Origin of the sequence: Mycobacterium sp. (assembly GCF_035623875.1) — a bacterium.
Taxonomy (GTDB): Bacteria; Actinomycetota; Actinomycetes; order Mycobacteriales; family Mycobacteriaceae; genus Mycobacterium.
In genome coordinates, this window is sequence record NZ_DASPSP010000240.1 from 1 (window position 1) to 50432 (window position 50432).

General features: G+C 65.4%; 40 protein-coding genes and 4 pseudogenes. 24 read left to right on the forward strand and 20 right to left on the reverse strand.

Features of this window, described 5'->3' with window-relative positions; all coding sequences use genetic code 11:
* Together VEI45_RS26505 and VEI45_RS19535 are read right to left on the reverse strand one after the other, a co-directional pair.
* Positions 1-113: pseudogene (locus tag VEI45_RS26505) on the reverse strand (hypothetical protein); the annotation flags it as partial.
* A gap of 190 nt (positions 114-303) precedes the next feature.
* Entirely contained in the window at positions 304-795 is a 492-nt protein-coding gene (locus VEI45_RS19535) for a carbonic anhydrase (protein WP_324856177.1), read from the reverse strand.
* Between the two features lie 251 nt (positions 796-1046).
* Here VEI45_RS19535 and VEI45_RS19540 point away from each other — a divergent pair, with 251 nt between their 5' ends.
* Genes VEI45_RS19540 through VEI45_RS19555 form a run of 4 tightly spaced genes read left to right on the forward strand, consistent with a single transcriptional unit; the run spans position 1047 to position 6499 of the window.
* Positions 1047-2024, forward strand: coding sequence for an ABC transporter permease (locus tag VEI45_RS19540; protein WP_324856178.1), 978 nt, complete (start codon positions 1047-1049; stop codon positions 2022-2024).
* Between the two features lie 23 nt (positions 2025-2047).
* Positions 2048-2983: an ABC transporter permease gene (locus tag VEI45_RS19545; RefSeq protein WP_324856214.1), complete on the forward strand. Its 936-nt coding sequence runs from the start codon at positions 2048-2050 to the stop codon at positions 2981-2983.
* On the forward strand, positions 2980-4827 hold the full coding sequence (locus tag VEI45_RS19550) for an ABC transporter ATP-binding protein (protein WP_324856179.1): 1848 nt from the start codon (positions 2980-2982) through the stop codon (positions 4825-4827). The genes VEI45_RS19545 and VEI45_RS19550 overlap by 4 nt, the downstream gene beginning before the upstream one ends.
* Before the next feature lie 10 nt (positions 4828-4837).
* Positions 4838-6499, forward strand: a complete 1662-nt coding sequence (locus tag VEI45_RS19555; RefSeq protein ID WP_414687537.1) for an ABC transporter family substrate-binding protein — start codon at positions 4838-4840, stop codon at positions 6497-6499.
* Between the two features lie 27 nt (positions 6500-6526).
* On the opposite strand, the gene VEI45_RS19560 is transcribed toward VEI45_RS19555, so the two are convergent.
* Positions 6527-9142, reverse strand: coding sequence for an ATP-binding protein (locus VEI45_RS19560; protein WP_324856180.1), 2616 nt, complete (start codon positions 9140-9142; stop codon positions 6527-6529).
* Positions 9139-10305 carry an exonuclease SbcCD subunit D gene (locus VEI45_RS19565; RefSeq protein ID WP_324856181.1) on the reverse strand — a complete coding sequence of 389 codons (1167 nt, stop codon included), beginning with the start codon at positions 10303-10305 and terminating at the stop codon, positions 9139-9141. Before VEI45_RS19565 ends, VEI45_RS19560 begins: the two co-directional genes overlap by 4 nt.
* A 237-nt stretch (positions 10306-10542) precedes the next feature.
* Here VEI45_RS19565 and VEI45_RS19570 point away from each other — a divergent pair, with 237 nt between their 5' ends.
* The gene (locus VEI45_RS19570; RefSeq protein WP_324856182.1) at positions 10543-11049 is read left to right on the forward strand and encodes a histidine phosphatase family protein; all 507 of its coding nucleotides are present in this window, start codon (positions 10543-10545) and stop codon (positions 11047-11049) included.
* Between the two features lie 23 nt (positions 11050-11072).
* Here VEI45_RS19570 and VEI45_RS19575 read toward each other — a convergent pair whose 3' ends face one another.
* The 3 genes from VEI45_RS19575 to VEI45_RS19585 all read right to left on the reverse strand — a co-directional run bounded on the left by VEI45_RS19575 (position 11073) and on the right by VEI45_RS19585 (position 12939).
* Entirely contained in the window at positions 11073-11510 is a 438-nt protein-coding gene (locus tag VEI45_RS19575; RefSeq protein ID WP_324856183.1) for a hypothetical protein, read from the reverse strand.
* Between the two features lie 326 nt (positions 11511-11836).
* Positions 11837-12394 carry a DUF3558 domain-containing protein gene (locus VEI45_RS19580; RefSeq protein WP_324856184.1) on the reverse strand — a complete coding sequence of 186 codons (558 nt, stop codon included), beginning with the start codon at positions 12392-12394 and terminating at the stop codon, positions 11837-11839.
* Positions 12391-12939: a DUF3558 domain-containing protein gene (locus tag VEI45_RS19585; protein ID WP_324856185.1), complete on the reverse strand. Its 549-nt coding sequence runs from the start codon at positions 12937-12939 to the stop codon at positions 12391-12393. The genes VEI45_RS19580 and VEI45_RS19585 overlap by 4 nt, the downstream gene beginning before the upstream one ends.
* Before the next feature lie 172 nt (positions 12940-13111).
* Between VEI45_RS19585 and VEI45_RS19590 the strand changes: the two genes are divergently transcribed.
* Both VEI45_RS19590 and VEI45_RS19595 read left to right on the forward strand, forming a co-directional pair.
* Positions 13112-14866: an ABC transporter ATP-binding protein gene (locus tag VEI45_RS19590; protein ID WP_324856186.1), complete on the forward strand. Its 1755-nt coding sequence runs from the start codon at positions 13112-13114 to the stop codon at positions 14864-14866.
* Positions 14863-16761, forward strand: coding sequence for an ABC transporter ATP-binding protein (locus tag VEI45_RS19595; RefSeq protein ID WP_324856187.1), 1899 nt, complete (start codon positions 14863-14865; stop codon positions 16759-16761). The genes VEI45_RS19590 and VEI45_RS19595 overlap by 4 nt, the downstream gene beginning before the upstream one ends.
* Before the next feature lie 6 nt (positions 16762-16767).
* Here the strand turns inward: VEI45_RS19595 and VEI45_RS19600 are convergent, their stop codons facing one another.
* Both VEI45_RS19600 and VEI45_RS19605 read right to left on the reverse strand, forming a co-directional pair.
* Positions 16768-17343: a hypothetical protein gene (locus tag VEI45_RS19600; RefSeq protein WP_324856188.1), complete on the reverse strand. Its 576-nt coding sequence runs from the start codon at positions 17341-17343 to the stop codon at positions 16768-16770.
* A gap of 271 nt (positions 17344-17614) precedes the next feature.
* Positions 17615-18748, reverse strand: coding sequence for an adenylate/guanylate cyclase domain-containing protein (locus tag VEI45_RS19605; RefSeq protein WP_324856189.1), 1134 nt, complete (start codon positions 18746-18748; stop codon positions 17615-17617).
* Between the two features lie 39 nt (positions 18749-18787).
* Here VEI45_RS19605 and VEI45_RS19610 point away from each other — a divergent pair, with 39 nt between their 5' ends.
* Entirely contained in the window at positions 18788-19282 is a 495-nt protein-coding gene (locus VEI45_RS19610; protein WP_324856190.1) for a DNA-deoxyinosine glycosylase, read from the forward strand.
* Here VEI45_RS19610 and VEI45_RS19615 read toward each other — a convergent pair.
* Entirely contained in the window at positions 19277-20668 is a 1392-nt protein-coding gene (locus VEI45_RS19615; RefSeq protein WP_324856191.1) for an amidase, read from the reverse strand. The genes VEI45_RS19610 and VEI45_RS19615 overlap by 6 nt on opposite strands.
* Positions 20669-20699: 31 nt before the next feature.
* Here VEI45_RS19615 and VEI45_RS19620 point away from each other — a divergent pair, with 31 nt between their 5' ends.
* From VEI45_RS19620 to VEI45_RS19630, 3 genes are read left to right on the forward strand one after another with little or no spacing between them, the layout of a single operon-like run.
* Positions 20700-21863 (forward strand): MalY/PatB family protein, encoded by a 1164-nt coding sequence (locus VEI45_RS19620; protein WP_414687538.1) that lies wholly within the window; start codon positions 20700-20702, stop codon positions 21861-21863.
* Between the two features lie 21 nt (positions 21864-21884).
* Positions 21885-22313 carry an HIT family protein gene (locus tag VEI45_RS19625; protein ID WP_324856193.1) on the forward strand — a complete coding sequence of 143 codons (429 nt, stop codon included), beginning with the start codon at positions 21885-21887 and terminating at the stop codon, positions 22311-22313.
* 10 nt (positions 22314-22323) lie between these two features.
* Positions 22324-22770, forward strand: a complete 447-nt coding sequence (locus VEI45_RS19630; RefSeq protein ID WP_324856194.1) for a nitroreductase family deazaflavin-dependent oxidoreductase — start codon at positions 22324-22326, stop codon at positions 22768-22770.
* On the opposite strand, the gene VEI45_RS19635 is transcribed toward VEI45_RS19630, so the two are convergent.
* Both VEI45_RS19635 and VEI45_RS19640 read right to left on the reverse strand, forming a co-directional pair.
* The gene (locus tag VEI45_RS19635) at positions 22767-23816 is read right to left on the reverse strand and encodes an LLM class flavin-dependent oxidoreductase (RefSeq protein ID WP_324856216.1); all 1050 of its coding nucleotides are present in this window, start codon (positions 23814-23816) and stop codon (positions 22767-22769) included. The two genes, VEI45_RS19630 and VEI45_RS19635, sit on opposite strands and share 4 nt — an antisense overlap.
* A 20-nt stretch (positions 23817-23836) precedes the next feature.
* Positions 23837-24676, reverse strand: coding sequence for a uracil-DNA glycosylase (locus tag VEI45_RS19640; protein ID WP_324856195.1), 840 nt, complete (start codon positions 24674-24676; stop codon positions 23837-23839).
* Positions 24677-24753: 77 nt separating this feature from the next.
* Between VEI45_RS19640 and VEI45_RS19645 the strand changes: the two genes are divergently transcribed.
* The 4 genes from VEI45_RS19645 (at position 24754) to VEI45_RS19660 (ending at position 29418) form a co-directional block, all read left to right on the forward strand.
* On the forward strand, positions 24754-26010 hold the full coding sequence (locus VEI45_RS19645; protein ID WP_324856196.1) for an MFS transporter: 1257 nt from the start codon (positions 24754-24756) through the stop codon (positions 26008-26010).
* Positions 26011-26030: 20 nt separating this feature from the next.
* Entirely contained in the window at positions 26031-27398 is a 1368-nt protein-coding gene (locus VEI45_RS19650; RefSeq protein ID WP_324856197.1) for an FAD-binding oxidoreductase, read from the forward strand.
* A gap of 188 nt (positions 27399-27586) precedes the next feature.
* Positions 27587-28822, forward strand: a complete 1236-nt coding sequence (locus VEI45_RS19655; RefSeq protein WP_324856198.1) for a cytochrome P450 — start codon at positions 27587-27589, stop codon at positions 28820-28822.
* Positions 28822-29418, forward strand: a complete 597-nt coding sequence (locus VEI45_RS19660; protein WP_324856199.1) for a helix-turn-helix domain-containing protein — start codon at positions 28822-28824, stop codon at positions 29416-29418. Before VEI45_RS19655 ends, VEI45_RS19660 begins: the two co-directional genes overlap by 1 nt.
* Positions 29419-29437: 19 nt before the next feature.
* On the opposite strand, the gene VEI45_RS19665 is transcribed toward VEI45_RS19660, so the two are convergent.
* Entirely contained in the window at positions 29438-30574 is a 1137-nt protein-coding gene (locus VEI45_RS19665) for an acyltransferase (RefSeq protein WP_324856200.1), read from the reverse strand.
* Positions 30571-32280: a DEAD/DEAH box helicase gene (locus VEI45_RS19670; protein WP_324856201.1), complete on the reverse strand. Its 1710-nt coding sequence runs from the start codon at positions 32278-32280 to the stop codon at positions 30571-30573. Before VEI45_RS19670 ends, VEI45_RS19665 begins: the two co-directional genes overlap by 4 nt.
* An 86-nt stretch (positions 32281-32366) precedes the next feature.
* Between VEI45_RS19670 and VEI45_RS19675 the strand changes: the two genes are divergently transcribed.
* Both VEI45_RS19675 and VEI45_RS19680 read left to right on the forward strand, forming a co-directional pair.
* Positions 32367-32948 carry an LppP/LprE family lipoprotein gene (locus VEI45_RS19675; protein ID WP_324856202.1) on the forward strand — a complete coding sequence of 194 codons (582 nt, stop codon included), beginning with the start codon at positions 32367-32369 and terminating at the stop codon, positions 32946-32948.
* Positions 32949-32993: 45 nt separating this feature from the next.
* Entirely contained in the window at positions 32994-36434 is a 3441-nt protein-coding gene (locus tag VEI45_RS19680) for a TM0106 family RecB-like putative nuclease (RefSeq protein ID WP_324856203.1), read from the forward strand.
* Here the strand turns inward: VEI45_RS19680 and VEI45_RS19685 are convergent.
* Both VEI45_RS19685 and VEI45_RS19690 read right to left on the reverse strand, forming a co-directional pair.
* Positions 36431-38569: an MFS transporter gene (locus VEI45_RS19685; RefSeq protein WP_324856204.1), complete on the reverse strand. Its 2139-nt coding sequence runs from the start codon at positions 38567-38569 to the stop codon at positions 36431-36433. The genes VEI45_RS19680 and VEI45_RS19685 overlap by 4 nt on opposite strands.
* Positions 38566-39165 (reverse strand): PadR family transcriptional regulator, encoded by a 600-nt coding sequence (locus VEI45_RS19690; RefSeq protein ID WP_324856205.1) that lies wholly within the window; start codon positions 39163-39165, stop codon positions 38566-38568. Before VEI45_RS19690 ends, VEI45_RS19685 begins: the two co-directional genes overlap by 4 nt.
* Positions 39166-39346: 181 nt before the next feature.
* On the opposite strand from VEI45_RS19690, the gene VEI45_RS19695 reads away from it, so the two are divergent.
* Together VEI45_RS19695 and VEI45_RS19700 are read left to right on the forward strand one after the other, a co-directional pair.
* Positions 39347-40102: a hypothetical protein gene (locus tag VEI45_RS19695; RefSeq protein WP_324856206.1), complete on the forward strand. Its 756-nt coding sequence runs from the start codon at positions 39347-39349 to the stop codon at positions 40100-40102.
* A 184-nt stretch (positions 40103-40286) separates the two neighbouring features.
* Positions 40287-43997 carry a multifunctional oxoglutarate decarboxylase/oxoglutarate dehydrogenase thiamine pyrophosphate-binding subunit/dihydrolipoyllysine-residue succinyltransferase subunit gene (locus VEI45_RS19700; RefSeq protein WP_324856207.1) on the forward strand — a complete coding sequence of 1237 codons (3711 nt, stop codon included), beginning with the start codon at positions 40287-40289 and terminating at the stop codon, positions 43995-43997.
* Here VEI45_RS19700 and VEI45_RS19705 read toward each other — a convergent pair.
* Positions 43941-44318 (reverse strand): annotated as a pseudogene (locus VEI45_RS19705) (hypothetical protein); the annotation flags it as partial. The gene VEI45_RS19700 and the pseudogene VEI45_RS19705 overlap by 57 nt on opposite strands.
* 280 nt (positions 44319-44598) lie before the next feature.
* Here VEI45_RS19705 and VEI45_RS19710 point away from each other — a divergent pair.
* The 5 genes and pseudogenes from VEI45_RS19710 (at position 44599) to VEI45_RS19730 (ending at position 47820) form a co-directional block, all read left to right on the forward strand.
* Entirely contained in the window at positions 44599-44898 is a 300-nt protein-coding gene (locus VEI45_RS19710; protein ID WP_324856208.1) for a PE family protein, read from the forward strand.
* A gap of 16 nt (positions 44899-44914) precedes the next feature.
* The gene (locus VEI45_RS19715) at positions 44915-46102 is read left to right on the forward strand and encodes a PPE family protein (protein WP_324856209.1); all 1188 of its coding nucleotides are present in this window, start codon (positions 44915-44917) and stop codon (positions 46100-46102) included.
* Between the two features lie 47 nt (positions 46103-46149).
* Positions 46150-46445: pseudogene (locus VEI45_RS19720) on the forward strand (WXG100 family type VII secretion target).
* A 33-nt stretch (positions 46446-46478) separates the two neighbouring features.
* Positions 46479-46763, forward strand: a complete 285-nt coding sequence (locus tag VEI45_RS19725) for a WXG100 family type VII secretion target (RefSeq protein ID WP_324856210.1) — start codon at positions 46479-46481, stop codon at positions 46761-46763.
* Positions 46764-46989: 226 nt separating this feature from the next.
* Entirely contained in the window at positions 46990-47820 is an 831-nt protein-coding gene (locus VEI45_RS19730; protein ID WP_324856211.1) for an SDR family oxidoreductase, read from the forward strand.
* 16 nt (positions 47821-47836) lie between these two features.
* Here the strand turns inward: VEI45_RS19730 and VEI45_RS19735 are convergent, their stop codons facing one another.
* The 3 genes and pseudogenes from VEI45_RS19735 to VEI45_RS19745 all read right to left on the reverse strand — a co-directional run.
* Positions 47837-48694 carry a glycine betaine ABC transporter substrate-binding protein gene (locus VEI45_RS19735; RefSeq protein ID WP_324856212.1) on the reverse strand — a complete coding sequence of 286 codons (858 nt, stop codon included), beginning with the start codon at positions 48692-48694 and terminating at the stop codon, positions 47837-47839.
* Positions 48691-49890 (reverse strand): NADP-dependent malic enzyme, encoded by a 1200-nt coding sequence (locus VEI45_RS19740; protein WP_324856213.1) that lies wholly within the window; start codon positions 49888-49890, stop codon positions 48691-48693. The genes VEI45_RS19735 and VEI45_RS19740 overlap by 4 nt, the downstream gene beginning before the upstream one ends.
* Before the next feature lie 48 nt (positions 49891-49938).
* A pseudogene (locus VEI45_RS19745) lies at positions 49939-50432 on the reverse strand (malate dehydrogenase); the annotation flags it as partial.

A 50432-nucleotide genomic window follows, 5' to 3' on the forward strand; every position in this document is an offset into this window, starting at 1 on the left:
ATGTGGATGGCCTCGGCCTCCAGCGAGCGCAGATGGCTCAGTTCATATTGCCCGGGGACTGGGCGGTGGTCGTTTACCCTCGCCGCTGGGCTAGTCGCCACTTGACTGGTCATCAACCCTCAATTCCATGTAAAGTTGGTAGAAATGGTCAACTTTATAAGCATTACCATGTATGGAACCAGCATGGTCCGCCGTTGTCAATGAAGTTGGATGAAAAAGTCCCCCGCAAGCGGGTGGGGGCGTGCCCCCAGCAAAAGCCCCCGACACGCCGAAGCGCCGGGGGCTTTTGCCTCTGGTGGCCGGTTAGAGCGTCACTTCGTTGAGCTTGCCGGTTGCGACGTCGAAGATGAAGCCTCGCAACGACTCGTGCTTGGTGACGAACGGACTGTTTTCGATGCGGCGCAAGGACTGCCGAACGTCCTCCGCAAGGTCGGGGAAGGCCTCGGCCGCCCACGGCGGCTTGACGCCGGTCTCTTCCTGGATGGCGTGCTTGAAGTCGTCGTCGCTGAAGGTGAGCATCCCGCAGTCGGTGTGGTGAATCAGGATGATCTCCCGGGTTCCCAGCAACCGCTGGCTGATGGCGAGCGAGCGAATCGCATCGTCGGTGACCACCCCACCGGCGTTTCGGATGACGTGTGCCTCGCCCTCCTTGATTCCGAGCAGGCGGTAGACGTCCAACCGGGCGTCCATGCACGCCACGACCGCCACATGTTTGCTCGGCGGCAGCGGCAGCGGGCCCTTGAAGGAACCTGCATATTGGGCGTTGTGGGCCAAGTAGTCATCGGTAACCGTCACGCCAATCTCCTTGTGTCACAGTGTCGTTTGCTGCACGGCCCCAACCCAAGTGCGTGATTCTAACAATCAGCGGACAGATTTTCACCGGTCCGGATCAGACCGATCAGAAGGGCTCAGATGGGTAGGGCGGTTGAGCGCGGTGGTCCGGGACGGCCCGCGCGCTGCCTAGCTGCGCCTTTGGGCCGCCCCAGCGACTTGGCAGATCAGATCTTTTACCCTGGCCCCATGCGAGACAGGCAGGGCTGGCAGGCATGATCCGCTTCCTGCTACGTCGCCTGCTCAACTACCTCGTGCTGCTGGCGCTGGCCTCGTTCCTGGCCTTCTGCCTGGCCTCGGTGACGTTTCATCCGCTGGACAGTTTCATCGAGCGTCACCCACAGCCGCCGGCTGAGGCTATCCACGCCAAAGCCGTTGAGCTCGGCTTGGACAAACCCGTGCCCATCCGTTACGCGGAATGGGCGGCCGGCGTGGTCCGGGGCGACTTCGGTACGACGGTGACCGGTCACCCCGTCTCCCAGGAGTTGTGGCCCCGAGTTGGAGTCAGCGTTCGGCTGGTGCTGATCGGTTCGCTGGTGGGCACTGTGGCCGGCGTAGTCCTGGGAGCCTGGGGAGCGGTCCGTCAGTATCGGCTGAGCGACCGCGTGATCACCGTACTGTCGCTAATCATTCTGAGCATCCCGTCATTCGTGCTGGCCGGGCTGCTCATCCTGGCCGCGCTGCGGGTCAACAACCTCGCCGGGGTGCGGTTCTTCGCATACACCGGGGAAACCTCGCCGATTCCGCCCGGCGGTATCTGGGACCAGTTCGTCGACCGCGCTCGGCACATCGTGTTGCCGAGTCTCACGCTGGCCCTGGGCACGGCCGCCAGCTTCAGCCGGTATCAGCGCAACGCGATGCTGGACGTGCTCGGCGAGGATTTCATCCGGACCGCGCGGGCCAAGGGCCTGACCCGCCGGCGTGCGCTGTTCAAGCACGGCCTGCGTACCGCGCTCATTCCGCTGGCCACGTTGTTCGCCTACGGAGTGAGCGGGCTGGTCGTCGGTGCGGTGTTCGTCGAAAAGATCTTCGGCTGGCACGGCATGGGCGAGTGGGTGGTGCAGGCCATCTCGAGTCAGGACACTCACATCGTCGCGACGATCACATTGTTCACCGGTGCGGCGCTGTTATTCGCCGGGCTGTTGTCCGACGTCATCTATGCGGCGTTGGACCCGAGGGTGCGGGTGTCATGACACGCGCCGGCGACGACGCGCTGATGACGCAAGAGACCACCACGGACACCACCCCGCTCCGCGTGGGCATCAAGCCGACCACCTTCACCTCGCGACGAAGCCTGGTGATACATCGCTTCACGCGCAACAGACCCGCCGTGGTGGCGTTGATTTTGCTGGTGGTGCTGTTCGTCGGCTGCTACGGGCTGCCGCCGCTACTCCCCTACGACTACACCTCTCTGGACTACCACCGGCTGCTGCAGCCACCATCGTTCAAGCACTGGTTCGGCACCAACACGCTCGGCCAGGACCTGTTGGCCCGGACGCTGCGCGGTATGCAGAAGTCGATGCTGATCGGTTTCTGCGTGGCACTGATATCGACCAGTATCGCCGCCACCGTCGGATCGATTGCCGGCTACTTCGGCGGCTGGCGTGACCGGGCGCTGATGTGGCTGGTCGACCTGCTGTTGGTGGTACCAGGCTTCCTGATAATCGCGATCATCACTCCGCGCATCAAACAGTCGAGCAGCATGCTGTGGCTCATCGTGCTGCTCGCGATCTTCGGTTGGATGGTCAGCTCCCGCATGGTGCGCGGCTTGACTATGAGCCTGAGACAACGCGAATTCGTCCGTGCGGCAAGGTTTATGGGCGTGCCCAACCGCCGGGTGATCATGCGCCACATCCTGCCGAACGTCGCCTCGATCCTCATCATCGACGCGACCCTCAACGTTGGCTTCGCGGTCCTGGCCGAAACCGGGCTGAGCTTCTTGGGATTCGGCATCCAACCGCCCGATGTGTCGTTGGGCACGCTGATCGCCGATGGCACCCCGTCGACCACGACGTTCCCCTGGGTATTCCTGTTCCCGGCCGGAGCGCTGGTGCTGATCGTGTTGTGCGCCAACCTAACCGGAGACGGCCTGCGGGACGCGTTGGATCCGGGCAGCCGATCAGCACGCCGCAAGATGCGGCTCCGGAGGTGACCGCCCTGCTCGAGGTGGCGGATCTCAACGTCACCTTCGATACCGGAGACGTGCGCGTGTCCGCGGTGCGCGGCACGAGTTACCACATCGACCCCGGCGAAGTGGTCGCCATCGTCGGGGAATCCGGTTCGGGCAAAACCACTGCCGCGATGGCAGTCGTTGGATTACTGCCCGAACACGCTGACGTGTCGGGATCGGTGCGGCTACACGGTGACGAGTTACTCGGGTTGCCTGACCAGGCGATGTCACGGATTCGCGGCAAGTCGATCGGCACCGTGTTCCAAGACCCGATGTCGGCGCTGACACCCGTCTACACCATCGGCGACCAGATAGCGGAAGCGATCAAGGTCCACAACCGCGAGGTCAGTCGAGCGGGTGCCCGCAAGCGTGCCGTCGAGCTGCTCGAACTGGTCGGGATCGTGCAGCCGCAAAGCCGGGCAAGGGCTTTCCCGCACGAACTGTCCGGCGGCGAGCGCCAACGGGTGGTGATCGCGATCGCGATCGCCAATGATCCCGACCTGCTGATCTGCGACGAACCGACCACTGCGCTGGATGTCACCGTGCAGGCGCAAATCCTCGACGTGCTGCGAACTGCGCGCGACGTCACCGGCGCCGGTGTACTGATCATTACCCACGACCTGGGTGTGGTGTCTGAGTTCGCCGACCGGGCGCTGGTCATGTACGCCGGCCGTCCGGTCGAGATCGCAGGAGTCGAAGAGCTTTACCGTGACCGCCGGATGCCGTACACGGCCGGGTTACTGGGCTCGGTGCCGCGACTGGACTCCCCGCAGGGCACCCGGCTGGTTCCCATCCCGGGCGCACCGCCGACGATGACGTCGCTGCCCGATGCCTGCCAATTCGCACCCCGCTGTCCGCTGGCGATCAGCGAATGTCGCACTGCGGAACCCGATCTGGTGACGATTCGAGACGGTCACGCGGCGGCGTGCATCCGCACCGACGAGGTCGCGGGCCGTAGCGCGGCCGAGATCTATCACGTGTCAACGCAACCCGTTGCGATCGAGAACGCCGCGGCTGATCCGCCGGTGGTCGTGCAAGTCACCGACCTTGCCAAGACCTACCCGCTGACCAAGGGCGTCGTCTTGCGCAGACGGGTGGGCGAGGTGCGTGCTGTCGACGGGGTCAGTTTCAGCGTGAAGCAGGGCCGCACTTTGGGCATCGTCGGCGAATCGGGTTCCGGCAAATCGACCACGTTGAGCCAGATTCTCGAGCTCGCCACGCCCCAGGCCGGTGTCATCGAGATCCTCGGCGAAGACGTCGCAGCCCTCGATACCGCCGCCCGTCGCAAACTGCGGACCGAACTGCAGGTGGTGTTTCAGGACCCGGTGGCGTCGCTGGATCCCCGGCTCCCAGTGTTCGACATCATCGCTGAACCGTTGGTTACCAACGGGTTTGACAGATATCGAAGCGAGGAACGGGTCGCCGAGCTGCTGGACATCGTCGGACTGAACCACGACGACGCGAGCCGCTACCCCACCGAATTTTCCGGCGGCCAGAAACAGCGGATCGGGATCGCGCGGGCACTCGCCCTGCAGCCGAAGATCCTTGCGCTCGACGAGCCGGTTTCTGCGCTCGACGTATCGATTCAGGCCGGCATCATCAATCTGCTGCTGGACCTGCAGAGCCGATTCGGGTTGTCTTATCTGTTTGTGTCGCATGATCTTTCCGTAGTCAAGCACCTGGCTCACCGGGTGGCCGTGATGTACCGGGGAAAGATTGTGGAGCAGGGCGATGGCGACCAGGTGTTCAGCAACCCGCAGCACGAGTACACGCGGCGGCTGTTGGCCGCGGTCCCGCGCGCGCACCCGGATGTCGCGGGTGGTTAGCATCGTCTCGATGATCCGCAGGCTTGCGCTGCTGGTGACGCTGATGGTGTGCGTGATCGTCACGGGCTGCTCGGACGGTTACAAGGACGTTGTCGGGCGGCGGGCGGTGCGAGTCGGCACCACCAGCGACGTCAACCCCCGAGACCCGGCAACGCTGCGCGACGGCGGCGACCTGCGGCTCGCGATCAGCTCGTTCCCACCGAACTTCAACGAAATGAACATCGACGGCAACACCGCCGACATCGCTTCGATTGTGTCGCCGACGCTGCCGGGGGCGTTCATCACGCTGGCCGATGGGTCGCCGAAACTCAACACCGACTACTTCACCGGTGCTGAGCTCACCAGCGCGAGCCCGCAGGTCGTCACATTGACGATCAATCCGAAAGCGGTGTGGACCGACGGCACCCCGATGACCTGGGAGGACATCAAAGCTGAGGTCGACGCCTGCAGTGGCCGCGACAAGCGCTACTTGATCGCCAGCAAGGCCGGATTCGAGCGGGTGAAGTCGGTGACCATGGGCGTGGATCATCGCCAAGCGGTGGTCACCTTCGCCCAGCCCTACGCGGAGTGGCGCGGGATGTTCGCCGGTGGCATGCAACCTCGCAGCATGACCGAGAAGCCGGACGTGTTCAATAAGGGCCAGCTCGACGCCCCGGGGCCGTCGGCCGGGCCGTTCGTTGTGTCGAGGATCGACCACAGCGCGCAGCGGATTGTGCTGACCCGTAACCCGCACTGGTGGGGCCGCAAGCCGCGGCTGAACTCCATCACTTTCCTGGTGCTCGACTCCTCCGCCGTCATCCCCGCACTGCAGAACAACGCGATCGACGCGGCGGGTGTGAGCACGCTCGACGACACGGTCACCGCCGAGCGCACGCCGGGCGTCGTCATCCGCAGCGCGCCGGCACCGACCTGGTATCACTTCACCTTCAACGGTGCACCGGGATCCATCCTGTCCGACGACAAGCTGCGGCTGGCGATCTGCAGAGGCATCGACCGTCAGGCCATCGTGAATGTCGTCCAGCATGGCCTGACCGATGATCCGACGCCGCTGGACAACCACATCTACGTCGTCGGCCAGAAGGGCTACCAAAACAACAGTGCGCCAGCCGCTTACAATCCCGACCAAGCCCGCAGAGACCTCGATGCGCTGGGCTGGAAGCTCGACGGAACAGTGCGGGAAAAGGAAGGCAAACAGCTCGTCGTGCGCGACGTGCTGTACGACTCGCCGGCCGCCCGGCAGATCGCGCTGGTCGCCCAGCAGAACCTGGCGCAGATCGGTGTCAAGCTGGTGCTCGACGTCAAAGCGGGCACCGGATTCTTCAACCAGTACGTGAGCGTCGGTGACTTCGACATCGTGCAATTCGGTTGGGTCGGTAACGCTTTCCCGCTGTCCGCGCTGCCGCAGATTTACACCTCGGACGGTGAGGGCAACTTCGGCAAGATCGGTAATGCCAGCATCGACGCCAAGATCGATCAGACGCTGTCGGAGCTGGACGAGAACGCGGCGCGCGACATGGCTAACCAGGTCGACGCGATGATCTGGCGGGAGGGCTTCAACCTGCCGCTGTTCCAGTCGCCCGGCGACATCGCCGTGCGCACCAACCTGGCCAACTTCGGCGCGCCCGGGCTGGCCGATGTGGATTACACCGCGATCGGATTCATGCGGGACTGAGGCATTCGGCGTTGTGGGCGAGGATCGCTACGCGCACAATTCGATTCGTTGCGCGCCCTTGACGCCGTCGTATCGAGCTGGAGTACAAGTCAATACGATGACCTGCCCGCGCTCGCCCAGTGTGTCGAACACCTCGGCCATCTTGGCCAACCGCTCTGGGTCAGAGAAGCCAAGTGCATCATCGATCAGAATCGGGACGGCGTCCTCTTTGGCGACTAGCGCTGCTCCCGCCAGCCGCGCCAGGATGCCGAGCTGCTCCTTCGCCCCACCCGACAGTGATTCATAGGGCACGGTGCAACCGTCGAGAGTGCGGTTGAGGATGCACAGATCGGTGTCGATATCGACTTCGAAACTAGGGCCAAAAACCGGACGCCCGAGTCGCTGCAATTCGGCGCGGAACGGCTCGACATAACGCAACCTGGTGATGTCGCGGTGGCGGACCATCACCGACCGCAGCAACTCGACGGCGCGGGCTCGACTACCAACCCGGGCGTGCTCGCTTCGGGCGTGTTCGCACTTGGTCTCGGCGGCATCGAGCTTGCCCTTGCGGCCCTCGGTGCCGAAGAGTGTTAGCTCGACGTCGATCTCGTGCAGAGTGCGGGCGATCTCGTCGTGGCGGATTTGCAATGCCTCGGCCGCCGTGCTGGCGTCGGCCAGTTCGGCGGCGACGGTGTCGGGTGCCGCGGCGGCTAGTTGTTCGGACAGCTCGGCGACCCGACCGTTAGCGGTTTGCGCGGCCCGCAGGTCGTTGTCGGCGGCGGCCCCCAGTTGCTCGTCGGTGACGGTTGCGCGCTGCTGGCCCAGCCGGTCAGCGACAGCCGCCAGCTCGGCACGCTGGCTAGCCAGCTTGTCGTTCGCAAGGGTTGCCTGCGTGGATATTTCGGTGAGCTTCGCCACCGCCAGTGCCGCGACCCGGCGGTGCGTCTCGAGGTCGGCGCTCGCCGTGACGCGGACGGCGTCGGCCTCTTCGAGCTCGCCACGGGCCGCGGCGGCATTCATCGAGATGTCGTCGGCGTGCGCCTTGGTACGCAACTCGGCAAGCCTCGAGCGCAACTGCTCGACCTCGTCGTCACCGCACAACCCGGTCAGGGTCGCGGTCAACTGGCTGCGGCCGTTCACCAGTTCGCGCCGGCGCTGATCGGTAAGCCGTGCCGCTGCCACGTCGGGGACCTGCGCCGCTGCCAGTGCGACGAACAAATCTTGTTGGGCTGCCGCGTATTCAGCCTGAATATCGAGTGCCGTCGCGCCCGGAGTGAACCGCGCGGTCAGGACACCGGGCACCTCGACCTCGGTGGCGCCGCCCGCGGTGGTCGACCAGCTCTGGCCCGCGGGCAGCGACACCCGCTGGTCACCAATGACAAGTTCGATGTCCGCGGCCGCAACGAATTCCACCGTCGCTGATACCAACGCGAGTTGGCCCTCGACTCGTTCGACGGTTGCAGCGGCTCGCTCGATCTGCTGAAAAAGATTGTCGGTCAGCGCAATTGCCGATAGCTCATCGCAGATCAGGTCACGATCGCGCTGGGCGGCGTCGATCTTGGCGAGCCGGGCTGTCAACCGGTCGGCCTCGTCGCGGCGAGCCAGCTCGTCAACGATGCGCCGAGCCGTTTCGGCTCGCTGTTGGGCGGCGGAAAGGCGCTGGTTGGCATCCTCGACCACGGCATCGGCCGCCACGGTGACTTCTTGTGCCGTCGCCTGCGCTTCGGCGGCTTCACCGGCTTGGGCTTCCAGGGTCGCGACCGTGGCTGCGCGCGTGTCGGTTTCGGCCCGTAGCCGTTGCCGTTCGGTGTGCGCGCCTTGCGATGACGTGCTGGTCGCGGCCGCGGCGGCAGCGATCAGCTCTGCCTCGCGTACCTGTTCAATGAGCTGAGCGATCTTGTCGGCAGCGGCTTGGGCGGCGGCCCGCCGGACGGCGGCCGCCTGCTGACGCGGCGCCAAATCGGCCAGCTCGGTGCTCAGCGCCGCATGCCGGTGTACCCGCTCATCGACCTCGGCGACGGCCGCGGCGCACCGCTGCACCTCGTCCTCGGCGTCGCGCAGCGCGACGATGGCCGTGGACCACTCCCCCGTGACGCGACCGGTCGGAGTGAAGTAGCGGCCGTACTCGGCGTCGATCCGTTCGAAGAGCAGCGGCTCGGTGCCCGACAGTGCGGCGGTGTCCCCCGCCGCCACATCGAGTGCCCGGGTCAGCGCGTCGCAACCCGAAAGATCCACCGCCGCCGTCGCCGCTGCCTGCAATACCCGTTGGGCATGCCAGAGCTCGGTGTCGACGGTCTCGGCCAGCATGGCTTGTACTCGGTCGTGTGCCTCGTCACCGCTGTGTTGCTCGCGGCGTGGCTCCAGGACCGTCAGCTGCGTCTCACACTTCTTGTGGAAGCGCTTGCGGTAGACGAAACGATAAGGGCCAGTGCTGATCTCGGCTGTGACCTCGGATCCGACGTCGGCGTTGGTCGGCTTGACCTGCTTGACTTCTTTTTTTGTCGAACGGTCCTTGGATTCCAGCAGCAGGTCCAGCGCCTCGATCATCGACGACTTGCCGATTTCGTTGGCGCCGGACACCACGACCACGCCGTGGTCGGGGAATTCAATCTCACGGTGGTCGATGCCGCGGTAGTTCTTCAGGACCAACCGGTGTAACTTCATGCCGCACCTCGCCCGTGGTCGGTCAGCCGCAACAGCAGCGCCAACGCTGCCTGCGCGTCGCCAGCAGACTCGGGATCCCCGGTGCGCGCCGTCTCGACCAGTTCGTCGACAGCCGCGGCAGCGAAGCCACCGATGCCCAGGTCGGTGAACTCGCCGTCGGCCGGTATGACTGCCAGATCGCTGTGGCTGTCCCACACCCGCAACGACGCGAACAGCCGCGAGTACTTGTCCAGGCAGGCGTCCAGGGCAGCCCGATCGGTGACCGTCAGTGAGCCAATCAGGGCCAGCCGCAACACCGTTCGGTCCTTGTCCGGCATCAGATCCAGGTTCAGATCCAAGTCGGCGATGTCGCGGCTGTTGTCCACTTGACGGCTCAGGGTGCTAAACCGCCAGCGACCAACTTTTCGCGCCTCGACGGTGACCGGACGCTGAGGATCATCCTCGTCGAGATCAACGACCAGCACCTGGCCGGGATCGCGTTCGACGTCGTCGTAGTTGGTGACCTCCGGGGAGCCCGAGTACCACACGCGTCGGCTGCTGCCGACTTCGCTGACCGAATGCTTGTCGCCCAGCGCCACATAGTGCACCGCGCCGCGGGCCAGCGCCTCCTCCACGCCGGCCAGCCGGATCAGCGAGGGCTTGGTGGGATCGGGGTCCAGCACATCGACGCCGCCGTGGGCAACGAGCACCCGGGCGACCCCGTCGGCCGGCACGCCCTCAAGATCCCTGAGCACGTCGGTAACCAGGTCGCTCGTCGGCGCTTTGGATCGCCATGGTGCCGCGACGATCTGCAGGCCGGGCCGGACCTGGTGGACGCCGGGCCGATCGAGCACCGTCACGTTGGCCGGGCATTCGGCGGTGAACAGCGCACTGGTGTACACCGATGACGCATCCAGCGGATCGTGGTTGCCGGGCAGCAGGTAGACCGGAACCTTTATGGCGCGCATCGCTTCCAGCGACTGACTGATCACTTGCTGCGCCAGCTGGTTGTGCTCGAAGACGTCACCGGCAACCACCACGAATTCGGCGCTCACATCGGCTGCCAGTGGACCCAGACCGGCTACTGCGTCGCGGCGGGCCGCCGAGTACCGCGGCTGCGCTTCACCCGCGAGAAAGTGACGGGTCATGCCGAGTTGCCAGTCGGCGGTATGCACGAATCGCATTGCGATCCCGTCCCTTCTGCTTCATGTCCGGCCGGTCTGGGACCGGGCATCGCGAGTGTAGGACTCGGCGCCGACAAGTCCGGGGACCTCAATCGGCAGGTCCGACATTCGTCGGAAGTCGACCAGCGCGCGCAGCCTCAGCGACATGCAACAGTCACATCAGCCACATCAGTCCCGGGGAGGGGCAGTGCGTTGTGCCCGCCTATTAGCGAAAGTGCTGCCGGTAACCTCGATCGCGTGAGCGACCAAAACCGCACCCTGGTGCTGCTGCGGCATGCGAAGTCCGCGTATCCCGACGGCGTGGCGGACCATGACCGGCCACTCGCACCCCGTGGACGGCGCGAAGCCGGGTTAGCAGGCGGCTGGCTGCGCGCGAACCTGCCTCCGATCGACGCGGTGCTGTGCTCGACGGCCTCCCGGACTCGGGAAACCCTGGCGCACACCGGCATCGACGCACCGGTTCGCTACGTGGACCGGCTCTACGACACCGTGCCCGGCACTGTGATCGACGAGATCAATCACGTCGGTGACAACGTCGCGGTCCTGCTCGTCGTCGCACACGAGCCGACCATGAGCCAGGTGGCATTAGGCTTGGTTGGCACCGATAGCTCCAACACCGCTGCGGCCGAACGTATCTCAACGAAGTTCCCGACCTCGGCGATGGCGATACTACGACTCAAGTGCAGCTGGAAGGACCTCGAACTCGGGTCCGCCGAGCTAGTCGATTTTCACGTGGCGCGCTGACTCGATCGTCTCCTGGGCGTTGATCACTTCTTGCAGATCTCGATGCTTGCCTTGATCTTCTCGTCGGTGCTGTGCCCCAGCTCTTCTTGAGCGAACTGCGACGCGCCACTCAGGGAGCCGATGGAGAGCTCTTCGAGATTCGTACCCAAGTCGTTGACTGACTTCGCGAGGTCGGGCGGGGTCGCAGGGCTCTGACTCACCTGGTCGCGAAGGAAAGCGCCGCCAGAGTAAAACGCAAAGTTTCGGGCAGTCGCGATCGAGAGCGCTCCGATCGGTCCGCCGTTATCCGGGTTCTTCAGGTGCGAAGTCTTGACCACCGCTCTTTCGACGATGCCGAACGCTTCACAAATGTGCTTTTTCGCGTCTTTGGTTTGTTGATCGCTGTAAGTCGACGAGACGCTCTTGTTTGGGTAGAACCACCCCACAACGGCAACGCTCGTGGCGATGACGGCAAGCACCAAGGCCGCGAGTGTGGCCCACCGCGACAACTTCGACACTCGCGGGGCGGAAGAAGAATCTTTGGCATGTGACACCGGCGTGCGCTCGGCGGCCGGCTCTCCGGCGGCGTACTCAGGCGAAGGTCCAGAAGCGAATTCGGTATCGTCCGCCGAGGAGGTTGGCTCAGTGGGAAAGGTCTCAGGCATTGGACGATGGTATCGTTCAGCGATGCGACGGCAACTTTGGCACTAGTCAGCAATCTCGCGGGCCACAACTCTTAGCTGGTCAAAGCCCTATCGACCACTCATCAGAAAACTGATGCGTGGAAACAACCGCTTCACCGCAGAAGTTAGGAGTTCGTGGAGAGCGTCAGCTCCATGAGCTTGATGGCCTGTGCGCAGGCGTCGATACCGGGCGCCTGCGGATTGACCCACCACCCGACCACGCCCGCGGCGTCGCTGGCGACACCACACGAGCCGTTGGGGTCGTTGGGCCGCATCACGATCGACGCCACACCGGAGATCGATCGGTTTTCGATCTGATACTTCAGGTTCTCGGCAACCTTGCGCTCGTTGTCGAGGCTGCCTTGCTCAAACCAGAACCGGGTGATGTCGATCAGGCCGCCCGGATTGGCCGCCTGCCAGCGGCATATCGCGCCGACGAAGGTGCTCTGAATGTCTTGGGGATCGGCGCCCACCGTCTTGGCCAGGACGTCGGTGGTCAGCACCTCACATTCCTTCTGTAGGTTGGGGTACTGCTGCTCGGAATTGTTGTTACGCGGCTCCTCGCCCATGCCCGCTTTTCGCGCGGTGCCCGCCACCGACCTCGTGCAGCCGGTCAATACGGATAGCGCCGTGGCCACGACGGCCACACCGACCAGGACCCGATGACGCGCGGTGGCACTCATTTCGAGTTCGCAATCGACTGGCGCGCAAGTTCTTTGGCGACGTTGCAGGCATCGGGGAAGGGCTTCTGACTGAAATTCACCGACCATTCGATGAAATCGTCGCCGAACTGAATCCCGACCTCGCATAGCGAGTCACCCAACGTCGGATCGTTACCGATGGCGACGAAGCCGCTATGGCCGCTGATGTTGATGTCCTCCACACTCGACCGCGACAACTCCTCGGTCTTGCGCTCGCGGCCGATCGGGCTCCCCCGATACCAGGAGAAGGAGAAATGCGGCCCGAGAATGCCCCCGCCCGCAAGCCACTGGCAGCCCACGGAATTCTTGGCGGTGTTGACCAACCCGGTCACCTGCGTCAGGTTCGTCACCGTCTCGTCGCTGATACCGCCGCACTGCGGGAAGAACGGACCGTGATGCCCTTGCCCAGAGGCCGGCCCGGACGACTCGGTCGACTGCGATTGGTTAGAGCCGGATTGGGAGCACGCGGCCACCACTGGAATCAAAGTCGCTGCCGCCAGGGCCAGCGCCGCCACGTTACGCCGCACGGCTACGCGAACCTTCTGGTGTTCACAGGATGCACTGTAGCGGCAGCTCCTTGGGGCAACCATTGCACACGCGGTGACCTGTAGCTTCTTATCAACTAGCGGGCCTGGTGGCCGCACGAACTGAGCGGCCATCGTCACGACCCGACGTCTGGCGGTGTGCAACAGTTACCAAATGCTCCTGGCACTGCTGCGCCAGTACGTCCGGCCGTACCGACGCCTGGTCGCGGCCGTGATGACGCTGCAGTTGGTGAGCACCCTGGCTTCGCTGTACCTGCCGACGGTGAATGCCACGATCATCGACGACGGCATCGCCAAGGGTGACACCACCACCATCGTCAAGCTCGGCGGGGTGATGTTCGCGGTCACCGCGCTGCAGGTGGTGTGCTCGGTCGGCGCGGTCTACTTCGGCTCCCGGACCGGGATGGGGTTCGGCCGGGATCTCCGCTCGGCGATGTTCCATCAAGTCACCACGTTCTCTGAGCACGAGACCGCCCGGTTCGGCACGCCATCGCTGTTGATCCGCACCACCAACGACGTCCGCCAGCTCCAATTCCTAGTCCAGATGACCTGTACGGTGCTGGTCACCGCCCCGATCATGTGTATCGGCGGAATCCTGATGGCCATCCACCAAGACGCCGGGCTGTCGTGGCTGCTGCTGGTCAGTGTCCCGGTGCTGGTCGTGAGCAACTACTGGATCGTCGGGCATACGCTGCCGATCTACCGCAGCATGCAGAGGTTGATCGACAACATCAACCGGGTCATGCGCGAGCAGCTGTCCGGCGTGCGGGTGATCCGGGCATTCGCCCGTGAACCTTTCGAACGTCAACGGTTCGCGGAGGCCAACCTCGCATTGTCGAACACCGCGCTGAGCGCGGGCAATTGGCAGGCGTTGATGCTGCCGGTGACCACCTTGACCATCAACTGCTCCAGCGTCGCGCTGATCTGGTTCGGCGGCTTGCGCATCGACAGCGGACGGATGCTAGTCGGCTCCCTGATCGCGTTTCTCGTTTACTTCGCGCAGATCCTGATGGCGGTGATGATGGCGACGATGACCTTGATGGTGTTGCCGCGGGCCTCGGTGTGCGCGGAACGGATCAACGAGGTGTTGTCGCTCCCTCCAGCCGTCAGTAGTCCGGAGAATCCGGTGCGGCCGGCCGCAGGCGTGCGAGGCGTGGTTCGACTCGACGGCGCGACATTCCGCTACCCCGGTGCGGATCGCGCTGTGCTGCAAGATATTTCTCTGACTGCGCTACCCGGCACCACCACCGCTGTCGTCGGCAGCACCGGTTCGGGGAAGTCGACGTTGGTGTCGCTTATCTGCCGGCTCTATGACGTGACCTCGGGCGCAGTCCTGGTCGACGACGTCGACGTGCGTAACCACGACATCGAAGAGCTGTGGTCGGGTATCGGGCTGGTGCCTCAGCGCGGCTACCTGTTCTCCGGGACCGTCGCCGACAACCTGCGCATGGGCGCGGCTCCAGGACAGGAAATAACCGAGGAAGAGATGTGGGACGCGCTGCGGATCGCGGCCGCTGACCAATTCGTCCGGGCACACGATGACGGGCTGCAGATGCGGGTTGCTCAGGGCGGTGTCAATTTCTCCGGCGGACAGCGGCAGCGGCTGGCGATCGCGCGGGCAGTGATCCGCCGTCCGGCGATCTACTTGTTCGACGACGCGTTTTCCGCACTCGACGTGCACACCGATGCGCGGGTGCGCGCCGCGCTGGCGGAGATCGCGACCGATGCGACGGTGATCGTTGTCGCGCAACGTATCTCGACGGTCGTCCAGGCTGACCAGGTGATCGTCGTCGACGACGGGCGCGTGGTCGGTGCAGGCACGCACGAATCGTTGCTGGCGGATTGCCCCACCTATCGGGAATTCGCCGAATCGCAGTCGATGGACTCTCGCGTGGGAGGGCAGCGGTGACAAGCACGTTGCGGCGCACTCCCCAGTACCCGAATCAGCGGTCCCGCGACTTCCACGGGTCTGCCGTCCGTCTGGTGAAGCGCCTGGCACCGCAACGGCGAACGGCCGTCGCGGTGATCGTGTTGGGCGTCGCCGGAACGGTCATCGGCGTCGCGGTTCCGCGGATCCTCGGCCATGCCACTGATCTGCTGTTCAGTGGTGTGATGGGCCGGCAGCTACCCGCCGGCATCACCAAGGCTCAGGCTGTCGCGGCCGCGCGCGCCCGTGGCAACAACACCTTCGCCGACCTGCTGTCCGGGATGAATGTGGTCCCGGGCCGCGGTGTCGACTTCGGCGCGGTCGCCCGAACTCTGGTCTTGGCTTTGGTCATGTATCTGGTTGCAGCGCTGCTGGTTTGGGCACAGGCCCGGCTGCTGAACGTGACGGTGCGGCGAACGCTGCAGGCGCTGCGCGCCGATGTCGAGGAGAAGCTGCACCGGCTGCCGCTGGCCTACTTCGATTCCCGACAGCGCGGCGAGGTGCTCAGCCGGGTCACCAACGACATCGACAACCTGCAGACGTCGCTGTCGATGACGATCACCCAACTGCTGTCCGCGGTCCTGACCGTGGTGACGGTGTTGGCGATGATGCTGACCATCTCGCCGCTGCTGACCGGGATCACCTTGCTGACCGTGCCGCTGGCGCTGGTGGTGACCCGGGCGATTGCGCAACGCTCACAGCGACTGTTCGTCGCGCAGTGGACCAACACCGGCCGGCTCAACGCCCACATCGAAGAGACCTACAGCGGTTTCACCGTGGTCCGGACGTTCGGCCGGCGCGCTGCGGCCGAAGACCAGTTCCGTCGGCTCAACGACGATGTGTACCAAGCCAGTTTCGGAGCACAGTTCATCTCTGGTCTGGTGTCGCCGGCGACGGGGTTCATCGGCAACCTCAGCTACGTGGCGGTGGCCGTGGTAGGCGGCGTGCAGGTGGCGACCGGACAGCTCACGGTCGGCAGCATCCAGGCGTTCATCCAGTACGTCCGCCAGTTCAACGCGCCGATGAACCAAGTGGCGTCGATGTACAACACCCTGCAGTCCGGCGTGGCCAGTGCCGAGCGGGTTTTCGACCTGCTGGATGAACCCGAAGAATCACCGGACCGCGAACCATTACTGCCCTCGCCCAACGGCGAGGGGCCAACCGGGCGGGTGGAATTCGACCATGTGAGCTTCGGCTATCGCCCCGGCACCCCGGTGATCGACGACCTCTCCTTCACCGCCGAACCGGGCAGCACGGTGGCGATCGTCGGACCGACCGGGGTGGGCAAGACCACGCTGGTGAACCTACTGATGCGCTTTTACGACGTCGACTCCGGCCGAATCCTGGTCGACGGCATCGACATCGCGACGATCAACCGGCAGTCGCTGCGATCCCGCACCGGCATGGTGCTGCAAGACACTTGGCTGTTCGGCGGGACGATCGCGGAGAACATCGCCTACGGACGACCCGACGCCAGCGACGACGACGTGATCGACGCGGCCAAGGCGGCTCACGTCGACCGGTTCGTGCACACCCTGCCCGACGGATACCAGACCCGGGTGAACGACGCCGGCAGCAACATCAGCGCGGGCGAGAGGCAGTTGATCACCATCGCACGGGCATTCCTGGCCCGGCCGCAGCTGCTGATCCTCGATGAGGCGACCAGCTCGGTGGACACCCGCACCGAGCTGCTGATAGCGAAGGCCACCCATGAGCTTCGTCGTGATCGGACAAGTTTCCTTATCGCGCATCGTCTTTCGACGATCCGAGACGCCGATGTGATCCTGGTGATGGAGTCGGGCAAGATCGTCGAGCAGGGCAACCACGCCGAGTTGATGGCCCGCCGCGGTGCGTATTACGCGATGACTCAGACCTAAAGCAGGCTAGAGCTCAGGGCCCTCCGCACGCAGGTCGTCGACCGCCGACATGGCGTCGCGCAGCTTGGCCAGCCACTCTTCGGTGTGCTCGCCGACCAGTTTCACCGACCAGGCCAGCGCATCGGAGCGAGACCGGGCCACGCCGGCGTCGACCAGCGTGTCGAGGACCTGCCGCTCCGGCTGCTTTAAACGCGTCATGACCGGAACCGCGATGTGGGTGAACAAGATCCGCTCGCCACCGACCTCGACGCCCCAGGAAACCTTGCGGCCGTAGCGGTCTTGCGCCTCATCGGCGATGTTCATCCGCTCCGACCGGGTCTCCTCGCGAAACCGCGAGACACGACCCGACGCGCGAGCTTCGCTTTCTTCCGTCGCGGTTTTGTCCGCGCTTTCGGGATCAGGCAGCTTGCCGATGACCGTGATCTCCTCGCGGTCGACGACGACGGTCGGGTCACCGTCGAACCAGGCGTCGGGCAAGCGCCCGGCGAACCAGTCCGCGGCGTCGCTGGCATCGGGTTGGCCGGCTTGCTGCCAGCCACCGGGGCGGCCGTAGCGCCGCCCGTGTCCATGATGGTACTTCATGCTTACATCATTACACCGTTTCATCGCTTGCAGAAGTGGGTTTCGCCGGCAGCGAACGTCAGGCCGCCGTCACGGCTCTCGCCGGTCGCCTGACGCGGTCGGCCGAATACCACCCGATATGCCGAAAACCGTTGATATGACCGGTACAGAGTTGTAGCTTTAGGAGCGAAGCAGGCCCGGAAAGCGACGAATTCCAAAGAGCCGGTCAACGGAGTGAAAACCGGCCGCGCAGGATGTATGAGACGCCTCCCAGCGTCCGCCGGGCCTGCCCCTATGTGGTCTCGGTGACGCCGTCGCCTCGTCGGGCCCGGAAAAGTTTCACATCACCCTTGATGCCCTTGAGGCGACGCGCTCCTGCGAACGACCAACCGAAGCCCGCGTCGTCGCCAAGCTCGTCCCGCGTCGATTCGGCGGCCAGCACTGTCCCGGGCCGGGCCACCGCCGTCACCCGGCTGGCCGTGTTCACCGGGCTGCCGAACCAGTCCCCGGCCCGGCTGACCGCAGGCCCCGACGCGATGCCCGCCCGCAGCCGGGGGAAGTCGTTGTCGCTGTCGGTGATTTCGACGAGCTTGAGCACCGCATCCAGCAGCGGCGCGGGGTCGCTGCAGACGAACATCACCGCGTCGCCGATCGTCTTGATGAAGCGCACCGGTGGGACCGCCACGTCGCGGGCGAGGTCGGCCAGCCGGTTGGCCAGTTGCCCCAGCTCCTCGGCCGGCACCTCTTCGCCCAGCCGAGTGAAGTCGACGAGATCCGCGAACGCGACAGTGACCTGCCGCGCACCCGGCAGCGGCTTACCGGCCGCTCGCTCGCTGGCGTTGACGGCTTCGGTCTCCATCATGTGCCGCAGCTGCATGAACAGCATGTCGTCGATCATCGGCCCGAGCAACGGCACAATGCGGGTCACCAACGCCTGGGACGCCTGGGCAATCTCCAGTTCGGTCGCACCGGGCCGCAGGATGGTCGACAGCGCCGTGTATCGCATCACCTCGGCGGCGTGCGAAAGCCCCTCGGCGAGAACGCGAACGACTTGCACAACGTCGTCGGGATGAATGCCGAGCTCCAGGAACGCCTCCGCGTGAGCGGCCGCGGCGCCGTCGGCGCGCAGATGCACAGCCGCGTCCGGATCGTCGACGCGCACCAACCCGATGGCGCGTTGCACGCGTTGCAGGAATTCGAGGTCGATGCCGGCCGCTTCGCTGATCTCCCGCGTCGAGACGTAATCTCCGTCGTCACCCATCAGCCGGCGCGACGCCGCCAGCATGGGAATCGGTGAGCCCTGGATCTCGTCGGCGGTGATGCCCTGATCGAGCAGCCACTCGATCAGCTCGGCGCGCTCGGCACGCGCCTCGCCCTCCAGCCCGCTCAGCAGCTCTTCGATCTCCGGGTCGACGTGAGCGTCCACGTCGCCAACGTATAACGCGGCGGGGGATCATGTCAGTCGATGACCACACCGCTTCTGGAAGGGTTCGCGCCCGTCGTCGACGCCGGCGCCCGGCTGCTGATCCTGGGATCGTTCCCCAGTGTGCAATCGCTGGCAGCCGGCCAGTACTACGGCAATCCGCGAAATGCGTTCTGGCCGATCACCAGTGCACTGTTCGGCTTCGACGCGCAGGCAACCTACGAAACCCGCTTGGCCGCATTGCAATCCCACGGCGTGGCGCTCTGGGATGTGCTGCACAAGTGCCGCCGCGCCGGCAGCTCAGACGCCAAGATTGACCCAAAGAGTCTAGTGGTCAACAACTTTAGGCAACTATTCGCCGCTTACCGATGCATCACGCGGGTGTACTTCAACGGGCAGACTGCAGACAGGCTGTTCCGCCGACTGGTCCACACCGACGCGCCGGTCAGCTACCAGCTGTTGCCGTCCACCAGTCCGGCGCGGGCGATGCCGCCGGGCAAGAAGCTGGACGCCTGGCGGGTGATCGCGAGGTCATGACACCGGCGGGCGCCGATGCGCCCACGGCCTCGCCGACTCGATCTGCGCACTCAGCGACACCAGCGTCGCCTCGTCGCACGGGCGGCCGACCAGCTGAACCGAGACCGGAACGCCGTTGCGATCAAGCCCCCATGGCACAGCGGCGGCCGGTTGACCGGTGAGATTCCAGATCTCGAAGAACGGCACCCGTCTCGACACCAGCAGCAAGCTCGAGATGGCGCCGCGGCGTTGGTAGGCGCCGATGCGGGACGGTCCGGTGGCATTGCCGGGTGTGATGACGACGTCGACATCGTCGAAGATCGACTGAATCCGGGCGGTCAGCGCCGACTCCGCGGCGCGCACGGCCGCCATCCGCCGCTCGGACAGCAGCGACCCGATGCGCGCCATGTTGCGGGTCCGCGCCTCCAAGCGGTCCTGGTGCGGCAGCGAGCGCACGTCGTTGTAAATACCCCGGAAATAGCGCGGCAGAACGTTGGCGTAGATGGCTGCCGGCGGATAGTCGGGGTCACGGACGACGACATCGTGACCAAGCTCGCGCAGCAGCGCACCCGCCTCATCGACCGCCGCCCGTTGCTGCTTGCCGACATTGACGACCAATGGCGGCGGCACCTTGGTGCTCAACGCAATTCGCAATCTGCCGGGCTCCCGAGCGGCGGCGCCGACGAATCCGCCGTCCGGGCCGGGCATGGTTGTCGTGACATCCAGAAACAGCGCCGCGTCTTTTACCGACCGCGCGATCGGGCCGTTGACGCTCAGCCCGCACCAGGCGTCGTGGTGCGGCGCCAACGCGACCCGATCGCGTTGCGGCTTGATCCCGAACAGGCCGCACCAGCCCGACGGGATGCGAATTGAGCCAGCACCGTCGGAACCCAACGCGAGGGGCGCCAGTCCGGCGGCCACCGCGGCACCACTACCGCCGCTGCTGCCGCCTGGGGTGAGCGCGGTATCCCACGGGTTGCGTGTCGCTCCGAACGTCAGCGACTCGGTGTACGGCAACATCATCATTTCCGGCACAGTGGTTTTGCCGAGAATCACCGCACCCGCCGCGCGCAGCGCGCTGACCACCTCCGCGTCGCGGGTTGCCGGCGTCGAGACGGCGCTGCTGCCGTAAGTCGTCAACTCGCCGGCGACGTCGACGTCGTCTTTAATCGCGACCGGGACGCCGAGCAGCGGCAGCCGCTCGCCGGCATCGAGGCGGTGCTGCGCGGCCTCGGCCTCCTGACGTGCGGCGTCGGCGAAGACCACGCGATAGCTGCGCAGTTGCGGATCCAGCCGCGCGATCCGTTCCAGGTAGATCCCGAGCAACGCCGGCGCGGTGACCATGCCCTCGGCCAGCATCCGCACCTGTTCGGCCGCTCCCGCAAAGGCCACATCTCTCACGTCCACGTCGAGGCAGACTACTGCTATGCACGGCAGCATGTTCGATCAATTGAGCGAGGAGCAACTGCGCGGGCGCAAGACGATCAAGTGGAACCATTTCGGGCCCGACGTGTTGCCACTGTGGATCGCCGAGATGGACTTCCCCACCGCACCGGCGGTCGTCGACGGCATCCGCGCTTGCGTAGCCGACGAGGAGTTCGGTTATCCGGCGTTCCGGGAGGACACCCTCGCGCGGGCGACCGCCGACTGGTGCCGACGCCGTTACGGCTGGCCCGTCGCGCCCGAGCGGGTTCGCGTCGTTCCGGACGTCCTGAAAGGCATGGAACTCGTCATCAACTTCCTCACCAGACCCGAGAGCCCGGTGGTGCTGCCCGTACCCGCCTACATGCCATTCTTCGACCTTCTTCGGATCACCGGTCGCCAGCGTGTGGAAATCCCTATGCTGCAAGATAATTCGGGTCGCTACGTGCTGGATCTGGATGCACTCGACGCCGCATTCGCAAACGGGGCCGGATCGTTGATTCTCTGCAATCCGAACAACCCGCTGGGCACCGCATATCGCGACGACGAGCTCCGCGCGATCGTCGACATCGCGGCACACCACCACGCCCGGGTCATCGCCGACGAGATTCACGGACCGCTGGTCTACGGACGGCCGCACGTCGCGGCTGCCTCGGTATCCGACACGGCCGCGCACACCGTCGTCACCGTGATGTCGGCGTCCAAGGGCTGGAACCTGCCGGGTCTGATTTGCGCACAGGTGATCCTGTCCAACGAGCAGGACGCCCGCGACTGGGAACTCATCAACAAGCTGCACAAGATGGGTGTGTCCACCATCGGTATTCGCGCCAACATCGCCGCCTACGACCACGGCGCCGACTGGCTCGACGAGCTGCTCGGCTACCTTCAGGCCAACCGCGACCACCTGGCGGCGACCCTGCCCGAATTAAGTCCGGGCCTGAAGATAAATACCCCGGAGGCCACCTACATGTCGTGGGTCGATTTCCGAGCGCTGAACCTGCCGACCGAACCCGCTGAGCACCTGCTGTCCAAGGCGAAGGTGGCGCTCAGCCCCGGCATCCCGTTCGGCGCCACGGTGGGCTCGGGTTTCGCCCGGCTGAACTTCGCCACCACCCGCGCCGTCCTCGACCGGGCGATCAACGCGATCGCCGCCGCGCTACCGGATACCGGCGCCGGCTGAACGAACGGCTACCGTGGCGGCATGTCGTGTGTGTTCTGTGCGATCGTCGCCGGAGAGGCGCCGGCCATCCGCATCTACGAAGATGACGGCTACCTGGCCATCCTCGACATCCGCCCGTTTACCCGCGGCCACACGCTGGTAGTGCCGAAAAAGCACACCGTCGATCTCACCGACACCCCGGCGGAGACCCTGGCCGACATGATGGCGATCGGACAACGGATCGCCAAGGCCGCCCGCGCGACGGAGTTGGCCGACGCCACCAATGTCGGTATCAACGACGGGTCGGCTGCCTTCCAAAAGGTGTTCCACATTCACCTGCACGTACTGCCGCGGCGCAGTGGCGACAAGCTGTCGGTGGCCAGGGGGCTGCTGCTGCGCCGCGACCCCGACCGCGAGACGACCGGTCAGATCCTGCGGGAAGCGTTGGCGCGGATCGACGCCGAGCGGTAATACTGGGCGAATGGCTCCTCCGTCCTGGATTGAACAAAGTTTGCTACCAACGGTGTTGCGCGTGCACGACGCGGTTTATCGCAATACGAACGGCTGGATCGGGCATCGGACGCTGGGGATACCCAGCCTGCTGTTACACACGGTCGGCGCCAAGACCGGCCGGGCCCGCACCGCGTCGCTGACCTATGCCCGCGATGGCGGCGACTACTTGATCGTCGCCTCGAAAGGCGGCGATCCGAAGGCGCCCGGGTGGTATCACAATCTGAAAGCCAACCCGAACGTCGAAATCAACGTCGGCCCAAAGCGTTTCGGCGTCACAGCCAAGCCCGTGCTACCCGATGACCCGGATTACGCCCGGCTGTGGCAGATCGTCAACAAGAACAACAGCAATCGATACGAGGCTTACCAGAAAAAGACATCGCGGCCCATCCCCGTGGTTGTGCTGAGCGCTCGCTAAAACAACTCTTTGGCCAGTAGCTCCAGCGTGGTCTCGCGAGCCGGGGCAGTCGCAGGATCGGTGCCGCGGTGTGCCGATGCGACCGGGTGAACCATCACCTCGTCCACGTCGAAGCGCTTCGCCAGCGCGTGTAGTTGTTCGGCGGCCTCGGCGGGTGTCCCAAGCACCGCGCGGCGCAGTCCGCTGCTGACGATGCGCTGCTGCTCGGGTGTCAGTTCAGCCCCGCGAGCGTCCTCGACGAGTTCCAGCGGCCCCAGCGGTTGCCCGGTCCGTAACCGGGCCATCATGTGCAGGTTCGGCAGCATCAATGCCGTTGCCTCTTCGTGGGTTTCGGCCACTGCGGCGTTGACGGTCAGGAACGTCACTGGCTCGGCGGCCAGCTCGCTGGGCACGAACTGCGACCGGTAGAGCGCAAGCGCCTCCTCGGTTCCCTTGCCCGAGAAATGGTGGGCGAACACGTAGGGCAACCCCTTGGCCGCGGCCAGCCGCGCCGAATACAGCGACGAGCCGAGCAGCCACAGTCGCGGCTCGCTGGCGGCGGCCGGTGTGGCCTTGAGAATGTAGTCCCCGTCGCGCAATTGCACGGATACTCCCCGGGCACTCATCATTGCTCGCACGTGGTCGAGATAGTCCGGAAAGTTCGCGATGTCTTGGTCAAGGGCCGAGCCGTCTCGTCCGGCGGCGCCGCGTAACAAGATCGACGTCACCGGATCCGAGCCGGGCGCTCGGCCGATGCCGAGGTCGATACGGCCCGGTGCGGCCGCTTCCAGCAGCGCGAACTGCTCGGCCACTGCCAGCGGTGCGTGATTGGGCAGCATCACACCACCTGACCCCAGCCGCAGCTGCGACGTCTGCGCCGCCAGATAGGCGATCAACACCGGCGGGCTGGTCGCACCCACCGACGGCATGTTGTGGTGCTCGGCGACCCAGTAGCGGGTGAAGCCCAGCCGGTCGGCGGTCTGCGCCAGGCGCACGGTGGCCGCCAGTGCATCCGAGGTGGTCTGGTCGGTGCGCACCGGGACGAGGTCAAGCACAGAAAGGCGCATAGCAGCGTCAACGCCGACGGTCACCCGGATAGTCCTGCGATCGCCGCTGCCCGGCCGAAGACATCGTCGAGCATCTGCGTGGTCAGCTTGCCGGTGAACGTGTTCTGCTGACTGGGGTGGTAGCAGCCCAGCTGCACCACCTCCCCGTGGTCGGTGCGCAAGGTCGCGGCGGCGCCGTGGCCGAATTTCGGCTGCGGACGAGGAACCTCACCACCTGCGGAACGGACCATGTCCAACGACGAGCGCCAGCCGAATCCGCCCAGCGCCACGATGACCCGCACGCCGCCGCCGGTCAGCCGCCACTCGGCGGTCAACCACGGCGCGCACGTCGCCCGCTCGGCCGGCGTCGGCGAGTTGTCCGGCGGCGCGCAGCGTACCGCCGCCACCACCCGGGTGCCATTCAGCGTCAGGCCGTCGGCGGCGTCCACGCTGATCGGCGAATTCGCCAAGCCGGCCCGGTACATGGCCGCGTACAGCACATCCCCGGACCGATCACCGGTGAAGACCCGACCGGTCCGGTTGCCGCCATGGGCGGCCGGAGCCAGCCCGACGATCATCAACCGTGGGCGCTCTGCACCCCAACCGGGCACCGGCCGGCCCCAGTACGGCTGGTCGGCAAACGATCGCCGTTTGGTCAGCGCGGTTTGCTCCCGCCACTCGACCAGTCGAGGGCAGGCTCGGCACACCGACACCTCGGCGTCGAGCTGTGCCGGCGATTCGACAGCCAGAGCCATCGCGGCCACCTGCGCTGGCGCGGAGGCCACCGCGGTGCGGGCGGTCGCCGGATCACCGGGCCAGCCGGTGCCGGGCGGCACCGGAGAGCCGAAGAGCGATCCGGTACGCGGGTGGGCGAGGCTCACCGCTCTACTGTGCACGAACGGTGAAAATCGCTCGCCCGCCGGGCATGGGCGCTGCTAGATTGCCTCCCGGAATTCCCATGGCCACTTCGTCCACCGCGTCCCAGCCATCCCGCCGGCCCATCTACCTCATCCTGTTCGCGGCGTTGGCCGCTGCCGCCGGCAACGGTATCTCGTTGATCGCGTTTCCCTGGCTGGTGCTGCAGCACCACGGCAGCGCATCCGATGCCTCGATCGTCGCGGGAGCGGCCTCGTTGCCGCTGCTGTTCTCTACTCTGATCGCTGGCACGGCGGTGGATTACCTTGGCAGAAGACGTGTTTCGCTTATCTCCGATGCCCTATCGGCGACCACGGTGGCGGCGGTTCCAGTGTTGGCGATCATGTTCGGGCACGGCAGCATTACCGTCGGCGTGCTCGCCGTGCTGGCCGCACTGGGTGCGCTGTTCGACCCCGCCGGCATCACCGCGCGGGAGTCGATGTTGCCCGAGGCCGCCACGAGTGCCGGGTGGACCCTGGACCGCACCAACGGCTTCTACGAAGCCATTTTCAACGTCGCCTACATAGTCGGCCCAGGGCTCGGCGGTCTGCTGATCGCCACCATCGGGGGCATCAACACGATGTGGGTCACCGCCGGTGCGTTCGGTGTCTCCATCCTCGCGATCGGCGCCCTGCAGGTGCCCGGCGCCGGAGCGCCACCGGGTGCTGCCCGCCCCGAAGGGCCGTGGTCCGGGATGCTCGATGGGCTGCGGTTCGTGTGGAATCTTGGGGTACTGCGCACGCTGGCACTGATCGACTTGGCAATGACCGCCCTGTATCTGCCGATGGAAAGTGTGCTGTTCCCCAAGTACTTCACCGACCGCCAAGAGCCTGCGCATCTTGGGTGGGTGCTGGTGGCGTTGAGCATCGGCGGATTAGCCGGCGCGCTGGCGTACCCGCTGCTGGTCCGCCGCCTGAGCCGACGGTGGACGCTGTTGACGGCCACGTTGACGCTGGGCGTGTGCACCGCGCTGATATCGACGCTTCCACCGCTGCCGGTGATCCTTGTGCTGTGTGGGCTCATCGGCCTCGTCTACGGGCCGATCGCCCCGATCTACAACTACGTGATGCAGTCCAAGTCCCCGCCGCAGCTGCGCGGCCGGGTGGTCGGCGTCATGACGTCGCTGGCGTATGCCGCCGGCCCACTGGGCTTCATGCTGGCCGGCCCGCTAACCGATGCCACCGGGCTTCGGACGACGTTTCTGGTTCTGGCCATTCCGATGATCGCCATCGGCCTGGTGTCGCTTCGACTTTCCTCGCTGCGGGAGTTGGACGAGTCACCCCGGCCCGGCCTCGTCTAGGCATCCGTAGGATCGCTGCCATGGTCGCGGATGTGCTGGCCGGCCTGATCGCCGGGCTGCCGGAGGGGATGGTGGTCACCGACCCCGCGGTGACCGAGTCCTATCGGCAAGACCGTGCCTTCGACCCATCGGCGGGAAAGCCGATGGCGGTGGTGCGGCCGCGGCGCACCGAAGAGGTGCAGACCATCCTGCGGTGGGCCAGTGCAAACCATGTCCCGGTGGTGACACGCGGCGCGGGTAGCGGCCTGTCCGGAGGCGCCACCGCCGTGGACGGCGGAATCGTGTTGTCCACCGAGAAAATGCGCGACATCGACGTCGACCCGGTCACCCGCGTCGCGGTGTGCCAACCCGGATTGCTCAACGCCGAGGTGAAAAAGACGGTCGCCGAATACGGACTGTGGTATCCGCCGGACCCGTCGTCGTATGAGATCTGCAGTATCGGCGGCAACATCGCGACCAACGCCGGCGGACTGTGCTGTGTGAAATATGGCGTCACCACCGACTACGTGCTGGGTGTGCAGGTGGTGCTGGCCGACGGCACCGCGGTCCGGCTGGGCGGCCCGCGGCTCAAAGACGTCGCCGGACTGAGCCTGACCAAGCTGTTCGTCGGCAGCGAGGGCGCCCTGGGCGTGATCACCGAGGTCACACTGCGACTGGTGCCGCTGCAGCAGCCGCTGAGCACGGTGGTCGCCAACTTCGCGTCGGTGGAAGCCGCTGCCGAAGCAGTACTCGCGGTGACCGCACGGATGCGCCCGGCGATGTTGGAGTTCATGGACTCGGTCGCCATCAACGCGGTGGAAGACAAGCTGCGGATGGGCCTGGACCGCGGCGCCGCCGCGCTGCTGCTGGGGGCATCTGATGAACGCGGGAATGGCGGGGCCGAAGACGCCGAGTTCATGGCCGGGGTGTTCAGCAAATGCGGTGCGACCGAAGTGTTTTCGACCGACGACCCGGACGAGGGCGAGGCGTTCGTCGCCGCCCGCCGGTTCGCGATCCCGGCGGTGGAGGCCAAGGGTCCGCTGCTGCTCGAAGACGTCGGGGTGCCGCTGCCCGCGCTGGCCGACCTGGTCGCCGGGATCGCGCGTATCGCCGCCGAACGTGAGCTGATGATCTCGGTGATCGCTCACGCCGGCGACGGCAACACCCATCCGTTGATCGTTTGCGATCCCGCCGACCCTGCGATGACCGAGCGAGCCCAGCTGGCATACGGAGAGATCATGGATCTTGCCTTGCACCTCGGCGGCACGATCACCGGCGAACACGGTGTCGGGCGGTTGAAGCGTCCGTGGCTGGCCGGCTATCTCGGGCCCGAGGCCATGGCGCTGAATCAGCGCATTAAAGACGCGCTGGACCCGCTGGGCATCCTGAACCCCGGCGCGGGTGTCTGAGTCACCCCTGCCACAGCAGTTCCCGATTCGAGCGGGCTTTTTGCCCGCCTCTGAGGGAAAACTTGGGCGCCTACCAACAGGTCCGCCGTCAAGCACCCCGGTGCTTCTGCGGCAGGTGTGACCTGTGTGAGAGGAAAGGGCGCAGCCACGCCGTTGACACATGCAGCAGCTTGTCGTACAAATAAGACATGACAGCGAGTCTGTCTCACGAGCCTCGGTTTCAATTGGCGACCGCCGAAACCTGGCCCAACCCGTGGCCGATGTATCGCGCGCTACGCGACCACGACCCGGTGCACCACGTCGTCCCGCCGAAACACCCCGAGGACGATTACTACGTCCTTTCCCGGCACGCCGATGTCTGGTCCGCGGCCCACGACTACGAGACGTTCTCCTCCGCCCAGGGGTTGACGGTCAACTATGGCGACCTGGAAATGATTGGGCTGAAAGACAATCCACCGTTTGTGATGCAAGATCCACCGGTGCACACCGAGTTCCGCAAGCTGGTGTCACGCGGATTCACTCCCCGTCAGGTGGAGGCGGTAGAGCCCAAGGTGCGTGAGTTCGTCGTCGAGCGCCTCGAGAACCTGCGGGCCAACGGCGGCGGCGACATCGTCATCGAACTGTTCAAGCCGCTGCCCTCGATGGTGGTCGCTCATTACCTCGGTGTGCCCGAGGAGGATTGGACGCAGTTCGACGGCTGGACCCAGGCGATCGTTGCAGCTAATACGGGCGAAGGCGGCGTCACCGGCGCGCTGGAAACCCTCGGCGACGCGGTCGGGTCGATGATGGCCTACTTCACCCAGCTGATCGAGCGGCGCCGGACCGACCCCGAGGACGACACCATCTCCCACCTGGTCGCCGCCGGGGTCGGCGGCGACGGCGACATCTCCGGCATGCTGTCGATTCTGGCGTTCACGTTCACGATGGTCACCGGCGGCAACGACACCGTGACCGGGATGCTCGGCGGCTCGATGCCGCTGCTCCACCAGCGACCCGACCAGCGAGAGTTGTTGGTGAACAGCCTCGAACGCATCCCGGACGCCGTAGAGGAGCTGTTGCGCCTGACCACGCCGGCGCAGGGCCTGGCGCGCACCGTTACCCACGATGTGACGATCGGCGACACCACGATTCCGGCCGGACGGCGAGTGTTGCTGCTGTACGGGTCGGCCAACCGCGACCAGCGGGTGTACGGACCGGACGCCGACGAGCTCGACGTCACCCGATGCCCACGCAACATCCTGACGTTCAGCCACGGCGCGCACCATTGCCTGGGCGCCGCCGCGGCCCGGATGCAGTCACGGGTCGCGCTGACCGAATTGCTATCCCGCTGCCCACGTTTCGAGGTCGACGAGGCGGGCGTCGTATGGGCCGGCGGAAGCTATGTGCGGCGTCCGCTGTCGGTTCCGATTCGAGTCACGTCCTGATGGCGGCCAATGACTGGCTCTCGGAGCGTCGCATCGAGGTAGCCGCCGATCGCATCCTGGACGCCGCCGAGGAGCTTTTCACCCGGCACGATCCCGCTTCGGTCGGCATGAACGAGATCGCCAAGGCCGCAGGATGTTCCCGCGCGACCCTCTACCGCTACTTCGAAAACCGCGAAGCGTTGCGAACCGCGTATGTAAACCGCGAGACCTACCGGCTATTCGATGAGATCAAAGAAAAGATTAGTGGCATTGCCGACCCACGCGAACGCCTGACTGCAGGCATCGCCACCACCCTTCGCCTGGTCCGCGAAAGCCCGGCGCTCTCGTCGTGGTTTGCCACTACGCAGCCGCCGATCGGTGGTGAATTGGCCGAGCAATCCGACGTGATCACTGCGCTGGCCGCGGCGTTCGTAAACTCGCTCGGCGCCGACGACCCGGCGGTCGTCGAAAACCGCGGCCGCTGGCTGGTCCGGGTGATCACGTCGCTGCTGATCTTCCCGGGCCGCGACGTGACCGACGAGCAGGCGATGGTCGAGGAGTTCGTCGTCCCGATAGTGGTGCCGGTCGAGCAGTCGGCTGGTCACACCGCTGAATGACAGTGATTCTCAGCGGGTCTCAGCTGCGCACGCGGGTGAAGCGGTGCAGCAGCCAGGCCAGCGGGATAGTCAAGACAATCGTCGCCACAAACAGCCCAAGCATCGAACCGGTGTAAACGTGATCTTGCATCACGTAGACCATCGCGAAATCCATTGTCACCAAGTGGATCAAGAAGATCTCATAGGAGATCTCCCCTAGCCACACCATCGGCCGGGTCGCGAGAAACCGGCAGTACCAGCCCTCGTTGCCCAGCGCCAGCGGCGCCACCGCCAGCGCGGCGATCGCCGCGTAGAACACCGCTTTGTACAGCGCTTGCGATAGGCCAAGCGGCGATGTCGTCGGATCCCCCGCGATCGGCGTCGAAGCGATGAAGTAGCAGATGACGGCCAGCGGCAACGCGATGAAGGCGTAACAACGCACTCCCATCGCCTGCAGAACCGCCAGGCTCATGCCGGCGAGAAACCAGATCAGATAAGTGGGCAGCCACAGCCGGGCTCCATTGGGCACCGAGGTCGTCAGGTGCACCACGATCAGCCATGCCGGAGAAACCAGCGCCAGCGCGCCCAGTCCTAACAACAGCAACCTCGGCCGCCATTGCCGTCGGCACACGACTACCAACAGCAAGTAGGCCAGCAGCGGAAGCGCCACATAGAAGGCAGCTTCCACCGCCAAGCTCCACATCTGGGTCAAACCCTGATGCAGATACCCCTTTAGGTAATTGAAGGTGTAGATCTGCGTCAACGTCAGATTGCGCAACAACCCGATCCAGGTGTGGCCGAAATTGGGCCCGGCCGTTCGGAAGTGATAGATGACGTACGCGATCAGCACGGTAACGATGTAGGCCGGCATGATGCGCCGGACCCGGTGCCAGGCGTAGCGGCTGACCGACGGCGACGGGCCACCGGTGGCAAGTGATTTCACCCAAGGCCGAAACAACAGGTATCCGGACAACACAAAGAAGATCGGGACACCGATCTCCATCCGGGAACACACCAGCCCGAAGTAGCCTTCGATGTATTTGCCGGTGGCGTACGCGGCGTGCGTCCCGACAACGAGAAGGGCGGCGACAGCGCGGATACCCGTCAGCGACGCGACCCGGTCCGGCCCGGAGACCTGTTCGAGTCCTCCCTGGGCCGGGGTCTCGGCTCGGGTCATCCGGTGTATTCCCGCCGCTTCGGGCCGCGGTCAACACGCTTGGACTTGTCTCGACCCTGATCAGGCCGCAGGTTGATCAGCACACCGGAAATACGAGTCCGCTCAAGAGCTTTGAGTGTTTCGCGGGATAGTTTGGTCGGCAACTCCACCAGTGAGAAGTCGGGTTTGATGGTGATGTGGCCGAAATCGCTCCGGTGCAAGCCACCTTCGTTGGCGATGGCGCCCACGATCGCGCCCGGCCCGACCTTGTGCCGCTTCCCGACGGCAATGCGGTAAGTGGCGAAACCCTTCCTGGAGCCCTCGCCCGCTTTACGGGTGGACTTGGCGGGCCAGTCCTCACGTTGTTTGGGACGGCGGTCGGGCGGTGGCTCCGGTGACATGAGGAAGGCTTCGCCGTCGCGCGATTGCAGCGCCAGCGCCGCCGCGATTTCGGCCATCGGCACGTCGTGCTCGCGCTCGTAGTCCTCGACCAGGCTGCGGAACAACTCGATGCCCGATGAGCCAAGGCTGTCGGTGATGGAATCGGCGAATTTCGCCACCCGCTGCGCGTTGACGTCTTCGACGGTGGGCAGTTCGGCCTCGGTGAGCTTCTGCCGCGTTGCCTTCTCTATCGCCTTGAGCAGGTGGCGTTCTCGCGGAGAGACGAACAGCAGCGCGGCGCCCGACCGCCCCGCTCTGCCGGTGCGCCCGATCCGGTGCACATACGACTCGGTGTCGTGCGGGATGTCGTAGTTGAGCACATGCGATATCCGCTCGACGTCCAGCCCCCGGGCAGCCACATCGGTGGCAACCAGGATGTCTAGTCCTTTTGCGCCGCCCTCCTTCAGCGCAGCGATAGTCCGCTCGCGTTGGCTCTGCGGGATATCGCCGTTGATCGCTGCCGCGGAAAACCCCCTGGCGCGCAGCCTTTCGGCCACCTCTTCGGTGGCTTGCTTGGTGCGGACGAACACGATCATCGCCTCGAACGGCTCAACCTCCAGCACGCGGGTCAGCGCGTCCATCTTGCGCGGACCGGCGACCTGAATGTAGTGCTGCGAAATATTCTCGGCGGTGACGGTTTTCGCCTCGACGCTGACTTCGGTCGGGTCGTGCAGATACTTGGCCGTGAGTTTGCGGATCGCCGGTGGCATCGTCGCGGAGAACAACGCGACTTGTTTGTATTCGGGCGTCTCGGACAGGATCCGTTCGACGTCTTCGGCGAAGCCCATGGTGAGCATCTCGTCGGCCTCGTCGAGCACCAGGTAGTCCAGCCGGGAGAGATCCAATGTTCCGCGTTCCAGGTGGTCGATGACTCGGCCGGGAGTTCCGACTACCACCTGTGCGCCACGTTTCAATCCGGACAGTTGCACCGCATACGAGGATCCACCGTAGATCGGCAGCACGTTGATCTGGGGCAGGTGAGCGCCGTAGCGGCTGAAGGCCTCGGCCACCTGGAGCGCCAGCTCGCGAGTGGGCGCCAGCACCAGCGCCTGAGTCGCTTTGCTGGTGGTGTCGATCTTGGACAGGATCGGGATCGCGAAAGCGGCAGTCTTGCCCGTCCCGGTCTGCGCCAGCCCCACCACGTCCGACCCGGCCATCAAAGCCGGAATCGTGGCCGCCTGAATCGCCGACGGTGACTCGTAGCCGACATCGGCGACGGCCTGCAAGACCGAGGGGTGGATCTGCAGGTCGGCAAAGGTCGCGGGGGCGCTGTCCGGTGAGGCCATTTGATGACAAATTCTAGGGCGTGGTCAAACAATGCTCGGCCACGCCTGCCACGTCGACAGGACCGATCAGGGTACGGTGCGACCTTGTGTGGACACGACACTGCGGTGTCCTGCGGTTGACTGGGCTTGCCGCTGCCGCACTGATCGCCGCGAGCGTGGCTGGCTGCGGATCGGGCGACTCGACCGTTGCCAAGACGCCGCAGGCGATGACGGCCCGTTCGAACTCCGCGCCTCGCGTACCGGGCCCGCCGGCCGCGGCCCCCACCAGCACCAGCTCCGCAGCAGCCGACCCCTGCGCGGTCAGCCTCGGCGCGCCCGCGATCGCCAGAGCGGTGTCGGAGCTCCCCCGCGACCCCCGCAGCCAGCAGCCATGGAGCCCCGAACCGTTGGCCGGCAACTACAACGAATGCGCCCAGCTGTCCGCGGTGATCGTCAAGGCCAACACCAACGCCGAGAGCCCCAACACCCGGGCGGTGATGTTTCATCTCGGCAAGTTGATACCGCCGCAAGGAGTGCCCGACACCTACGGATTCAACGGGATCGACACCTCGCAGTGCACCGGCGATACGGTGGCGTTGGTGTACTCCGGCGGTATCGGCCTGCCCAGCGTGGTGAAGTTCCGGTGGAACGGCAACGGGGTCGAGCTCATCGCCAACGCCGGAGGCTGACGAAGCTCCCCGATCCTGTCGGTGCCTCGGCCTACAGTTGCTGCTGTGTTCAGGGCAGGTGACAGCATCATCTACAGCGCGTCGGATCTCGCAGCCGCCGCCCGCTGTGAATACGCCCTGCTGCGGGATTTCGACGCAAAACTCGGCCGAGGTCCCGGCATCGACGTCGAGGACGAATTACTCGCACGCACCGCCGCGCTCGGTGACGAGCACGAGCGCCGCCGACTCGATCAACTGCGTGAGGAATTCGGCGACGGGGTGGCCGTGATCGGGCATCCCGCCTACACCATCGCCGCTCTCTCCGCCGCCGCCGCGGCGACGCGGCGGGCCATTGCCAACGGCGCCGCGGTGGTGTATCAGGCCGCGATGTTCGATGGCCGCTTCGTCGGGTTCGCCGATTTCCTCGTGCGTGATGGCCAGGATTATCGGGTTTCCGACACCAAACTGGCCCGCTCGGAGAAAGTCACCGCACTGCTTCAGATCGCGGCCTATGCCGACACCTTGAGCCGCTCGGGTATCCCGGTATCCGCGGAGGCCGAGTTGGTGCTCGGCAACGGTAAGGCAGTGCGCTACCGCATCGATGAGCTGATCCCGGTGTACTCCGAGCAGCGGGCGAGATTGCAGCGGCTGCTCGATGAGCACTATGCCGAGGGCACACCGGTGTGCTGGGAAGACGAGCGGGTGCACGCGTGTTTCCGCTGCCCGGCCTGCGAGGAGCAGGTGCGCGCAACAGACGATCTGCTACTGGTCGCGGGCATGCGGGTAACTCAGCGCGCCAAGCTGGTCGACGCCGGAATCACCACGCTCGCCGAACTGGCCGACCACACCGGACCGGTTGCCGATCTACCGGCCCGCACGCTGGACAAGCTGGTCGCGCAGGCCAAACTGCAAGTCCGCCAACGCGACACCGGCACACCGCAATTCGAGGTGGCCGACCCGCAGCCGTTAGCGTTGCTGCCCAACCCCGACGAGGGAGATCTGTTCTTCGACTTCGAAGGTGACCCACTCTGGACGGCCGACGGCACCGACTGGGGCCTGGAATATCTGTTCGGCGTCTTGGCAGGCGGGCGGTCGGGGACTTTCCATCCGCTGTGGGCACATGACCGCCGCGACGAGCGCAAGGCATTGGTCGACTTCCTCGCGCTGGTGGCCAAGCGGCGCAGGCGCTTCCCGAACATGCACATCTACCACTACGGCTCGTACGAGAAGACAGCGCTGCTGCGCCTCGCCGGACGCCACGGCGTCGGGGAAGACGACGTGGACGAGCTGCTCCGCAGCGGGACTCTGGTCGACTTGTATCCGATCGTGCGCAAGAGCATTCGCGTCGGTAGCGAATCTGTCGGCCTCAAGGCCCTGGAGCCGTTGTACATGGGATCGGAGCTGCGCTCCGGCGATGTCACCACGGCCACCGACTCGATCACCCAATACGCGCGATACACCCAGCTACGCGGCGACGGCCAGTCCGAGGAGGCCGCGACCGTGCTGAAAGAGATCGAGGACTACAACCTCTACGACTGCCGATCCACCCGTGCACTGCGCGACTGGCTGCTGATGCGGGCTTTCGAATCCGGCATCACACCGATAGGTGCCCAGCCTGTTTCGGATGGCGAAAGCATCGAGGACCATGACCGGCTGAAGTCCGTTCTGGACGAGTTCACCGGAGATGCGGAGGTCGGCGCCCGCACTCCCGAGCAGACGGCAGTCGCCTTGGTAGGCGCTGCACGCGGCTATCACCGCCGCGAGGACAAACCATTCTGGTGGGCGCACTTCGACCGACTGAACTACCCGGCTGATGAATGGGCAGATGACACCGACGTCTTCATAATCAGCGACGCAACAATCGCCGTCGATTGGGACAGGCCGCCGCGTGCACAGAAGCTGCAGCGACGGGCAGAACTGGCCGGCGAATTGGCGCGCGGCGCACTCAACCGCGACGTCTTCGCGCTCTACGAGCCACCAGCCCCGCCGGGCCTGACGGATAGCCCTGACCGACGGGCGGCCGGCCGCGCCACCGTCGTCGAGGCCGACGACTGGATCGCACCGACCGAGGTGCTTGTCGTCGAACGAGTTCCGAAGGACGGCAATACCTTTCATCAGATTCCGTTCGCCCTCACTCCCGGCCCGCCCATTCCGACGACGCCACTTCGAGATTCAATCGAATCGACGGCCGCCCACGTCGCCGCCGGACTGCCGCAACTACCCCGCAGCGCATTACTCGACATTCTGTTGCGCCGCGCGCCTCGAACGCGCAGCGGCGCGGCTCTACCGCGGAGCGGCGAAGTCATCGAGGACATCACGGCCGCTTTGCTCGACTTGGATTCGTCCTACGTGGCGGTGCACGGACCGCCCGGAACCGGCAAGACGTACACCGGCGCACAGGTCATCACGCACCTGGTCGCCGAGCACGGCTGGCGCATCGGTGTTGTCGCGCAATCGCATGCCGTAGTGGAGAACCTGCTCGACTGTGCGATCGATGGCGGCATCGATGCGCTACGTGTCGCAAAGAAACAGTCCGACCGCCAAGAGGCCCGCTGGCAACAGATCACCGAGCAGGAATACGCCGGATTCATCACCGGCACTGCGGGATGCGTGATCGGCGGCACCGCATGGGACTTCGCCAACCCAAACCGCGTTCCGCCCGGCAGCCTGGATCTGCTGGTGATCGACGAGGCCGGCCAATTCTGTCTGGCCAACACCATCGCCGTGGCATCGGCTGCGGCGAACCTGCTGTTGCTGGGCGACCCCCAACAGTTGCCTCAGGTCAGCCAAGGCACACATCCCGAGCCGGTTGACGGGTCTGCGCTGGGTTGGCTGGTCGAAAACCACCGCACCTTGCCTACCGAGCGTGGCTACTTCCTGGACCGCACGCACCGCATGCATCCGGCGGTTTGCGCGCCGGTGTCGGCGTTGGCCTATGAAGGCCGATTGCAGTCGTACGCCGACATCACCGCCGCGCGTCACCTCGACGGATATCCGCCCGGGGTCCACGTCCTTCGGGTCCGCCACGCGGGCAACTCAACCGAGAGCCCGGAAGAAGCCGATGCCATCGTGGCACAGATCAAGCTGCTGGTCGGCTCGGCGTGGACCGATGAGCGTGGCGCCCGCCCCTTTGCAGCCGCGGATGTCCTTGTGTTGGCGCCCTACAACGCGCAGGTGGTCTTGCTGCGGCAGCGGCTGGCCGCCGCTGGGTTCGGCGATGTCCGAGTCGGGACCGTCGACAAGTTCCAGGGCGCGCAAGCACCGGTGGTGCTCATTTCGATGACGGCCTCATCCGTGGCAGATATTCCACGGGGAATTCCGTTCCTGCTCAACCGAAACCGGTTGAACGTGGCGATCAGCCGCGCACAGTATGCGGCAGTGATCGTGCGTGCCGAGGCGTTGACCGACTACCTGCCCACCGCACCCGCGGGTTTGGTGGAGCTGGGTGCGTTCCTGGCGTTGACGGCCTGCGGCACTCCGGCCGACGTCGGTGCGTCAACCGGCTAGTGATCCCGCAACGAATGCCGTCCGTGGCCGGCTGTGTCGTCCGGATCGGCGCGGTAGTGCCGGTTGCGTGGCCGCGGCGACTCAGATCGGTCTTGGTGCCGCTCATGCCGCGACGGTCTGGGCGGCAATGAGAATTCCTCGATCGGCCGAAAGCGCTGCTCATCGTCGACATGAAAACCATTGCGGACGAACCCGATTGGCTCGAACTCCGACACTTGCGCGAGGTCGTCGAGCAGACTGTGCCACGATTCGACGGGTGCCCCATGCCAGGTCTCGGCGGGTGCCGGTCGTGGGTGCTCGGCGTGCACCGGCAACGGTTCGGTATCGCCCTCATCGGCACGGGGTTGGGTCGGCTCGACGTTGCGGAACCGCTCGGGTGAGGCGGCGCGCGCAGGCGCCAACGTGTATTCGACGTAATCGTCGTCATCGTCGAAGCCGTCCCGGAAGCCGTCGTGATGGCCGACCGGATAGCCGCTCCGGTGGTCGTCTGCAATGTTGTGGGAAGCGCTGGGCCTTAGCCGAATCCGCTGAGTCCGCGCCTCGGAACCATCCTGGTGGCCGGCTCCGTCGTCGCCCGCGCCGGCGCGCGGTCGCTGGTCGCCGGCAGACGTCGAGTCGGTGAAGCCGATCATGAATAGCGCCGCCGCTACGCCGAATAGCGCAATGAACGCCGGCAGCAGCATCGACTGGGACATCGCCGCCGAAAACGGCTCGCGCAGGAACTCCGGCAGCTCCAAGGCGTTGCCCTTGCCGCCCTGCGGACCGAACGCCTCGGCGCCGGGCATCGGCGGCATCTCGGACGTGATCCTCGACGTCATGAACGACGCCATGCCGGCGCTGCCCAACACGGCGCCGACCTGGCGGGTCGCGTTGTATACACCGGAACCGGCGCCGGCCAGCCGCGGCGGCAGGTTGCGAGTCGCGGTGGCGGCCAACGGCGACCAGATGAACGCCATCCCAAAACCCAACGCAACGAACGGCAAAACCAACTGCGAGGTGGGCGCCGACGGCGTCATCACGATCGAGAGCCAGGTCAGTCCGATCGCCAAAACCGAAAAGCCGAACCCGACCACCGACCGGGGGTGGGAACGGTCGACGATCTTGCCGACGATCGGCGCAAGCAGACCACTGGTAATCGCCATCGGCGCGGTCAGCAGAGCCGAACGGGTTGGCGACAATCCGCACACCGCCTGCGCGTAGAACATCAGCGGCAGCACCATCGCCGTGGCCGCGAACCCGATGACTACCCCGGCGAGATTGGCGAGGCTGAAGTCGCGGTCACGGAAGATGTCCAGCGGGATCAGCGGCTCGTGGGTGCAGATCGACTGCCAGTAGACGAACGCCGTCATGAACCCGACGCCGGCGACGAGCACCGCCCAGATCCACGGCGCCCAGCCACCGGACTGCCCCTCCTGCAGAGCGAAGACGATGAGGAACATCGCCAGCCCGGACAATCCCACGCCAACCAGGTCGAATCGGTGTTTGTGCGTGGGCAATACCGGAATCAGCCAGACGGCCAGCCCCAGACCGATGATCCCGATCGGGACGTTGATGAAGAAAATCCATGCCCAGCCCAGTGCGTCCACCAGCACACCGCCGGCCAACGGTCCAACCAACGTGGCAACGCCGGCGGTGGCACCCCACACGCTCATCGCCATCCCGCGGCGTTCCGGCGGGAAGATGCGGGTGATCACTGACAGCGTCTGAGGGGTAAGCACCCCGGCGCCGATGCCTTGCACCACCCTGGCGGCGATCAGCATCCCGATCGTCCCTGAGAAGCCACACCACAGTGAGGCGGCGGTGAATACCGCGAGGCCGAACAGATAGAGATTTTTCGGACCGAGCCGGTCACCGAGTCGGCCGGCCACCAGCAACGGAACCGCGTAAGCAAGCAGGTAGGCGCTGGTCACCCAGATCACCACGTCGTAGCCGGTGCCGAGCTTGGTCATGATGGTGGGATTGGCTACCGCGACGATCGTCGAGTCGAGCAGGATCATGAAGAAGCCGACCATCATGGCCCACACTGCGACCCAGGGACTTGCGGCTTGCCCGGGCTTCATCGGCTTCGTCGCCGTCGCACCACCAGCGCGTCGGGGGCCGCCGCCGGTTCGCCCGCGAACCGTCGCCGTGGTCATATCCCCACCTCATCTCGGCTCCGCACCTTGGTATCGGACGCCGCCTGCCGCCACTCCAGCTGACCGGATCGCAGCGAGCTGGCAAACTCACGCAGCCACGAGAGCTCGGCCTGCATCGTTGCCAGCAAGTAGTCCAATGCCACCAGATATCCACCTGGTGTGACACCTGCGTCGCGAAGCGCCATGATTTCGGCGGCCCGGGCCTCCAGCGCCCCGACGCGTTCATGGACCGCGTTCGCCGCGGCATCAATACCCAGGGCATCGACCTCAGCAAGTGCGACGACGAACTGCGGGAACTCGTGGACCGGTGTTGCGATCAGTTGGCAGACCCGCTCAGCAAGCGCTTCAGCGCCGGCCTCGGTGATCTCGTAGATGGCGCGCTCCGGCCGCTTCCCGTCCCGGGCCGTCGCCGCCCGCAGGATCAGTTTCTCCTCGGTCAACCGGTCCACAACGTGATACAGCGACCCCGGCCGGACCTTCACGATGCGGTCCGCTTGTCGTTGGACGAGGGTCTGAAACATCTCGTAGCCGTGCATCGGGCGCTCCCGTAGCAGCGCCAACACCGAGATACCCAACGACGTCAGTTGGTGGGGCATCATTATCCGTCCAGCTTGGCGGGCTGCACCAGCTCTTCGTTGGGAGGCGCACGGCCGCGCATCGTCAGGAAGCGTATTTCCAGCGGATTATTCCTGGTGGAGTAATCGCGATAACACCTGCCCCACGTTTCGAGGCACCGGCGCTAGCCTGAAGGCATTCGACATAGCACGGAGGCACCTAATGAGCGCCCGACGCACGCACTCAGCGGACGACTCGCTGCCCGCCACCACCAACGGCAAGCCCAAGGCATCAACGCGCGCATTGGCGCACATCATCGAGCGCAGCTCACGGATTCAGGGACCTGCGGCGACGGCATATGTGGACCGGCTGCGCCGCGCGAACCCGGAGGCCGCCCCATCCGTAATCGTCGCCAAGCTGGAGAAGCGGTTCCTGGCCGCCGTCACTGCCAGCGGCGCGGCGGTGGGTTCGGCGGCGGTGCTACCGGGCTTTGGCACGCTGGCCGCACTGTCCGCCGCCGCTGGGGAAACGGCGGTGTTCCTCGAGGCCACCGCATTCTTCGCGCTGGCGATGGCGGCTGCGCATGGCGTCCCGGCCGAAAACCGGGAGCGGCGCCGCGCCCTGGTGCTGGCCGTGTTGGTCGGCGACGACAGCAAGCAGGCCATCGGCGAGTTGATCGGTCCGGGCCGGACCAACGGCGCATGGCTGTCGGAGGGCGTGGCGTCGGTGCCGATGCCCGCGCTGGCACAGTTGAATTCGCGGTTGCTCAAGCGCGCTGTCAGGCGGTACACGCTGCGGCGCAGCGCGCTGTTGTTCGGCAAGATGCTGCCGATCGGTATCGGCGCTCTCATCGGCGCCATCGGCAACCGGCTGGTGGGCAAGAAGATCGTGCGCAATACCCGCAACGCGTTCGGTGCGCCCCCGGGTCGGTGGCCGGTCACGTTGCACCTGCTACCCACGGTTAACGACGCCGGCTAGCAGGGCTTGCCGGCCCGGTGCGGTGCTGATCAAGTCACATGGCGGATTGCCGGCAAAGGGTTAGCCTTTATGGGGCGGAAACTGTCGGAGCCGCTGCAGGTGAGATGCGCCGACACCTGTGCAGGAAGTGGCGAGCGCCACGTAGCGCGCTTGCCGGACAGAGGAATCGAGGCGAGCAGCTGCCGTGAGCAGTACGAGTTCACCATTCGGGCAAAACGAATGGCTGGTCGAGGAGATGTACCGCAAGTTCCGGGAAGACCCTTCCTCGGTCGATCCGAGCTGGCATGAATTTCTGGTCGACTACAACCCCGAGCCGACGGGCGACGGTTCGACCACCGCTGACGAGCCGACAGCCCCGGCTCCGGCCGCCACGGCCGTGCCCGCCCCTGCACCCGCGCCGTCGCCTCCGCCGGTTCCCACGGCTACCCTCGGCAACGGCGTGACCAGCGCCCCGGCGACGCCGGCGCCTCCGCACCCTGTCGGCCCGGCACCCGGCGATGGTGATGAGGTCCAGGTGCTGCGCGGTGCGGCCGCCGCCGTCGTCAAGAACATGTCCGAGTCGCTGGATCTCCCGACGGCCACCAGCGTTCGGGCCATCCCAGCCAAGCTGATGATCGACAACCGCATCGTCATCAACAACCAGCTCAAGCGCACCCGCGGCGGCAAGATCTCCTTCACCCATCTGCTGGGTTACGCGTTGGTGCAGGCGCTCAAGGCGTTCCCGAATATGAACCGGAACTACGCCGAGGTCGACGGCAAGCCCACCGCGGTCACACCGGCGCACATCAATCTCGGGCTGGCGATCGACCTACAGGGCAAGGACGGCAAGCGTTCGTTGGTGGTGGCCGGCGTCAAACGATGCGAGACCATGCGATTCGCGCAGTTCGTCACCGCGTATGAAGACATCGTCCGCCGAGCCCGCGACGGCAAGCTGACCGCCGAAGACTTTGCCGGCGTGACGATTTCGCTGACAAACCCCGGCACCATCGGCACCGTGCACTCCGTGCCGCGGCTGATGGCCGGTCAAGGCGCCATCATCGGCGTTGGCGCAATGGAATACCCGGCCGAATTCCAGGGCGCCAGCCAGCAACGCATCGCCGAACTGGGTATCGGCAAGTTGATCACGCTGACCTCGACGTACGACCACCGCATCATCCAGGGCGCGGAATCGGGTGACTTCCTGCGCACCATCCACGAAATGGTGCTCGCCGACGACTTCTGGGACGAGATCTTCCGGGAGATGGGCGTCCCCTACTTGCCGATTCGGTGGAGCACCGACAATCCCGACTCGATTGTCGACAAGAACGCCCGCGTGATGGAGTTGATCGCCGCGTACCGCAACCGCGGCCATCTGATGGCCGACATCGACCCACTGCGCTTGGACAACACCCGTTTCCGCAGCCACCCCGATCTCGAGGTGCTCACCCACGGCCTGACGCTGTGGGACCTCGACCGGGTGTTCAAAGTCAACGGCTTCGCCGGTTCCGAATACAAGAAGCTGCGCGATATTCTGGGCCTGCTGCGCGACGCCTACTGCCGGCACATCGGCGTGGAGTACACCCACATACTCGATCCCGAACAGCTGCAGTGGCTGGAAAAGCGCGTCGAGACCAAGCACGTCAAACCGACTGTGGCCCAACAGAAGTACATTCTGAGCAAACTCAACGCGGCCGAGGCGTTCGAGACATTCCTGCAAACCAAATACGTTGGGCAGAAGCGGTTCTCGCTGGAAGGTGCCGAAAGCACCATCGCGCTGATGGACGCCACAATCGACCAGTGCGCCGAGCACGGGCTCGACGAGGTCGTCATCGCGATGCCGCACCGGGGTCGGCTCAATGTGCTGGCCAACATCGTCGGCAAGCCTTACTCACAGATCTTCTCGGAGTTCGAAGGCAATCTCAATCCCGCCCAGGCGCACGGTTCCGGTGACGTCAAGTACCACCTTGGCGCCACCGGCGTGTATCTACAGATGTTCGGCGACAACGACATTCAAGTGTCGCTGACCGCTAACCCGTCACACCTGGAAGCCGTCGACCCGGTGCTGGAGGGCCTGGTTCGGGCCAAGCAAGACCTGCTCGACCATGGGCCGACCGACAGCGAAAACGAAAAAGCCTTCTCGGTGATGCCGCTGATGCTGCACGGCGACGCCGCGTTCGCGGGCCAGGGAGTGGTCGCCGAGACGCTGAACCTGGCGAAGCTGCCCGGTTACCGCGTCGGCGGCACCATCCACATCATCGTCAACAACCAGATCGGTTTCACCACCTCGCCGGAATACTCCAAGTCCAGCGAATACTGCACCGACGTCGCCAAGATGATCGGCGCGCCCATCTTCCACGTCAACGGTGACGACCCGGAGGCCTGCGTGTGGGTGGCGCGCCTAGCCGTGGACTTCCGGCAGAAGTTCAAGAAAGACGTCGTCATCGACATGGTGTGCTACCGACGGCGCGGGCACAACGAGGGCGATGACCCGTCGATGACGAACCCAGCCATGTACGACGTTGTTGACACCAAGCGTGGGGTCCGCAAGACGTACACCGAAGCTCTGATCGGCCGTGGCGACATCTCGATGAAAGAGGCCGAGGACGCGCTGCGCGACTACCAGGGCCAACTGGAGCGGGTTTTCAACGATGTCCGTGAACTGGAGAAGCACGGGGTACAGCCAAGCGAATCGGTGGAGTCCAACCAGATGCTCGCCGCGGGACTCGACACCGCGGTGGACAAGGCGTTGCTGGCCCGTATCGGCGACGCATTCCTCGCCCTTCCTGACAGGTTCACCGCGCACCCGCGCGTCACGCCGGTTCTGGAGAAGCGCCGAGAGATGGCCTACGAGGGCAAGATCGACTGGGCGTTCGGCGAACTGCTGGCGTTGGGTTCGCTGGTGGCCGAGGGCAAGTTAGTGCGGCTGTCCGGGCAAGACACTCGCCGTGGCACCTTCTCCCAGCGCCATTCGGTGATCATCGATCGCCACACCGGCGAAGAGTTCACGCCGCTGCGACTGCTGATGACCGATCGGGACGGCAACCCGACCGGCGGCAAGTTCATGGTTTACGACTCGCCCCTGTCGGAGTATGCGGCCGTCGGCTTCGAGTACGGCTACACCGTCGGTAACCCGGACGCACTTGTCTTGTGGGAGGGCCAGTTCGGCGATTTCGTCAACGGTGCGCAGTCGATCATCGACGAGTTCATCAGCTCCGGGGAGGCAAAGTGGGAGCAGCTGTCCAGTGTGGTGCTGCTGCTGCCGCACGGACACGAAGGCCAGGGGCCCGACCACACCTCCGCCCGCATCGAACGCTTCCTGCAGCTGTGGGCGGAGGGTTCGATGACAATCGCGATGCCGTCGACCCCGGCCAACTACTTCCACCTGTTGCGCCGGCACGCCCTCGACGGTATCCAGCGCCCGCTGATCGTGTTCACACCGAAGTCCATGCTGCGCAACAAGGCCGCGGTCAGCGACATCAGAGACTTCACCGAGACCAAGTTCCACTCGGTGCTCGAGGAACCCACCTATGAGGATGGCGTCGGTGACCGCGGCAAGGTCACCCGAATGCTGCTGACCAGCGGAAAGCTCTACTACGAGTTGGCGGCACGCAAGGCCAAGGACAATCGAGATGACGTCGCGATTGTGCGCATCGAACAGCTCGCCCCGCTGCCGCGCAGGCGAATCAGCGAAACGCTGGACCACTACCCGAACGTCACCGAATATTTCTGGGCGCAGGAGGAGCCGGCCAATCAGGGCGCGTGGCCCCGCTTCGGCTTGGAGCTGCCCGAGCTGTTCCCAGGCAAACTGACTGGGATCAAACGCATTTCGCGTCGTGCCATGTCGGCGCCGTCGTCCGGTTCATCGAAGGTGCACGCTGTCGAACAGCAGGAGATCCTCGACGAGGCGTTCCGCTGAGCGAAGCGAAGCGGAACGGCGCTCGCTCAGGCCACCGCGCCGGCCCGCGACCACGTGCTGGCGTTGCGGTTCGTTGCGGTACCGGGACGCGTCGCCGTTGATTTTGCAGATCCGCCACATCAGCTTGGCGATGCGATTCATCAGTCCGGTGTCGTCGCAGAGCATCCGGACGTCGGCGAACATGTCGCGCAGGAATTGCCGCGATTCCGGCGCGCAGAAGACTGCTTGGCCCAGCATCCGCATGATCAGCGGGACGTACAGCGACAGCAAGAACCGCCTCCGCCCGGCCAGGTCCGGGACACGCTTGAGCAGGTACTCATGGTAAGACGCGAAGACAACCTGGGTGGATGGATCGCCGGGCGACGTCTCCTCCGAACTCCAGGTCTGGGTGCGTGACCGGCGACCCCTACGAAAAAAGTCGCCGCTAGCGAGGCGTTTCCAGCGGAAATCGTTTCGCGATTGGTGTACCGCTGCAGGCAAAAAAAGCATACGATTTGTCCGCCATCACGTGTGGCAGTTGCATTTGGGGAGGTCAATCCAACGCCCGGTCTAAGGTAACGTCCGACTTGGAGTCGGCGGGATCGTTTTAGGAGGTCGGAAGGTGTCGTTCGTAACTACGAATCCCGAGGTGCTGTCGGGGGCTGCGAGCAGTCTGTCCGGTATCGGTGACGCGATGGTCGCCCGCAACGCGGCCGCGGCGGCGCCGACGACGAGTTTGGCCCCGGCGGCCTCCGACCTCGTGTCGGCGATGACGGCGGCGCAGTTCGGTAAGCAGGGGGTGGCCTATCAGCAGCTCGCCGCCCAGGCCGCCGAAGTGCACGAGCAGTTGGTGGCCGCGCTGCGCTCGGGTTCGGGTGCTTATGCGCTGGCCGAGGCATCGAACGCGGCGCAGGCGCGGTAACCAGATCTAGCAGCTGATGAGCTTTTCGCTGGTTCCCCCGGAAATCAATTCCGCCCTGATGTTTAGCGGGGCGGGGTCCGGCCCGTTATTGGACGCGGCGGCGGCCTGGGATTCGTTGGCCGCCGATCTGGAGAGCACCGCCACGCAGTATCAGACCTTGGTCACCAATCTGGTCACCGGCGCGTGGCTGGGCCCGTCGTCGGCGCAGATGGCCGCGGCGACCGCGCCGTACGTGGCGTGGCTGCAGGGCACGGCGGCCACCGCCGCCCAGACCGGGGCCCAGGCCAAGGTGGCCGCCGCAGCGTATCAGAGCGCCTACGCGTCGATGGTGCCGCTGCCGGCGATCGCAGAGAACCGGGCGGAGTTGGCCACGTTGGTCGCCAACAACTTCCTGGGTCAAAACACCGGGGCGATCGCTACCAACGAGGCGAATTACCTGGACATGTGGATCCAGGACGCGCTGACCATGGACACCTATCAGGTGAACTCCCAGGCGGCCAGCGCGCTACCCGCACAGACCGCAGCCCCCCAGGTGGCCAGCGGCGCGGTCGCCAACGCAGCCGCGGCAGCCACACCGGCCGACACCAGTTCCATCATCACGGGTCTGCTCGGCGACTTTGGGGACCTGCTCGGCGTGTCGGGGGGAGCCCCTGCGGGTTTGTCGGCAACAGACATCGTGTCCTGGCTCGGGACGGTGGCTACCGGGATCGCCGCGGACCCGTCGGCCGCGCTGCTTCCGGTGCAGACCACCTACTACATGGGCATGTTGAGCAGCATGCCCGCGCGTATGTTCATGAGCTCGGGCAGTTCGTCGAGCAGTGCCGCTACCGGCACCCTGGCCAGTCAAAGTGACACCCTGCTAGCCAACGTCGGCAAGTTCGTCGACGGCAAGATGGCCAACGTGATGGGCAGCGTCGGCGGCCAGCTACGGCAGTGGGGATCGTCGATCTCCGCAACACTGGTCGGAGCCCACCATGTGGGCGGGCTGTCGGTACCCAACGCCTGGCACGGCATGGCCCCGGAGATGGCTCGCGCGGCCCCAACGCTCCCCGCCACCAGCGTCGCCGCCCCGACGATGACCCACGGCCTGCCCAGCAGCCCGTTCGCCCAGGGATTGATGGGCGCGCTGGCCGGACGCGGGGTCAGCAGCATGGGTTCCCGCGTCGCCGCCAAGGTGATGCCCCGCTCACCGGCCGGCGGGTAGACAAGCAGCCACTAACACCGAAATGACCTCAACAAGGAGATGGGGATATGCCTACGCGTTTTATGACTGACCCGCATGAGATGCGGTCGATGGCGGGCCGTTTCGATGTGCACGCTCAGACGGTGGAGGACGAGGCCCGCAAGATGTGGGCATCAAGCCAAAACATCGCCGGTGCCGGCTGGAGCGGTTCGGCCAGATGACGTCCTATGACACCATGGGCCAGATGAATCAGGCCTTTCGCAACATCGTCAACATGCTGCACGGGGTGCGCGACGGGCTGATCCGCGATGCCAACAACTACGAGCAGCAGGAGCAGGCCTCCCAGCAGATCCTGTCCAGCTAGCCCAAACCGCCACACGAGTTTTAGGAGAACACCATGTCGATCAGTTACCAGTTCGGCGACGTGGACGCTCACGGCGCGTTGATTCGCGCCCAGGCCGCCGCGTTGGAGGCCGAGCATCAGTCCATCGTGCGCGATGTGCTGGCCGCCGGCGACTTCTGGGGCGGCTCGGGTTCGGTGGCCTGCCAGGAGTTCATCACCCAGTTGGGCCGCAACTTCCAGGTCATCTACCAACAAGCCAACGCTCACGGCCAAAAGGTGCAAACCGCCGGCAACAACATGAACTCCACCGACAGCGCCGTCGGCTCCAGCTGGGCCTAACAAACCTTCAAGGAAACGCCAATATCATTGGCGTTCTTGCTAATTCGCGGCGCATGAGGCGACCGTATGCGCGTGAATGTCACGCTGGCCAATGCTGCGCGCTAGCCGGGCGCGGTTGCGCGCGCAGTGCTGTTCGTCGCCGCCGAATTCCAGGTCCACCCGCCCGCAGGAGGTACCGCCGGTACCGGCTAACCTTAGCGGCGACCCACGTAGCGAGGAGCGTCCAATGAAAGGGTTTGCCGGGAAGGTAGCGGCGATCACTGGCGCCGGTTCGGGTATCGGTCAGGCGCTAGCTCTCGAGCTGGCACGCTCCGGTGCCACAGTGGCGATCAGCGATGTTGACATCGAGGGGCTCGCGCAGACCGAAGATCAGCTGCGAGCTATCGGTGCGCCGGTCAGGGCCGACCGACTCGACGTCACCGAACGGGAGGCCTTTCACGTTTACGCCGACCAGATCAACGAGCATTTCGGCAAGGTGAACCAGATCTACAACAACGCCGGGATCGCGTTCACCGGCGACGTCGAGATCAGCCAGTTCAAGGACATTGAGCGGGTGATGGACGTCGACTTCTGGGGCGTCGTCAACGGCACCAAGGCTTTCCTGCCGCATCTGATCGCCTCCGGCGACGGCCATATCATCAACGTCTCCAGCCTTTTCGGGCTTATGTCGGTGCCCGGGCAGGCCGCCTACAATTCGGCCAAATTCGCGGTGCGCGGGTTCACCGAAGCCTTGCGTCAGGAGATGGTGCTCAACGGCCACCCGGTCAAGGTGACCGCAGTGCATCCTGGTGGCATCAAGACCGCGATCGCCCGCAATGGCCTTGTGGCAGAGGGAGTGGACGCCGAAGAGCTGGTCAAGTTCTTCGACGAACGAATGGCCAGCACCACCCCGCGGCGGGCGGCCCAAATCATCTTGGAAGCGGTACGCAAAAACAAGGCCAGGGTGCTGGTCGGCCTGGACGCCAAGGCGCTGGATCTGGTCGTGCGGCTGACGGGTTCTGGCTACCAGCGGCTGTTCTCCCCGGTGGTGCGCCGGACTAAGCCGGCGTCGCGCTAATCGGCCGTCACACGGTCTAGCGGCCGAGCGGGTGTTCGCTCAGCCATCCGTCGGCCACCGTTTGGGGGTCGGTGCCGGCGATCACTTGGCGACGCATCTCGACCAGCGCCGCGGTGTCCAGCACACCCGCTACCTCGTTGACCGCCAGCAGCTGGCGATCGGTCAGCTCATTGCGTCGGTACAGTGGCACCACGTTTTCGGCCTGCACCAGCGCCGGCTTGCCGTCGGTCAGCACTACCAGGTCAGCGGCCACGTCAGGGTCGGCGGTGGTGGTCCAGGCTGCGGTGACTTTTCCGGCCCGTAACCCAGCGAAAAGTGTTGCGTCGTCGCGGAATTCGTGAGCCGCAGGTAATCGACAGCTGCCCACCGCCGACGGGGTCGACGCACCGGCGATCGATCCGATGACGATGCCGTCGCAGTGGCGGGGCAGCCCGCTCAGGTCGTTACCGCCCCAGCTCTTGGCCGTCGACTTGGTCACCGCCAGCGCGGGTTTGTCTTCGGCAGCGGTCGTGTAATCACCGGCGGCGATGCCCTCGGGTAACGCGCCGACCATCGCTTTGTAGACCTGCGCATCGGACCGCACGGTGGCGCCGGGCTGAAAGACCTGCAGCACCCGGCCGGTGAAACCTGGGACGACGACAAAAGCCCCGGAGTCCAGCTTGGTCAGCGGATCGGGTGTCTGCTCGGTGCGCGCCGGGAACCCGTAGGAGCGCAGCGCCCCGGTGTAAATGTCAGCCAGCAGCACCGACTCAGCACCCGGACGGGACCCGACCACCAGCTCACCCGGGCGGTGCTGGGCGCTGTCTATGCGCGCGCAGCCGGCCATCGCCAGCACCGCAGCGAGCGCCAGCGCGGTCAACCTGCCTGCGGTCACTCCGCGGTATCTGCGGCGTCAGCCACCGCAGCGACTGCTTCTGCTACGGCCGCCGCAACCCGCGGGTCCAGCGGGCTTGGGACGATCCGATCCGGCGCCAAGTCGTCGGCGACGACGGAGACGATCGCCTCGGCGGCGGCCAGTTTCATCTTGTCGGTTATCTTGCGGGCACCGGCCTCCAGGGCACCACGAAACACGCCGGGGAACGCAAGGACGTTGTTGATCTGGTTGGGAAAGTCGCTTCGCCCGGTGGCGACCACGGCGGCGTGTCTGGCCGCAGCGTCGGGACGGATCTCCGGGTCGGGATTGGACAGCGCGAACACAATGCCCTCGGGTGCCATCGTCGCGATCAGTTCCTCGGGAACCACCCCGCCGGATACACCGAGGAACACGTCGGCCCCGTCCAGGGCCTCCACGATGCCGCCGGAAAGGCCGCGCGGGTTGGTGCGTTGCGCCAGCTGCGCTTTGACGCTGTTCATATCGTCACGTCCCGAGTGCAGAATGCCACGCGAGTCGAGCACGGTGACATCGGAAATCCCGTTCGCTTGAAGGAGATTCGCGCACGCGACGCCCGCTGCCCCGGCGCCGGAGATGACGACATGCAGCGCCGCCATGTCCCGGTCGAGCACCTTGGTGGCGCCGAGCAGCGCCGCCAACACCACGATCGCGGTGCCGTGCTGGTCGTCGTGCATCACCGGACAATCCAGCGCATCGACCAAGCGACGTTCGATCTCGAAGCAGCGCGGTGCGGCGATGTCCTCGAGGTTGACCGCGCCGAACGTCGGCCGCAGCCGCACCAGGGTCTCGACGATCTCGTCGGGATCCTTGGTGTCCAGCACGATCGGTATGGCGTCCAGCCCCGCGAACTGCTTGAACAGACCGCATTTGCCTTCCATCACCGGCAACGACGCCGCCGGTCCGATGTCACCGAGGCCCAGTACCGCGCTGCCGTCGCTGACGACGGCCACCAACCGGCTCGCCCAGGTGTAGCGGGCGGCCAGGGTGTGATCGGCGGCGATCGCGCGGCTGACCTGCGCCATGCCCGGGGTGTAGGCGATCGACAGGGAGCGCTGGGTATCCAACAGCGCCGTCAGGCCTACGGCGAGCTTGCCGCCTACGTGTGCCTCGAAGATCTCCGCGTCGGTGATGACGCCCTGCTCGGATTCAGTCTGGATCGATTCAAGCAATTCGGACACGGGCCCAGGGTACTGACTACTCGTTAGTAGGCCTAATTGGCGAGCTGCTCAGATCAGCTTCAACTCGGTAACGGCGTTGCGCTCGTCGGCCAGCTCGGCGGTGGACTTGTCGATGCGGGCGCGGGAGAAGTCGTCGATGTCCAAGCCCTGAACGATCGACCAGTTGCCGTCCTTGGTGGTCACCGGGAACGAGGAAATCAGGCCCTCGGGGACCCCGTAGGAGCCGTCGGAGATGACGCCCATCGAGACCCAGTTGCCCTCCGGGGAGCCCAGCAGCCAGTCCCGGGCGGCGTCGATGGTCGCCGACGCGGCCGACGCGGCCGACGACGCGCCGCGCGCGTCGATGATCGCCGCGCCGCGCTTGGCCACCGTCGGGATGAAGTCGTTCTCGATCCAGGCCTGGTCGTTGACCACTTCTGCCGCATTCTTGCCGTTGATTTCGGCGTGGAAGATGTCCGGGTACTGGGTGGCCGAGCGGTTACCCCAGATGGTGACCTTCTTGATCTCGGTGACATCGGCGCCGGTCTTCTTGGCCAACTGGC

What these genes read in the sequence shown, in the direction of transcription:
- VEI45_RS19540 (WP_324856178.1), top strand. Translation starts at nt 1,047, where the DNA reads ATGATCCGCTTCCTGCTACGTCGCCTGCTCAACTACCTCGTGCTGCTG.
- VEI45_RS19545 (WP_324856214.1), top strand. Translation starts at nt 2,048, where the DNA reads ATGACGCAAGAGACCACCACGGACACCACCCCGCTCCGCGTGGGCATC.
- VEI45_RS19555 (WP_414687537.1), top strand. Translation starts at nt 4,838, where the DNA reads ATGATCCGCAGGCTTGCGCTGCTGGTGACGCTGATGGTGTGCGTGATC.
- VEI45_RS19560 (WP_324856180.1), bottom strand. Translation starts at nt 9,142, where the DNA reads ATGAAGTTACACCGGTTGGTCCTGAAGAACTACCGCGGCATCGACCAC.
- VEI45_RS19565 (WP_324856181.1), bottom strand. Translation starts at nt 10,305, where the DNA reads ATGCGATTCGTGCATACCGCCGACTGGCAACTCGGCATGACCCGTCAC.
- VEI45_RS19580 (WP_324856184.1), bottom strand. Translation starts at nt 12,394, where the DNA reads ATGAGTGCCACCGCGCGTCATCGGGTCCTGGTCGGTGTGGCCGTCGTG.
- VEI45_RS19590 (WP_324856186.1), top strand. Translation starts at nt 13,112, where the DNA reads ATGCTCCTGGCACTGCTGCGCCAGTACGTCCGGCCGTACCGACGCCTG.
- VEI45_RS19600 (WP_324856188.1), bottom strand. Translation starts at nt 17,343, where the DNA reads ATGAAGTACCATCATGGACACGGGCGGCGCTACGGCCGCCCCGGTGGC.
- VEI45_RS19610 (WP_324856190.1), top strand. Translation starts at nt 18,788, where the DNA reads ATGACCACACCGCTTCTGGAAGGGTTCGCGCCCGTCGTCGACGCCGGC.
- VEI45_RS19620 (WP_414687538.1), top strand. Translation starts at nt 20,700, where the DNA reads ATGTTCGATCAATTGAGCGAGGAGCAACTGCGCGGGCGCAAGACGATC.
- VEI45_RS19625 (WP_324856193.1), top strand. Translation starts at nt 21,885, where the DNA reads ATGTCGTGTGTGTTCTGTGCGATCGTCGCCGGAGAGGCGCCGGCCATC.
- VEI45_RS19630 (WP_324856194.1), top strand. Translation starts at nt 22,324, where the DNA reads ATGGCTCCTCCGTCCTGGATTGAACAAAGTTTGCTACCAACGGTGTTG.
- VEI45_RS19635 (WP_324856216.1), bottom strand. Translation starts at nt 23,816, where the DNA reads ATGCGCCTTTCTGTGCTTGACCTCGTCCCGGTGCGCACCGACCAGACC.
- VEI45_RS19645 (WP_324856196.1), top strand. Translation starts at nt 24,754, where the DNA reads ATGGCCACTTCGTCCACCGCGTCCCAGCCATCCCGCCGGCCCATCTAC.
- VEI45_RS19650 (WP_324856197.1), top strand. Translation starts at nt 26,031, where the DNA reads ATGGTCGCGGATGTGCTGGCCGGCCTGATCGCCGGGCTGCCGGAGGGG.
- VEI45_RS19655 (WP_324856198.1), top strand. Translation starts at nt 27,587, where the DNA reads ATGACAGCGAGTCTGTCTCACGAGCCTCGGTTTCAATTGGCGACCGCC.
- VEI45_RS19660 (WP_324856199.1), top strand. Translation starts at nt 28,822, where the DNA reads ATGGCGGCCAATGACTGGCTCTCGGAGCGTCGCATCGAGGTAGCCGCC.
- VEI45_RS19665 (WP_324856200.1), bottom strand. Translation starts at nt 30,574, where the DNA reads ATGACCCGAGCCGAGACCCCGGCCCAGGGAGGACTCGAACAGGTCTCC.
- VEI45_RS19670 (WP_324856201.1), bottom strand. Translation starts at nt 32,280, where the DNA reads ATGGCCTCACCGGACAGCGCCCCCGCGACCTTTGCCGACCTGCAGATC.
- VEI45_RS19685 (WP_324856204.1), bottom strand. Translation starts at nt 38,569, where the DNA reads ATGACCACGGCGACGGTTCGCGGGCGAACCGGCGGCGGCCCCCGACGC.
- VEI45_RS19690 (WP_324856205.1), bottom strand. Translation starts at nt 39,165, where the DNA reads ATGCCCCACCAACTGACGTCGTTGGGTATCTCGGTGTTGGCGCTGCTA.
- VEI45_RS19695 (WP_324856206.1), top strand. Translation starts at nt 39,347, where the DNA reads ATGAGCGCCCGACGCACGCACTCAGCGGACGACTCGCTGCCCGCCACC.
- VEI45_RS19715 (WP_324856209.1), top strand. Translation starts at nt 44,915, where the DNA reads ATGAGCTTTTCGCTGGTTCCCCCGGAAATCAATTCCGCCCTGATGTTT.
- VEI45_RS19725 (WP_324856210.1), top strand. Translation starts at nt 46,479, where the DNA reads ATGTCGATCAGTTACCAGTTCGGCGACGTGGACGCTCACGGCGCGTTG.
- VEI45_RS19730 (WP_324856211.1), top strand. Translation starts at nt 46,990, where the DNA reads ATGAAAGGGTTTGCCGGGAAGGTAGCGGCGATCACTGGCGCCGGTTCG.